The following is a 55,015-nucleotide window of genomic DNA, read 5'->3' as shown; positions in this document are numbered from 1 at the left end:
CGAGATCGTCTCGGCCGGACGGCTCGACGGCGGCTGATTGGCCGTGGTGCCCGGTGTCGCGGCATAGATTGCATCGGGCTTGGCATAGTCACCGCCGGTGAGATCGGTGCCGAACAACGCGGTCCACGCGCCCGCACGCTCCCACCCACGGAGCACAAGCGACTCGGTGTCGGAGACGCCATCCGCGGTGAAACCGGGTCCCGGCCAGGAATCGCCCGGCTTCTCGGCATGACGGATGATGAAGAGCGTGAGCGCGTCCATGGCGGCCTCTCGGGAGAAGATGTGTGGCAGGATCCGGCGTCGGCGACGTCGATACTATCCCCGATACAGCCTCCGGTTGATGAACCGCATCACAGTTTGCGAAAACTCGCGCGGTACTGCGCCGGCGACACGCCGAGCCGCTCGCTGAACACGATCCGCATCCGGTCGGCCGAGCCGAAGCCGCAGTCGAACGCAACCGCCTTCAGCGGCCGGTCCGAGCCCTCGAGCAGCCGGCGCGCGGCGTCGACCCGCGCCCGCTCGACGAATTCATGCGGCGTGATTCCGGTCTCCTGCGCAAAGGCGCGGCCGAAATTGCGCACGCTCATGCCGACGGCTTCCGCCAGCGACTGCAGCGTGTGGCGCTCGCCGACGTGCTGCATGACATGCGCCTGCGCGCGCGCAATCGGCGAATCCTCATCGACCGGCGCGGTGAGATAGGGACTGAATTGCGACTGCCCACCCTGGCGCTGCGCCACCACGACCAGCCGCTTGGCCACCGCGACCGCAACCTGCGGCCCGTGCCGTTCGGCGACCAGCGCGAGCCCGAGATCGATCCCTGCGGTCACGCCGGCTGAGGTCATCAGATGTCCGTCGCGAATGTAGATGCGGTCGAAGATCACCTCGGCCGCGGGAAAGCGCGCCGCCAGCAGCTGCGCGTTCTGCCAATGCGTCGTCACCTTGTGGCCGTCGAGCAGCCCGGCATGGCCGAGCGCGAAGGCGCCAGTGCAGATCGAACCATAGAGCTCGGCGCGCGCTGGCGCCCCACGCAGCCACTGTGTCAGTTCGGGATCCGGCGCGGCGTCGGGCAATGCCGGCCCGCCCGCCACGAGCAGGATATCGAACTTCTGCTGTGCCTCGGCGAAGCTGAGATCGGCCGATATCTTCATGCCGTTCGACGCGCGGAGCGGTTCGCAGCCGGCACCGACTAGCACGGTCTCATAGCCATCGCCCGCCGGCACAAAGCCGTTCGTCTCCGCGAACACATCGACGGGACCCGCGACATCGAGCGCCTGAACCCCTTCGTGAATCGCGATCGCGACTCTCTGAACCGCCATGCCTTCTCCCTGCCCGCTGGCGCGAAACGACGTCTGGTTGGCCCGATCCGGCGGCGCGCGATCGTTGCGGGACCGGGCCCAAACGGCGACAAGCACGCCACGGATCGCGCCACCCGGCGATCCGCACACACCGCAGAGACGAGCGCCGGGCTCGCGTGTTCGCACGCCACGGCATCGTCTTGCCACATCGAGGAGCGTCTTGAAATGACCGAGATCATCGCCGGCATCCGCGTACCCGACAGCGCGATGGCCCGCGCCGCCACCCAGCTGGTGCGCGATACCGAGGACGACCTGCTCTACAATCACAGCCGCCGCGTGTTCTTCTGGGGCGCGCTGACCGGCAACCGCCGCAAGCTGAAATTCGACCCCGAGCTGCTCTATATCGGCGCCATGTTTCACGACATGGGCCTCACCGCGGCTCACGCGAGCCCCGATCTGCGCTTCGAGGTCGACGGCGCCAACGCCGCGCGCGACTTCCTCAAGGGCTATGGCGTTCCGGAGCGCGACATCGAGGACGTCTGGACCTCAATCGCCCTGCATACCACGCCTGGCGTCCCCGAGCATATGCGTCCGACCATTGCGCTGGTCACCGCCGGCGTCGAGATGGACGTGCTCGGCATCGCCTACGACGATTTCTCGCACGAGCACCGCGATCATGTCTGCGCGCACCATCCGCGCGAGGCGAACTTCAAGGAGAACATCATCGATCATTTCGCCGCCGGCACCATCAGGAAGCCGCTGACCACCTTCGGCAACGTCAAGGCCGACGTGCTGGCGCTGAAGGACATGAACTATACCAGAATGAACTTCTGCTCGATCATCCTCGGCTCGAAATGGCCGACATGACGCGGCCAGTTCGGCAAAAGCCGTCACCAAATCTGGACCAGGCAATGTTCAATCCACAAACAGTGCCTGCACGTCCTCTTCCGTGAGCGCAGCGCCGATGCGTCCTTGGGAATCGAAAATGCTGTCGGCCAGCGCGCGCTTGCGGGCCTTGAGTTCGTCCATTTTCTCTTCGATCGTACCGGCAGCCACCAGCCGATAGACAAAGACGGCCTTGTCCTGACCGATGCGATGAGCACGATCGATGGCCTGCTCCTCGACCGCGGGATTCCACCAGGGATCGAAAATGATCACGGTATCCGCGGCCGTCAGGTTGAGTCCGACACCGCCGGCCTTCAGGCTGATCAGGAAGAGGTCGCTGGCACCGTTCTGAAACCCGTCGATCGCGCTCCTGCGGTCCTTCGTTTCACCGGTTAGCACGCTGTACCGGATCGCGAGCGCGTCGCAGCGCTTGCGGATCAGCGCCAGCATGGAGGTAAACTGCGAGAATACGATGATCTTGCGCTTCTCGCTCAGGAGTTCTTCGACCATCTCCATCAGCCGATCGAGTTTTGCCGACGGACGCTGGACGCCGTCGCCGAGGTTCAACAGCGCGGGATCGCAGCAGGCCTGACGCATCCTGAGAAGGGCTTCGAGCACGACGATATGGCTCTTGGCCAGGCCGCGTTCCCGGATCGCCTTGCGGACCTTTTCCGACATCGACAGACGGATGGCGTCGTAGAGCTCCCGCTGGCTGCCTTCGAGGACGACACCCTCTGTAAACTCGCTTTTCGGCGGCAACTCGGCGGCCACCTCCTGCTTGGTCCGCCGCAACAAGAATGGCTTGATGCGGTGCGTCAGCACCCGGGCGCGTCCGAGGTCGGCGCGCTTCTCGATCGGCGTCCGCCAGTCGCGCACGAACGTCGCCCGATCGCCGAGATACCCTGGATTGGCAAAGCTCATGATCGACCAGAGTTCGCCGAGATGATTCTCCATCGGCGTGCCGGTCAAGCAGAAGCGATGCCGCGCGCGGATGCCCTGGAGCCGACGCGTCGTCGCCGTGTTGGAATTCTTGATGGTCTGAGCCTCGTCAAGCACTGCGACGTGCCATTCGCGCGCGAGCAGCACCTCGTGGTCGCGCGCGATCAGCGGATAGGTCGTAAGAACCAGATCGTGATCGGCGATCGCTTCGAAACTCTGCCTGCGGTCAGGACCATGCAGAACGAGAACCCTTAAGCCTGGCGTGAACTTGCGCGCCTCGTTGAACCAGTTGGTCATCAGGCTTGTGGGAGCGATGACGATCGCGGGATCCGTCAGATGACCGCGCGCCTTCTCCAGCGCCAACAACGCCAGGATCTGAACGGTCTTGCCCAGTCCCATGTCGTCGGCCAGTACGCCGCCCAGGCCGCTCTCCCTGAGCAGGTCGAGCCAGGCCACGCCTTGCGTCTGGTAGGGTCTCAAGGCCGCGTTGAAATCGGATGGCAGGACGGGACAAGGCAATCCGCGGGCACTGAGCAGTCCCGCCATACGACGAAGATTTTCCGCTCCCCTGAAGACGAAATGATCGGCTTCGAGACCGAACAGCGGCACGATCTGGGCGCGCGAGAGGCGGATCTTCCCTGACGCATCAACGAAGGCTTCGCGCAAGGCCAGGCTATGGAGCGCCAGTACAAGCGGAAGGAAGCGATCGGCCGCCATCGCCAGATAGCGGCCGTCGGCCAGCGGCAGGTAGACGCTGCCGCCATCGTCCGCGAGCCGCTTGACCGTCTCTGGCGCAAATCCGGGTTGCGATATTAGCGTGGCCAGTAGCGGGGCAAGATCGCGGCGTTCGCCATCAATCTCGATCCCGAGCGCTAGCTCGAACCAGTCGATGCCGCTGCTTTCGAAATCGGCATCGAACACCCCGGATGACGTCGCCAGGCGGTACGGGAAATCGTCGTCGATGCGGATCTCGAAACCAGCCGCTTGCAAACCGGCGGCCTCGACGTTGAGGAAGTCGAGCCATTCCGCCGGCTGCGCGAAGGCCAGGTCCTTCGTATGCACGGCATCGAGCAGGGGGAAAGCCGATCTCGCGTCGACCAGGCCGAGACTGGTCAGTCGTGCAGCCATCTCCTTCTCTTTGGCCTTGCGTCGCGTAACGACGTGAATGCTTCCGTCGCTGAACGACTCCACGCGATGCGCGGATTCCGACTGTTCGATTTCGACCGGGCCGTATCGGAAGCTGACGCGGGCCACCGGTACGCGGTCGGGCGTACGGTCGCCGCCATAGTAATAGCCATGGGTCATCTTGCGCCCCAGCATGAGGCGAAGCACCGGCTCCGGATCCACGTTGATCTTCACCGCTGCGGCGGGAGGCTCCGGCAACCAGCCAGGATCGAGGCCGGGCAATTTCTGGCCTAGATGTTGCACGACTTGCGCGACATGGGCATACGGGATCGCAGGCGCCAACAAAAGCCGGCAGCTCAGCCGTTCCGGAAGATTCAACCCGATCGGCCCGATCAATCCGGCAGCCGCGTCGACATAGACCGGCGGCTCGGCGTTGAGCGCCGTTGCATCTTCAACGGTCAACAGCGGACCGATCCCGTCCTTGCTGACCTGACGCCACGCGATGCGACCGTCGCGCGCATCGCTCCATTGCAGCGCCACGCCACTGTGATCACGCCAGAACGCCCGCCCCGTCGCGACGATCCGTTTCAGGACATCGGCCGAATACGCGCGTCGGCCCAGCGTGTAGCCGGACCGAAACTCGCTGGACAGCCTGACGAGGACGTCAATGTCGGAGCCGAGATAATATTTCGGAGCGCGATCGACCGAAAAATCGGCCAAAGATGGCTGCGACACCTTGCTGCCGAACTCGCCTGTCTTCAGGATTTTCACGGATACCAGCGACACGTCCATGCAGGGAACGCAGCCTGCCGACAACGCGGGCTGCAGATAGTAGAGCAATCGCTGCGTGACATCGGGCGGATAGTCTGATTCCCGCACCGACCGGCCGACCGTCTCGATCCATTCCGTGATTTGGTAGGGCAGCGCCGCGTCAGGTCGCAGCTGCCCATTTCCCGCGGCGCCTCGCGACGCCAGCATTGGCGTACCGGCCGAACGTGCCCGCCGGTGCAAGGCTTCAAAGAGCGTCGCGGCAACATGCTTGCAGTTCACGGCCATTGGACAGCTGCAATCGCCGTCAACGTCGACCAGTCGATCGCCGTCAAACTCCAGCACGATATCGACCCGATAAGGCTTGCGTTCGGTTCCACTCACCCGCGCATGCACGCGGGTGAGATCCTCACTGATCTCCACTTCCGAGACGCGGCCCTGGGCACGGTAAACAAGGGCCTTGTCCACGGCCGACCGGCTGAAGAAACCGAGAAAGTCCTTCTGTCTCAGTCGCTCGGAAAGATTCGGAACGTCAGGCATCACGGATTGCGGTTTCCACAGGAGCGGCGGTCCCGGATCAATCCACTATTAGCAGACGGAATATGTCGGCCAAACGGCATCGACCAGCGCCCGCCCTGCTTCCACACCTTCCTTGTTGTCGGCCGTGACACATAGTGGCCGACAAACTCCTGCAGAAGGCCTAGCTGCCTCACGCCGGACCGCGGTCCGGACCAGGATCCCGACCGACGGCCGCCAGCGAGAGCCGGCCCATATAGTGCGCCCAACCCTTGTCATGGCTCTCGCACTGCGCGGCGTTCGGGAGGCCGCTATGGGTCATGCGGAGCAGCGTGCCGTTGTCCTGCTCCATCAGGTCGATCTCGATCAGGCTCGATCCCGGCGGAACTTCCTCGCTGCCCTCCCAGCCGAAGCTGTAGGCGAGACGATGCACCGGCACGACCTCGCGGAACGCACCGCGCGCGGCGCGGCTGCGATCGCTGCCGAGCCCCTTGAGGAAGTAGAGGCCCCCGGGATGCGTCTCGGTCGCGGCTTCGAGCCCCATCCAGCTCACGATCTTCTGCGGATCGGTCAGGAAGGCGAACACGGTTGCAGCCGGGGCTGCGATCTGGATCTCGCGTTGAACGATGAAGGCTTCAGTCATCGATCCATGCTCCATTGACGGTCGGTGCTCAGGGATAATTCGTGACAAGGGCGGTGCGTCAACCCCATGATGGTGTGATGCAATTGTCATCGACGCTGAGCTGGCTGGTCGACGCCGCCGCCGAGACCGCGGGCGCCAACCGGTTGTTGGCGGACCTCGGTAGCCACCTTATCACGGATGGCCTGCCGCTTGCCGGCGGCGCTCTGACGCTCGAGGTTCCGCACCCCCTGATTGCAAGACGAACCTGGCTGTGGCGTGCCGACAATGGCGAGGTTATCGAAGCGCTCGGATTCGCGCCGGAACAACCGTTTGCGATGCCCGACATGGTGGGGTCCGGCGACGCCGGCCGGCGCTGGCTCGGAACCCTCGCGCCCGGCCCGATCCACGAGGGCACGATTGGAACGCGGCCGGATGGCCCGACCCTCGGCTGGATCGGGACACGCGCCTTCACACCTGCCGAGGCGGATCAATTGCGCGAGGCGGCGCGGTTCATGGCTGCGCCGCTCGCCGCGCTCGCGGCACGCGCGACACTGACGGCGGCACTGGAGGCTTATCTCGGCCGACGCAGCGCGGCGCGCGTGCTGGCATCGCCATTGCGGCGCAATACCGGCGAAACCATCCGGGCGGCACTGCTGTTTGCGGACCTTCGCGGCTTCACCGCGCTGTCGGAAAGCCATCCGCCTGCCGAGGTGATCGCGGCGCTCGATGCCTGGTTCGACCGCATCGCGGGCGCCATCCACGCCTTCGGCGGCGAGGTGCTGAAATTCATCGGCGACGGCCTGCTCGCGATCTTTCCGGTCACGACCAGCGCGCGCAACGCATCCGAGGCGGCATTGCGCGCGGTGTCGGCGGCGCGCGTCGGCATGGCGCATCTCGACGTAGAGCGACGCAAGCAGGGCTTGCCGCCCCTGCCATTCGGCGCGGCGCTGCATCTCGGCGAGGTGCACTGGGGCAATATCGGCGCCGCCGACCGCCTCGACTTCACCGCGATCGGCGCCGCGGTCAATCTGGTGAGCCGGCTCGAAGGGCTCTGCAAGCCGCTCGAGCAGACCGTGCTGGTTTCGGGCGCCCTCGCCGCCGAGACCGAGACGCCGCTGGTCGCGCTCGGCAGTCATGAATTGCGCGGCATTGCGCGGCCATGCGCGGTCTTCACTTTGCCGGAGGGGTGAGCCAGTCATCTGAACAGGCGCAGCCATGGCGCCAGATGAAATGCGCTCATCAGCGCGTACATCGGGACCATGCCCTGCAATGACAGCGGCCCCTGCATCGCGCCGCAGATCATGTCGGCCGGCGCCATCGCGGCAATCAGCGCCATCACGGCAAAGGTCGGCGCCGCCGCCAGCGACAGCAGGCGCGCCAAAGCCTGGCCCCGTCCGCCAAACCTGCCCCTCAACCAGACCTCGCGTGTTTCGATTTCGGTCATCGTTCGATCTCTCTGGAGATGATCCATGTCGTCATGTGCTAGGTTAGGACCGGGCCTCGGAGGGTGAGAGTGACAAGTGTGTCGGGATTCGAATGGACTCGCTGATTACGGCTGCGGCGCGCGCGCTCGCGGCGGGTGATCCCCTCGGCGCACTGAAACGGGTGGCCCTGCGTGACGATGCGCCGGCGCTGGCGCTGCGCGGCATCGCGATGGCCCGGCTCGGCGAATTCGCCCGCGCCAAGGAGCTGCTGCGGCGCGCAGGCCGCGCCTTCGGCCCGCGCGAAGCCGTCGCGCGGGCGCGCTGCGTGGTGGCGGAGGCCGAGATCGCGCTGGTGTCGCGCGACCTTTCCTTTCCCGGGAAGAGCCTCGCCGCGGCACGCGCAACGCTCGCGGCGCGAGGCGATGCGCTCAATGCCGCCCATGCCGGCTATCTCGAAATTCGCCGCCTGCTGCTGATCGGGAGCCTCGATGCGGCCGAGCGCATGCTTGATGGTCTCGACCCGGCGCCGTTCCCGCCGGCGCTGCGGGTCGGCCATGAACTGGTGGTCGCCGGAATCGCGATGCGGCGATTGCGGACCAAGCCGGCACGCGAAGCGCTGGCCCGCGCAAGGGAAGCCGCGCGCCGCGCCGGCATCGCCGAACTCGCGGCCGAGGTCGAAAGCACCGCGCGCCTGCTCGCGACACCCGCGGCGCGTCTGATCGCGCGCGGCAGCGAGCGGCCGCTCTTGCTCGAGGAGGTCGAAGCCCTGATGGCGTCGAAGGCGCTCGTCGTCGATGCCTGCCGCTATGTCGTGCGCGATATCAGCACCACGGTCTCGCTGACCCGGCGGCCGGTGCTGTTCGCGCTCGCGCGCGCGCTGGGCGAGGCGTGGCCGCAGGACGTGTCGCGCGGCGCGCTGATCGCGCGGGCCTTTCGCGGCAAGCACGCCGATGAATCGCACCGTGCGCGGCTACGTGTCGAGATCGGACGGCTGCGCCGCGCGCTGCGGCCGCTGGCCGATCTCAGCGCCACGCCGGACGGCTTTGTGCTGGAGCCGCATGGCCGGCGCGAGGTGAGCGTTTTGGCGCTGCCGGTCGAGGAGGAGCATGCCGCGGTGCTGGCCTTTCTCGCCGACGGCGAGGCCTGGTCGAGCTCCGCGCTGTCGGTCGCGCTGGGGGCGAGCCAGCGCACCGTGCAGCGTGCGCTCGACACATTGGCCGCCACCGGCAAGGTGCAGTCAGTCGGCCGTGCCCGCGCCCGGCGCTGGATGACGCCGCCGGTACCGGGATTCACGACGACCTTGTTACTCCCTGCCCCGCTGCCGAACGGCTAGCATCGGGGCGCAATTGGAGCGTTTTCGAGCGAAGCGGATATCGCTTCGTGCGAAGAAAATGCGTCAAAACAGGAAATCTGGAGCCTCGATTCTGATTCAATCAGAACCGAAGCTCCAGGCGACAGGAGCGCAGCATGAAAAAGGCCACGGCCGAGATCATCCGGGAATACGGCCCCTTCGACGGCGTCGAGAACGTCGGCGGCGTCAGCTTCGACGGCGAGCAGGTCTGGTTCGCGGCCGGCGATCGCCTGGTGGCCTTCGATCCCGACAGCGGCAACACCACCCGCACCCTCGATATCGCGGCCCATGCCGGCACCGCCTTCGACGGCAAGCACCTCTACCAGATCGCCGAGGACCGCATTCTGAAGATCGAGCCGCAGAGCGCGCGCGTGATATCCACCATCCCCTCGCCCGGCGGCGGCCGCGACTCGGGCCTCGCCTGGGCGGAGGGCTCGCTGTGGGTCGGCCAGTATCGCGATCGCACCATCGTTCAGATCGATCCGGAAACCGGCAAGGTTCTGCGCACCATCGAAAGCAACCGGTTCGTCACCGGCGTCTCCTGGGTCGATGGCGAACTCTGGCACGGCACCTGGGAAGGCGATGAAAGCGACGTGCGGCGCATTGACCCGCAGACTGGCGAAGTCATGGAAAAGCTGGAGATGCCGCAGGGCGTGTTCGTCTCTGGCCTCGAGTCCGACGGCGCCGACCGCTTCTTCTGCGGTAGCGGCTCCGCCAACAACAAGGTGCGTGCCATCCGGCGACCGAAGCGCAGCCGCGCGTGAAGCGATTTGCGATCACCTTTCGGCTAGGGAAAGAATAGAGCGGATCACCTGGCGCTTCTCGTCCGACAAACCCGCGAGCAGCGCCTCGTCGAGATGCTGTTCTCGGATGAGCCGTGCGAAGACAAGCGGGAGCTGTGAGTATCGATAGTCGAACATCTCATCGAGCTCCCTCCTTTGCTGGTGCAGATACTCGCCAACTTCCCACATCTCCGACGGCGTCGCTGCCGCAACGGCCCTGCTCTTGAATTCGACCATCACCTTGGCGAGCGCGCATTCCACCGCCGAATCATAGGCCTTGCGCGCAATCTTCTTTTCGGCTGGGGACCATTGGAGATCACGGTACATAGTGGGCTCTCATGCGCCTGGCGTCGTGCCAACAATCATGGCATTCAGCCGTGGACGCCCGACCGATGCAATGACGCCATAACGTTGCCCCTTTGCCCACCGCTCGGCAAGACCAATTCGTCTGTCCGAGCGGCGCGCTGCATGACGGAGTTCAAACTTCACGCCGGCGCCGGCACCGCGGTGGGCCGCACCGCCGGCATCGGGCGGAAGGTCATCATGATCAGGAACGCGCCGATGCCGACCGCCCAGGAGCCGACATAGAGCCACGTGTAGCTCGCAAAGGTGTCGTAGATCAGGCCGCCGGCCAAAGGCCCGGTCGCCATGCCGAGGCTGCCGGCCATCGCGGTGCCGCCGATCACGGTGCCCATCATCCGCAGCGGAAAATTCTCGCGGATCAGCACGGAATACAGCGGCATGGTGCCGGCATAGATGAAGCCGAAGATCGCCGCGACCGCGTAGAATGCGGCAAGCTCGCGCACGAAGACGTAGCCGAGCGCGCCGAACGCCTGCGCCAGCAGGCCAAGCACCAGCACGCGCTTGGCGCCAAAACGGTCGCCGAGCAGACCGAAGGCGATGCGGCCGCCCATGCCGGCGAGCCCTTCGACGCTGTAGATCGTCACCGCGGCGACCATCGGAATGCCGCAGGTGACCGCGTAACTCACGGTATGGATGATCGGGCCCGAATGGGTGGCGCAGCAGAAGAAATTGGTCGCGATCAGGATGATGAATTGCGGCGAGCGCAGCGCCTGCGCCAGCGACATCGGCGGCTCGCCGTTCTCCGAGACCGCTTCAGCGTGGTCGCCCTGCAGCGCCGGCGGGCGGCGCACCAGGAACGAGACCGGAATCATGATCGCGCCGACCACGCCCGAGACGATCAGCATCGCGGTGCGCCAGTCGTGGTGGGAGATCAGCCAGGCCGCGAGCGGCGACATCGTCATCGGCGCCATGCCCATGCCGGCCGACACCAGCGAGACGGCGAGGCTTCGATGGGTGTCGAACCAGCCGGTAACGCAGGCCATCATCGGGGCGAAGATCGCCGCCGTTGCCGCGCCGACCAGCGCGCCGAACACAAACTGAAAGGCCAGCAGCGACGTCACCTGGCTGGCCAGCGCGAGGCTCGCCGCCAGCACGACCGATCCGGTCAGCACCACCGGCAGCGGCCCGAAACGGTCGGACAGCGTGCCCCAGATCATGCTGGTGAAGGCCATCGCGAGGAAGCCGATCGTCATCGCGCTGGAGATGCCGGTCACCGACCAGCCGGTCTCGCGCGCCATGGGCTGGAGGAACACCGGCAGCGAAAACATGCCGCCGATCGCGACGCAGCCGAGCAGGCCACCGGCCGCGACGATCACCCAGCGATAGGTCGAATTGCTCATTCCGGAACTCCCATTCAGCTCGATCTGGCTGGAAGACGAACGGACCGGACTGGAACCGACAACCAACGCGCGCGCCAGCTCACTTTTTTGCGAGCATGGTGGCCTCGAGCGTCGCTACCGAATATTCCTCCTGGTCAGCGGCCGGCTGGACTGCACCCCGGCTCCGGCGCGATCTCGCCGAGTGGTCGCACCTGCACGAGTTCCAAACCCTGCGTCCTGACAATGAACATGCTCATCGCCGCGTGATGATCCCGACCGAGCGTGACAGGGCCGGTCGGCGACGGAATGGCGAGGCCCGCCATCGCGTCGATGATCGCCTCCTTGTCGAGCTTGCCGGCCTTCTCGGCCGCCGCCTTCAGCGCGATCAGCGTGTTGTAGTGCGTCATCACATAGTTCGACACCGCGACACCGGCGCCTGCAGCGGCGCGGGCCTTCGCGACGAACGCCTTGACGGCAGGATCCTCGCTCGTCGCGACTGCCGGCACCACGGTCACCACGTTCTGGCCCTTGCCGCGGAAGATGCCGAGGTCGACTTCCGACAATCCGAGGAACGCGACGGTGATGTCCTTCAACAGCCCGGCCTCGTCGGCCTGCCGGATGAAATCCATCCCGTCGCCCTTCAACGCAAACAGCAGCACCTTGGCCTTGCTCGCCGCGATCTCCTTGATCAGCGGTGAGAAGTCGGTCTCGGTCCCCAGCGTGTATTTCGTCGCGACCACCTTGCCGCCGAGCTTCTCGATCAGGGGCTGCGCGATGCCGAACATCCGATGGGGCCAGACCCGGTCGGCGCCGAGCAGGAAGTAGGTGTTGCCGAACGTCCGGGTCATGTAGGGCAGCAGCTGGCCGAGCTCCTGGTTCGGCACCGCGCCGAACGAGAACAGATAGCGGCTGCATTTGCCGCCCTCGTAATTGGTGGCATAGAACAGCGGCGTCTTCGAGCTCTCGGCAATCGGCATCAGTGCATTCAGATTACGCGAGGTGATCGGACCAACAACGGCAAACACGCCCTGCTTCTCGACCAGCGAGCGCATCGCCTCAGCGGCCTCCTCCGGCCGCGTCTTGTCGTCGGCATAGATCACCTCGACCGGCCGGCCGAGAATGCCGCCGGCCGCGTTGATGTCCCTGGCGGCGAGATCGAGCCCAAGTTTCGCCTGCTGGCCGTAGAGCTCGACCCCGCCGGAAAACGGCAGCACCGCGCCGACGCGGATCGGTTCGCCGGGTCCAGCGGCGCGCGCCGGCTGAAGCATCGCACCGCAGAGCAGAAGCGCGAGCGTCGTGCAGATGATCGAGCGTGATGCCATGTGCGTCATTCCTTCGAGCAGGACCATGCTTGCTCGATAGTATCGGCGCGGGATATTGAAGAATTCGTCAAACGCGCCGTGCTTGCGTCACAATCGAGGCGATGCTCACCGCGCCCGTCGAGACATCTCCGGGCCACCTTCCCCAAGACTTCTGGCTAGGCAACCCGCATCCGCGGAATGCCGACTCGCGCCTTGCCCTAACCAATGAAAGGACACCTCTTGCAAGACCGCTTCGTCCTGATCTCCGGCTGCTCCGGCGGCGGAAAATCGACGCTGCTTGCTGAACTAGCCGCTCGCGGCTATCCGGTCGTCGAGGAGCCCGGCCGCCGCATCGTCACCGATGAGCTCGCATCCGGCGGCAACGCCCTGCCCTGGGTCGATCCGGCGCCCTTCCTGCGGCGCGCCGTTGACGTCGCACTGCAAGATATCGAGATGGCAAAGGCCCATTCGGGATGGGTGTTCTTCGATCGCGGCCTCATCGACGCGGCGTCGGCGCTTGAGGCGTTGACAGGCGAACCGGTGCTGCACAAGATCTGTTCCGTACATCGCTACCACCGGCGCGTGTTCGTGACGCCGCCGTGGCCTGAAATCTACGTCACCGATTCCGAGCGTCGGCACGGCTTCGAGGCAGCGACGGCGGAATATCAGCGTCTGATGGAGACGCTTCCGGCGCTTGGCTACGACGTCATCGGCTTGCCGAAGCTATCGCCATCCGTGCGGGCCGATTTCGTGCTCACGACGCTCGGCGGCTGCCTCACATCGACGGCCTGATCAGGCCGTCACTCCGCGGCCTCACGCTGCGGGACGCCCTGCTCGACGTCGAGCTGCAAGATGTCGTTGAAGCGGTTGAAGGCGCCGCAGAGCGCGATCCGCCAGGTCAGCTCGACGATCTGCGGTTCCGAGAAGTGTTCGCGCAGGCGTGCGAAAATCTCGTCGCGGGTCTTGTTCCAGTTGTTGGTGACGGCGATCGCATATTCGACCACGAGCTTGTCGAGCGCATCGAGCTCGGGATGATCCTGATAGTCGAGCAGCCGCTCGGCGCCCTCCTGCGACACGCCCTGGACCGCGAGCTTGGGCGCATGGTGCGACACGCAATAGTCGCACTTGTTGAGCAGCGAGACCGTGACCAGCGCGAGCTCGAGATGGCGCTTCGAGACCACCGCCTCGTCGGCGAGATCGACCAGCAGCGACCACATGTGCTTGAAGATCGGCGGGCGCTGCGCCATGACGCCGGCCTGGTTCTCGAACGCGCCATAGGTGGTCATCTTGTCCCACAGCGGCTTGAGCTCGGCCGGCAGGTCGTTCCTGGTCTTGATTGACACGCGTGACATGGATTGCCTCGGATCGGAATTGTACCGATGCAGCCTGCCCCGCTTCGCCTGATACCGCAAGCCGCAGGCCGGCATGGCAGGCGTCACGCCAGGAACTTACCGCCACCCGCGACGCAGTCCGGCTGTCGGCTCAGAACGACGTGCCTCCTCCGAACCGGAACTCCTGCACGATGTCGTATTTACCCTTCGTGATCGGCACGGCGTAATCGAAGCGCAGCGGGCCGAACGGCGAGGCCCAGATCAGGCCGACACCGACCGAGGTTCGCACCACGTTCCCATCGTCGTATTGGAGGCCGCATTTGCAAGCAGCCGTATTCACCTCGCCGGTTGCGGCCCACGACGTCGGGCCTTCATAACCCCAGAGCGAGCCGGCGTCCGCATAGACAGCCCCCTTCAACCCAACCTCGGAGGGCAGGAACCAGAACGGCATCTGCAGCTCCATCGACGCCCCCCAGTATTTGGTGCCGCCGAGCGCATCCCCGACCGCGCCTAAGCTCGCATAGGTGATGTCGCGCGGGCCGATGCCGTTGGTGGCAAAGCCGCGCACGAGATTCGGCCCCATCTGGAAATGGTCCAGCATGCGCAGATCGTTGTCGCCGACCTTGGTGAGCAGGCCGCCCTGCAGGTGGATCAGTCCGATCAGGTCGGACACCAGCGGCGTGTAGTATTTCGCGTCGACCGCGCTCTTCAGATATGTCACGTCGCCGCCGACGCCGGCAAAATCCTGCTTGAAGTCGATCAGCAGGCCGTCGGTCGGGTTCTTGTTGTTGTCGAGGGTGTTGTAGGTCAGCGTGTAGCCGATCTGCGAGGTCCAGGTCGCCCCTGCGGCGAGCTCCTTGCGCACCGGCAAGGTGGATTCGCCGTCGCCGTAGCAGCCATATCCATAAAGCCCTGACGAGACCGAGTTCGTGGGATCGACACCGCCGAGCACACTCTGGATGTAGGCGGGTGTTGGATTGAACGCGAGCGACGGGTTGGCCGGATTGTTGTTGCAGTTCGCATAGGCGCTATCGAGCGAGATTTCCTGCTGATAGAGCGAATAGCGCAGCTGCAGGGTCAGGTCTTCGCGCAAGGCCAGGCCCAGCCGCGGCGAGAACCCGATCGTCTTCACGCCATAGGTCGTGTAGTCCGTCGGCAATTGCTCCTTGTAATACGCATCGAGCCCGAGCGCGACGCGATAGTCGAGCAAATACGGCTCGACAAAGGACAGCGACAGGCCGCGCGAGTACTGGCCGTAGCTGACCGTTGCCTTGGCGAACAGGCCACGACCGAGCAGATTTCGCTCGGAGATGCTGACCTCGGCAAGCGCGCCGTCCGTCGTGGAATAACCGCCCGAGACGGAGAAGTCGCCGGTCGACTTTTCCTCCAGATCGACGACCAACACCACGCGATCGCTCGTTGATCCGGGCTCGGTGGTGATCTTGACGGTCTTGAAGTAGTCCAGATTCTTCAGCCGCCGCTCGGCGCGATCGACCAGCGCGCGGTTATACGCATCGCCCTCGGAGAGATCGAACTCGCGCCGGATCACGTAGTCGCGGGTGCGGCCGTTGCCGCGAATGTCGATCCGCTCGATATAGGTGCGCGGCCCCTCCTCCACGCGAAACACGATCCCCACCGTGTGGGCCTCGAAATTCCGGGCACCGTCCGGACGGATCACCGCGAAGGCGTAGCCGCGGCGCGACGCTTCGATCTGCATGTCCTCGACCGACTTCTCGACCGCCTCGACATTGTAGAGCGAGCCTTCGCCGACGCGCGACAATGAACGCAGCGTCGTCGGATCGAAGCCCGCTATACTCGAGCGGAAACTGACCGTCGCAACGCGGTACTGCTGCCCCTCATCGATCTTGAACGTCACCTGAAAGCCCTTGCGCTCCGGATCATACTCGGCGAGTGCAGCTACGACCTGGACGTCCGCGTAGCCGTGCTTCAGGTAGAAGCGGCGGATCAGGTCACGGTCGGCCTCGACCCGATCCGGGTCGTAGATATCGGCATTGCCGAGAAAGCTCAGGAAGTTCGTCTCATGGGTCTTGATTACGTCCTTCAGGCGCGCCGCCGAAAAACTGTTGTTGCCCATGAACTCGATGGTCTTGATGCCGGTCTTCGCTCCCTCGTCGACGGTGAAGATGAGATCGACGCGGTTGTTCGAGCGTTCGATGATCTCCGGCGTGACGTGCACGTCGTAGCGGCCTGAGCGCCGATAGATCTCGGCGATCCGCAGTGCATCCGACTGCACCATCGGCCGCGACAGGGTACCCCGCGGCTTGGACTGCATTTCGGCAGCGAGCTGCTCGTCCTTGATCTTCTTGTTGCCCTCGAACGCGACGCGGTCGATCACCGGATTCTCGATCACCGAAACGACGATCCGGCCGCCCGCGTGATTGATCTTGACGTCCTGGAACAACCCCGTTCCGACCAGCTCCTTGAGGCCGTCGTCGACGGCAGCCTGATCGAGATGGCCGCCGGGCCCGGGCCTGAAATAGGAGCGGATGGTCTCCGCCTCTACCCTCCGGTTGCCTTCGACCGTGATCGCATCAACCGATCGGGCCGCCGCAGGAGCCAACAATGGCCACGTCACCGGCGTCCCCGGGATCGAAAAGCCCGACAGCACGATCGCCGCGACAAAGCTCCGCCACGTCTTCATTCCACACCTCGCGAACAAGAAGCCCGTTGTGACGGGATGGTGATGGCTGCGGTGTGGCTGCAGGATTGCGGAATTATTTCCAGTGGTTTGGGACTGTTAGCGCGACGCGACGCGGCCGGCATCGCCGATTGGTTCGGGCTGCGCGCGACGCTTACAGTTCAGAAACACTATGCTTACGAAAAGGCGCAATGCCGCCCACAAGCGACGCGTATGCTGGTCAATTGGTGGCTGAGCGCGCTGGAACGCGCCCGATGACGTTATGATGAGGACCCAGTCGCGGATCATGCTTGCAAACACTCCGAAGATCCTGATCGTCGAAGACGATCTGCAGACCAGAGACTTGATTGCCCGCTACCTGCGCGACCAATCCTGCCTGGTGGCCACCGCCTCGAACGGCAGGGAAATGGATCGTTACCTTGCCGGGCATTCGCTCGATCTCGTCGTCCTCGACCTGATGCTGCCCGGAGAGGATGGACTGACCCTGTGTCGCCGCCTGCGCGGCGACTCGACGATCCCGATCATCATGCTCACGGCAAAGGGCGAGGACCTCGACCGGATCCTCGGGCTCGAGATGGGCGCGGATGACTATCTCGCCAAGCCGTTCAATCCGCGCGAGCTGCTGGCGCGGATCAACGCCGTGCTGCGCCGCCAGGCCCAGGCCGGCCTTGCCGGGCGCTCGGGCCAGAGCGCCGCGCGCCTGCGCTTCCAGGACTGGACCATCGATCTTCGCCTGCGCGAATTGCGCGATCCCGACGGCGCCCAGGTCCCGTTGACGAGCGCGGAGTTCGACCTGCTCCAGGTGTTCTGCGAGCGTCCCGGCCGGATTCTGACGCGGGATGGCCTCCTGACCATGACGCGCAGCCGGCCGGCCAGTCCGTTCGGGCGCAGCATCGACGTGCTGGTCAGCCGGCTTCGCCGCAAGCTCGATACGAGCGAAGGATCGTCGGTGATCCGGACGGTGCGCACCGGCGGCTACATCTTCACGCCGCATGTGGAGGACGCATGAGCTGGACCCGCAGGATCGCCGCGCTTTTCAGCTTCCACCGGATCAGTGGCCAGATCGCCGCGCTGATCCTGCTTTCGCTGGTGCTTATCCATGCGCTGATCGGGCTCTATTTCGTCAGCCAGAAGCCGAGATCGTTTGCGGACAGGCCGGTCCATCAGTTCCAGCTGGTTGCCAGGCTTCTGAGCGAGGCCCCTGCGGCCGATCGCGCAACGCTGTTGCGCGCTGCCGATCGCGCCTTTCCCCGGCTGCACCTCACATTGCGCGACGCAGATCTGGGCTCGTCTGACGATGCTTCGTCCGAGGTACCTGGCGTCGACGATATCGACGAGTTTTCCTCGAAGACCGCGCCGGCGGCGGTTCGGTTGCCGGACGGAGCCCTGTTCGAAGCGACGATCGGCCCGACGAAAATGCCGCCGTTCTTCGGCGGGTTCTGGGTCAGCACGTTCCTGTTCCTGTTCGTCAGCGTCACGCTGCTCGGCGTGTGGGCCGGCCGCGCGCTCAGTGCGCCACTCTCCGCGTTTGCCCGCGCCGCCGAGAATTTCAGCATCAGCCAGGCCGCTGCGCCGCTGCCGGAGACCGGCCCGGAGGAAATCCGGGCCGCAGCGGTCGCGCTCAATCGCATGCGCGAACGCATCACCACGTTGATGAATGACCGCACGCGCATGCTCGCCGCCATCAGTCACGACTTGCGCACGCCGATCACCCGGCTGCGGCTCAGGTCCGAATACATCGAAAACGATGCCCAGCGCGCGGAGACCCTGCATGACCTCGACCAGATGCAGGCCATGCTGGAATCCGTGCTGTCATTCCTGAGCGGCGGCAGCGCGGCGAAGCCGACGCTCGTGAACGTCGCCGCGCTGCTGCAGACGATCTGCGAGCAATTCTCCGATTGCGGTCACGTCGTGCGCTACCAGGGCCCGGTCAGGGCTTCGTTCCTGATCCGCCCGAGCGAGATCAGCCGCACCGTGACCAATTTGGTGGAGAACGCCCTGAGGTTCGGCAGCGAAGTCGATATCCTGCTTACCGCGTCAGCCGATCAGGTCACGATCGATGTCTCGGACGACGGTCCGGGGATTCCAGAGCACTGCCGGGCCGAAATGCTGAAGCCGTTCGTCCGCGGCGACGAAGCCCGCACCATGGACGAGACAAGCGGCTTCGGGCTTGGCCTTTCGATCGCGCAGGCCATGGTGTGCGGACATGGCGGCGAGCTGTCGCTGCACGACAACACGCCGCACGGCCTTCTTGTCCGCATCAAATTGCCAGGGCCCGTGCACCTCGGATCGGATCGAAGCGGGGCGAGCGCGTCTCGATCCGTGCTTCCTGAACTCGTGTCCGGCTAGAGCAAGATTCAGAAGCGCTTGCCCCTGCCACCCGGCCGCTTTGGCCGGCAGGATCAGCCCTTCTTCGGATCGGCGCGCGTGTTGCGCAGCAGATTGTCGCGCAGCCTCGCAACGGTCTTCTGCACGACGGGAAATTCGTCGCCGAGCCCGGTGGCTTCGACCAGGGACACATTGATGTCCTTGTCGAGCAGGCGTCGGCCGGCCGGCGTCAGGCTCACGCGAACCTGCCGCTCGTCGGCGGGATCTCTGACGCGGCTGATGTAGCCGCTCTGCTCCAGCTTCTTAAGGATCGGAGTCAGCGTGTTGGATTCCAGAAACAGCTTCTCGCCGAGCGCGCTGACGGTCTGCTCGTCCGCCTCCGACAGCGCCACCATGGCGATGTACTGGGTGTAGGTCAGGCCGATCGCATCCAGGATCGGCTTGTAGGCGCGGCCGAAGGCCAGATTGGCCGAATAGACCGCAAAGCACAGAAAATTCGAGAGTTTTCGGCCTCTGGTCTCGGCTTTGGAAGAGCGGGTCACGGGCGTCTCCGGAGTTTGTGATGTCCCGGTGCATATAAATCGTATCCGATTAAATCGGAAGTGCTTGACACGATCAAGCCCGAGACCTATTTCGAGGCGTACACGATTAGATCGGATACGATCTACATTCATCCAAAAGGAGCTCGCCATGACCGCCAATGCACAGGTTCTCGTCACCGGAAAGACCCACGTCACCGCCGGCCCGAACGGCGCCGCCCGCTCGCGCGACGGCTTTCTCGACGTCAAGCTGCCGCAGCCGCACCCCGCCGCGGAAAACCTGTTCGCGGCCGCCTGGTCGGCCTGCTACATCGGCGCGATCCAGCTCGCCGCCGGTCAGCGCAAGGTCAAGCTCGCGAGCGAGCCCGAGGTCGACGCCGAGATCGATCTGAACCAGGCCGGCAGCGACTACTTCCTGAGCGCCCGCCTCAACGTCCACGTCCCCGGCGTCGAGCGCGAGATTGCGCAGGAGCTGATCGAAGCCGCGCACGGCATCTGCCCCTACTCCAAGGCGGTTCACGGCAACATCGCCGTCACGACCACCCTCGTCTGAAACGAACGCATGACGATCTCCGACGCGGGCCGGCCGCTTGCCGGCTCGCGATCGGACAAGGTCAGCAAGCAAATCCTGGAGTTCAAGATGACCAGCAAGCTGATGAAGGCGACGCGCCTCCTCGCAAGGACGGCCTTGTTCACCGCAAGCCTCCTGACAATTCCGAGCGCACAGGCGCAGCAGCCGGCCGGCTTCGCGCGAACCGACCTGCAGCGCCACGACCTCAGCACCTCCGGGCGTGAAGCCGTGCAGGTGCGTGTCGACATCGCGCCGGGCAAGGCATTCGGCCGCCATACGCATCCGGGTGAAGAAATCATCTATGTGCTCGCCGGCACGCTCGAATACGACGTCGACGGCAGGCCGCCGGCGAGGCTGAAGGCCGGCGACGTGCTGTTCATTCCCGCCGGCACGGTCCATGCGGCGAGGAATGTCGGCGACGTCACTGCCAGCGAGCTTGCGACCTACATCGTCGAGAAGGACAAGCCGCTGCTGACCCTCGTAAAGTGACCGATCCCGCCTGCCCGCCCCTGCGTCTGGGCAGGCACGGCGACATCGTGCTCACTTCGTGCCGTGAGCCTCGGCCTGCCGCACCGGCCGCGCGTTGAAGATCAGGAAGCTGAGCGCGGCCATAATCCACACCCCGATGCCGCCATAGAGCATCACCCAGCCGAAGCCGCTCGCCAGTGCCTGATGCACGACCGGGCCGGTCAGCTCCGGCGCGGATGCGATGTCGCCGGCCGCGATCCGCTCGGCGATTGCCCGGAGTTGCACGCCGTCCAGCGCGGGCAGCACCGCCTTCAAATGCGCCAGCACACCGCTTGCCAGGATAAAGCCCATCAGCGCGATGTTGACTGACAGCGAAACCATTCGCGCGCTCATGTCGATGCCCGAGGCCATGCCGGCGCGGTCGCTCGAGACCGAGCCGGTCGTCGTGTTGGTGACCGGAGTGTTGGTGATGCCAAGACCAATTCCGGCGAGCAGGCAGCCCGGCAGCATCGTCACCCAGTCCGGCTGCGCGGCGGCGCTGCCGAATTTCATCAGCATGAATCCGGCGCCGATCGTGAACAGCCCCACCGGAATGATCAGGCCCGGCTGATAGCGCAGCGACAAGCGTTCGGCGAACGGCGGCATCACCAGCGTCGGCAGCGTGTAGGCAAGCAGCGCAAGACCCGCGGACACGCTGTCATAGCCGAGGCCGGCATGAAACCAGATCGGCAGGTAGATCATGAACGGCCAGTAGCTGAGGTTCATCGCCGCCGAGCCGACGATCGAGCCGGAGAAAGCTGGAATCCGAAACACTGAAAAGTCGAACATCGGCCGCCGGCTGATCTTCTCGGCAACCAGGAACGCGATGAAGCTCCCGGCGGAGACGCCGAGGATCGCAAGCCCCTTCGGACTGACGAAGCCGAGATCCGGACCCTGCGTGATGTAGAAGGCGAGGCAGAACACGGCGAGCGACATCGTCACGATACCGGCGACGTCGAGGCTGCTCGCCTTCGGATCCTTCGATTCATGCACGCCGCCAATCGTGAGCACGAACGCAACGGCCGCGAACAGCACGTGGACGAGGAACACCCACTCCCAGCTCAGCGCCGCGACGACGGCGCCGCCGATGATCGGGCCGAAGCCGAGACCGATGCCGAAGATGACGCCCCACCAGCCCCAGGCGACGGCGCGCACCCGGCCGCCCTGGAACTCGTGCGAGAGCACGGCGATCTGGCAGATCAGGAGCGCGCCGCCGCTCAGGCCCTGCAGGAACCGGGCGACAATCAGCATTTCCACGCTCGAGGCGACGCCGCAGATCAGCGAGGTGACGCCGAACGCCGCGATCGCGACCAGGAAGATGCGCTTGCGTCCATAGCGGTCCGCCACCGTCCCGATCGCCATCAGCACCGTGGTGACCGCGATCGTGTAGGCGTTCATGATCCATTGCAGCGCCTTGAAGTCGGCATGCAGCACCCGCTCCAGCGTCGGCAGGATCGCGGGGATGCTGGAAATCTCCAATCCGAACATCAGGCAGGCAAGGCATACGGCGGACAGCACGACAGCGCCGCGGCGGCTCAGTTCAGTAGACATGATCAAGCCTTTTGTTGTGGCAAGCCAACGGAGTACCGCACGCTGTTGCCAGGGTGCTGGCAGCAGCGTCGGTCGATCGACTCACGATGTATTGAGGCAGCAGCGGCAGGAATCGGGTGGCCGCAGCGCTTCACAGCGCAAAGCTAGTCATGGCTTGAGCATTGGTGAATTGGATGACTAGATATTTCAGAGACAACAAATCCGGATGACTGACATGACCACGCTCGACGTCGACGCCGTGAAGACATTCGTGACCATCGCCGATCTCAAGAGCTTTACCCGCGCCGCCGAAACGCTCGGCACCACGCAGGGCGCGATCAGCGTCAAGCTGAAGCGGCTGGAACGCCAGCTCGGCCACAGGCTGATCGAACGGACACCGCGCCTGGTGCGCCTGTCGGCGCAGGGCGCGGCTTTCCTCGCCCCTGCGCAGGAATTGCTCGCCGCGCATGATCGCGCCATCGCGGCGTTGTCGCCGGTGCGTCCGCGTCGCTTCTCGCTCGGCATCGCCACCCATGTCGGAGGCGCGGAGGTCCCGACCTTGCTGGCGCGGCTGCATGCGCACGACCCGACGCTCACCATCGAAGTCCGGCTCGAGGACTCCCGCGACCTGCTCGATGCCTTCGATCGCGGCGAGATCGACGCCGCCATCGTCCGCCGCGAGGACGACCGCCGCGACGGCGAGATGCTGGCGACGGATCACTATGGCTGGTTCGCCACGCCGGACTTCGTCCATCGCGCGGGCGAGCCACTGCGGCTCGCCGCCTCCTCGCCGTCCTGCGGCGTGCTCAACATCGCGACGCGCGCGCTGGCGGCGGCGGGCATCCCGTGGACGGAAAGCCTCCTTGGCTGCGGGTCCTTTGCCGTCGCCGATGCGGTCGCCGCAGGCCTCGCGACTTCGGTGTTCTCCCGCCGGCTCGCCCCGGCCGGGACGATCGAGGTCAGCCGGCGGCTCGGCCTGCCTGCGCTACCGCCGTCCGAGATCATGCTGCTGTCGGCGCTGTCAGATGCAAAGTCACGCGCGGTCCTGAAGACGATCGTTGGCGCCTTTCGCGAGCACCATCGGATGCCTGCGAGCCGCGCGGCAGAGGAAATCCATACCGTCACGGAAGTTGTCGGCTCCTGAGCGATCTGCGCGCCGGCCCGCCTAGCGGCGCGTGCCTCCGGCACGCTTTCCCTCGAACAGCGCACGCTCCGAGGTGAGCGCGTTGGCGAGAAAATCGAGTGTCGCGCGGATGCGCGCGGTGCGCTTGAGATCGTCATGGGTCAATAGCCACAGCGCCGAGCGCGGCTCCGCGAGGGCTTTCGGCGTCAGGCGGCGCAGCGTGGGCGCGAGATCGCCCACATAGCACGGCAGCAGGGCAAGCCCCAGTCCCGCTGCCGCAGCATCGCGCAGCGCCGGAAGCGCGTCGACCCGGCAGGTGATCCGCGCCGAACGCAGGTTCTCGCGCATCCAGCCGGCGACGACGGTCCCCGCCAGCGCATCGTCGAGCCCGATCCAGTCGTGCACAGACAGATCCCTGTCACTGCGGCGGGCGAGATAAGCGCGCGATCCGTAGACCGCATGGGCAATATCGGCAACGCGTCGCCCGACCAGCAGTTCGGATGGTGCCGGTGTCGGGCGGATCGCGATCTCGGCCTCGCGGCGCGTCAGGTTCGCCATCGCATTCGAGATGATGATCTCCGGCTGGATCTCCGGATGCGCGGCGCGCATCGCCGGCAGATGCCGCATCAGCACCGCGCCGAGCGTGTCCGTCGTCGTGATCCGCACCGGCCCCGACGGCCTGAGGTCCCGTCCCGCCAGCTTGCGCTCGAGCGCAAGCACTTCGTCCTCGAGCCGGGCCGCCGACGCCGCCGCGATCTCGCCGGCCGGTGTCGGCGCGTAACCGTCGCGGAAGCGCTCGAACAGGCGGGTTCCGATCGCGTCCTCGATCGTGCCGAGGCGGCGAAACACGGTGGAATGCGTGACGCCGAGCTGGCGCGCCGCCCCCGAGAGGCTGCCTTCCCGCGCGACCGCGAGGACAAGGCGAAGGTCATTCCAGTCAAGCGGGCTGTTCATTTTTGCAAACTCAATTGGCAGAGTTGGCGAATACCTTATCACGGACAAACAGGCCATCTTTCCGAAAAGTTCGGCCGACGGGCGCACCTCGTGTGCCGCGCCGGCAAACGCAGGGGAGCCGGCAGGTGACGAGCGAGACCACCGAGACGTTGCAATTGCACGCCGCGCGGCCGGCGACGGTCGACCCGCGGCGATGGCTGGCGCTGCCGGTGCTGCTCACCGGCGCCTTCCTGCCGATCCTCGATTTCAATGTCGTCAACCTCGCGCTCCCCGCCATTCGCGACAATCTCGGCGCCAGCCCAAGCGAGGTGCAGTTCGTGATCTCGGCCTATGCCGCGACCTACGCCGTGTTCCTGATCACCGGCGGCCGGCTCGGCGACCTCTTGGGGCGGCGGCAGATGTTCCTGACCGGCGTCGCCGGCTTCACGATCGCATCCGTGCTGTGCGGCATAGCGTGGTCACCGGCCATGCTGGTCGCCGGGCGGATCCTGCAGGGCCTCACCGCCACCGTGATGGCGCCGCAGGTGCTCGCCTCGATCCGCGTGCTGTTTCCGGCGGCCGAACAGGGCCGCGCACTCGGCTTCTATGGCGCGACCTTCGGCCTTGCCAATATCTGCGGCCAGCTGCTGGGCGGCGTGCTCGTGTCGGCGCATCCGTTCGGACTGGCCTGGCAGGCGATCTTCCTGATCAACCTGCCGATCGGCCTCGCCGCCTTCGTCGGCGGCCTGCTGTACCTCGCCGACTCGCGCGCTGCGCACGCGCAGCGGCTCGACGTCGGCGGCGTCATTCTGCTGTCGCTCACGCTCGGCCTTCTGGTCTATCCGCTGATCGAGGGCCGGGAATCCGGCTGGCCTGTCTGGATCGTCGCGATGCTGCTGGCCTCTCCTCTGATGCTCGCCGGCTTCGTCCGCTTCGAGGCTCGCCTCGAAGCACGTGGCGGCGATCCGCTGGTCGCGCTGCATCTGCTGCGCAACAGCGATTTCGTGATCGGGCTGGTGATGGCGCTGGCCTTCTACATGCTGTCGTCGTTCTATTTGACCTTTGCGGTCTACCTGCAAAGTGGCCTGCACCGATCTCCGCTGGAAGCCGGCCTCGCCACCCTGCCCTTTGCCGCCGGCTTCTTCGTCAGCTCGCTGGTGTCGTCGCTGGTGATGCAATGGCTCGGCCCGCGCACGCTGACGCTGGGCTTTGCGCTCCAGGTCACAGGCTTCGGTGTCGTGATGCTGTCGGTCGGCGGCGCGCTCCCGCAAAGCCTCGAATTCGGCCTGATCTGCGGCGGGCTCGGCTTCGGCACCGTGATGCCCTCGGTGATCAAGGCCGTGATCGGCAGCATCGATCCGCGCCATGCCGGGCTGGCATCGGGCATGATGATCTCGACCTTCCAGATCGGCGCCGCACTCGGCGTCGCGGTGATCGGCGGCGTCTTCTACAGCCTGCTCGGGCCGCATCCGCGGGCCGACGATTACGCGCACGCCTTCACGATCGCGCTCGGCTGCAACGTCGCGCTGCTGGCGCTCGGCGGCTGGCTGTCGCTGTGGCTGCCGCGCGAGCCGGCGGCGGGTTGAGATCGACACCGCCGACACGGCTATTGCTTTGCGGCCGCGAGCGGCGGCGGAAACAGCAGCTTGAGCAGGATGGCGGCAAGCAGTGTCACCAGGGCGAGACCAGTGGAGAGATAGAGCGCGCTCGCATCGCCGAACCGGTCGATCACGATGGCATAGATCAGCGGCGCCGCCGCCGGCAGGATGAAGCTCGGGACAATGAGCCGGCCGACCAGCGTACCATAGCTGCGGTGATCGAACAGGATCAACGGCAGCGTTCCCCTGGTGATGGTCAGAATGCCGTTGCAGGCGCCGTAGAGCAGCGCGAACGCGATCCCCATCTCCCGCGCCGATCCGCTGAACAGGCCAGCGATGAAGGAGAGCGGCATGATCAGGCAGGCCATCAGGTTGAGCCCGAGTGGATCGATCCGTCCGCCGAACAAGACTTCGCAGAGACGCGCGGCGGATTGCCCGATCCCCCGCAGCGTTGCGATCCACACCGCAACGGTGATGGTGAGCCCGAGGCCGGTGAGCACCGCGATCATGTGCGCGGACATGCCGGCGTTCAGGAAGTTCGCGCCGGTCATGATCACGGCATAGAGCCCGCTGGCCGCCGCAAGCTGCCGCCGCCCCACCGCGCGCGGTTGCCTTGATGCTGCCGCAGCAGAGCCCGGCGCGCCGGCAAATCGCTGGTTCGGAATCAGCAGATGCAGCGGGATCGTCAATAGCGCGATGCCGGCATAGGTCAGCACGGCGATGCGCCAGCCGAAATGGTCCGAGAGCATATGGCCGAACGGCCAGAACACGGTGGCGGCCAAGCCACCAAGCAAGGTGATCCCGGACATCGCGCGGCGCGCCTCCGGCCCGCCGATCCGGGCCAGCGCCGCGAAGGCGGCATCGTACAGCGTCAGCCGCATGCCGAGGCCAAGAACGATCCAGGACACGAAATAGCTACCGATCTGGTGCGAGACCGCGAGACCGGCGCAGCCGAGCGCGTTGATGACGGCGCCCGCGACCATGACCTGCCGGCCACCGCTTCTGTCCACCCACCTCCCGGCAAGGGGCGACGTCACCCCCATCACCAACAGCGCCGCGGCAAATCCGCCGTAGACGATGTCGCGGCTCCAGCCCAGATCCGCGGCGATCTGCTCGCCGAAGCCGCCGATCAGATAGTAGGTCGCGCCCCACGAGATCAGTTGAGCCAGCCCGAGGGCAATCACGACCCGGCGTGCGATCACCGGGCCGTTTCCTTGTCTGACGGCAGCGTGGCAGCGCCCGGCCCGAGCGGCCGCTGCATCAGCACGGTGTCGACCCATTGCCCGAACTTGAAGCCCACCGACCTCAGCGTCCCGACCATTTCGAAGCCCATGCGACGGTGCAGCGCGATCGATCCGGCGTTGCCGCTGTTACCGATCACGGCGATCATTTGCCGCCAGGGTCCCGCCTCCGACCGTTCGATCAGCGCCCGCAGCAGCGCCGCGCCGACGCGACGGCCGCGCAGGGCTTCCGACACGTAGACCGAGTCTTCAATGGTGTTGCGATAGGCCGGCCGCGGCCGGTACGCTGTCGCGTAGGAGTAGCCGGCCACTCGTCCGTCGATATCGGCCACGAGATACGGCAGCCCCGCGGCCAGCACGGCGGCACGGCGCCCGAGCATCTCGTCGAGTGTCGGCGGCACTTCCTCGAAGGTCGCCAGCCCGTTGAGCACGTGGTGCGCGTAGATGCGCTGCACCTCCGCCATGTCGACCTCTGTGGCGTCGCGGATCACGGTATCTTCGTTGTCGCTCATCCTTCCCTCGTGTTGCGGCATCATGGCTGTGCTTCGACGGCGCGTCGGTGCATGTTGCAGGCACCACGGGCTCATCTCGACATCGCTGCGCGACAGTCCGATATCCGCCAGCAGGCGATCGTCGAGCTCGCGCAGCGCCCGCCGGCGGCGGATGCGCGAATCTGGCGAGACCGCAAGATAGCGCCCCAACTCGACGATGACACCGCCAATGGACTTGAGGCCGGACAATGCCTGCTCCCGGTCTGCCGAAGCCGTCGCTTGCCGGACTATGCGCCGCGGCGTTATATAAGTGAAGCTTTGAAAGCTTATGCGCGGCATAAGAGATACTTTGATGAAGAACCTCAACCTCGATTATCTCGAAAGCTTCGCTGTCGTGATCGACTGCGGCAGCTTCTCGGCGGCGGCCGAGCGGCTGCAACTCACGCAGCCCGCGGTGAGCCTGCAGGTGCGCCAGCTCGAGCGCAGCCTGAATGCGACCTTGATCGAGCGGGTCGGACGCAAGGCCAGACCGACCGCCGCCGGCGTCGCGCTGCTCTCGCACGCGCATCAGATCAATGCGGCGGTGGCATCGGCGGTCGACGCCGTTGCACAGCAGACGACCGGAACGGCAGGCCGCGTGCGCCTCGGCACCGGTGCGACCGCCTGCATCTTCCTGCTGCCGCCGATCCTGAAGGAGCTGCGCGCCGCGCTGCCCTCGCTGGAGATCACGGTCACGACCGGCAACACCGCGGAGATCGCCCGGGCGGTCGAGGACAACACCATCGACATCGCGCTTGTCACGCTGCCGGTGTCGGGGCGCAGCTTCGAGATCACGCCAGTCGTGAACGACGAGTTCGTGCTGATCGCGCCCCGCGACATGAAACTGCCGGCGCGGATCACCCCGGAAGTGCTGGCGACGAGGCCCGTGCTGCTGTTCGAGCCGGGCGGCAACACCCGGCGCACCGCGGACGAGTGGCTGGCGCGCGGCGGCGTGTCGCTGAAGCCGCTGATGTCGCTCGGCAGCGTCGAGGCGATCAAGGAGATGGTGCGCGCCGGGCTAGGCTGCGCGGTGCTGCCCGGCATGGCCGTTCCCGCCAGCACCAAGCAGCGCGACCTGATCGTCCGGTCGCTGTCACCAAAGCTCTACCGCCGGCTCGCGGTGGTGATCCGCCGCGACAAGCGCCTCGATCGGGGGCTGCGGCAGACCTTGTCGGCGCTGAAGGGGCTCTCGGCCAAGGACAATGGCCGCTAGAGCGTCGAGCGAAGCGGACGTCGGTTCGCGTCGGGAAAGCAGGCAAGACAAGAAGCGAAAGCTTCGGTTCTGATTCAATCAAAACCGAAGCTCTCGGAGCACGCCGCGCGTTCGCCCTGCTCCACCCCTTACGTCGCCTTGCGCTCCTGCTCCGCGATCTTGCGGAACGCGGCCTCGCCGGCATCGGTCACCGCCGCCCATTTTGCGTTCGGCGTGGCCTCGGCGTCGTAATTGTCGTGCCAGTTCCACCATTTGTAGGTCGGGCCCTGCGGATAACCCTTCGGCGAGTCCTCCCAGAGTTCCTGGCGACCGAGCGGCGTGATGTCGAGATAGCTCCACACCGTACCCATCGCTTCGTCGCCGCGGCTGTTGACGAGATAGGTGCGGAAGATCCGCTCGCCGTCGCGGATGAACACGTTGTGGCCGTGCCACTCGGCGACGCCGAAGTCGGCGTCAAAACTGTCGGTGATCGTGTACCATGGCATGTCCCACTCCATCCGCGCCTTCAGACGCGCGATGTCGGCCTGCGGCGCGCGCGAAGCGTAAGCGAGCGTGGTGTCGCGCTGGTTCAGATGGGAGAGATGACTGACCTGATCGGCGCCGAGCGAACAGCCGCGGCAGCCGTGATCCGGCCAGCCGAACACGCCGGGCTCGAAGAAGGCGCGGTAGACGATCAGCTGCCGGCGCCCCTCGAACAGGTCGAGCAAGGTCGCCTTGCCGTTCGGTCCTTCGAAGACATACGGCTTCTCGACCGCCATCCAGGGCATTCGCCGCCGCTCTGCCGCTAGCGCGTCGCGTGCCCGCACCTGGGCCTTTTCCTTCACCAGCATCTCCAGGCGTGCCGCCTCCCACGCCTCCCGCGACACCACCGGCGCTGTCTGCATCGCCGCCAGTCCGCCGCGATCGTTTTCAGCTGATTTATTCATGATGGTCTCTCCATCTCCGATTTGGACGAACTCCGGGACCCCAGCGCGGTTCCATCGCCGCCCGCCGTTCGCCGTTGGTCATGCCCCAATCTGGCGCCGCGGCAGCAGTGAGCGGGAGTGACAAGTGTGTCGGGATTTTCACGCATGCGATCCGGCACGCAACCTGTCTTTGCGATATGCTTGCACTTTGCAATTATCTGTGCGAACCTCTCACCCCATGAAACAGACCGCGCCTGCGTCCGACGATGGGCTGAAGCTCAGTGCCTGGCTGCCCTACCGACTGTTCGTGGTCGCGGCACAGGTCGCCCGACCGCTCGAGCGCTTCTACGGCGAGACGTTCGGATTGAGCCAGGCCGGCTGGCGCATCCTCGCCGTCATCGCCGAGCGCGACGCCGCTAACGCCTCCGAGATCGGCCGCGCCTGCGCGCTCGACCCGTTTGCGGTCAGTCGCGGCATCGGCCAACTCGTCGAGCTCGGCTTCGCGGTGCGGCGCTCGGGCAGGACCGACCGGCGCTTCGCCGCCGTCAGCATTACCCGCAGCGGCCGGGCCGCGTTCAACCGGATCGCCACACTCGGCAGCGCGATCGAGGCGCGGTTGCTGGCGCGGCTGTCAGAGACCGAACGCGTCACGCTCGATTCCGCCCTCGCCCGGCTTGAGGGAGAAAGCGCGCGGATCGATGCCGACGGCTGGCGCGCACTGCGCGATGACGCCGGCACGCCATGACAGTCCTCCTGTTCGTGCTGACCGCGCTGCTCTGGGGCGGCGGCGCGCTGGCAACGGCGATGCAGGCCGGCGCGACGCCCGCGCCGTGGTCGGTCGCGCTGCGCATGGTGCTCGCGGGCGTCATCCTGCTCGGCTACGGCCGGCTGCGCGGCGTGCCGTTCGCGATCCCGCGAAAGGACCGGCCGGCGGTCGCGTTGCAGGGCCTGCTGTTCTTCGCCATTGCCTTCATCGCCTTTTATGAGGCGACCGCACGGATGCCGAGCGGGCTTGCGGCACTCGTCCTGTCGACATCGTCGCTGTTCGCGGCCGTGATCGCGCGCGCCGCACTCGGCGTTCCGATCTCCTCCGGCTTCGTATCGGGCGCGCTGTGCGGCATCCTTGGCCTCGCGATCATCTTCCTGCCCGGCGCCGCCGCGCACGGCGCCGTGCCGCTTGCGGGTTTCGCCTGGGCGCTCACTGCGGCCATCGCAACCGGCGCCGGGACAACGGTCGGTGCGCGCAACCAGCGCGCCGGACTGCCTGTCGTCTCGGTGCTCGGCTGGGGGGCGTTCGTCGGCGCCGCCGCGAGCGCGCTCTGGGCCGTCGCGACCGGCACGCCGTTTGCCGCCGACATCTCGCTCTCCTACGTGGCGAGCTTCCTCTATCTTGCGATTGCCGCCTCCTGCATCACCTTCATGCTCTATTTCGAGCTGGTGCGCCGGCTCGGTCCCGGGCGCGCGGCCTATACGCTCGCGCTGGTGCCGCTCGTCGCGCTGGTGCTGTCCGCGCTGTTCGAGCACCTTGCGCTGGGCTGGCCGGTGCTCGCCGGCGCCGCCACGATCCTTGCCGGCAACGTGCTGGTGCTGGCGCGCGCCTAGACCATTCCGCGGTCGGCGCGCAGCTCGCGGGTGCAAACGGCTGGCCGACGGCGCCATGCCGCAGCCGCCGGGCGAGCAGACTAATGCCCGCGAGGACCAGGAACACTGCGAAGTAGCCGACGGTCGCAGCGATCAAGCCAGCCAGCGGCTGGTGTGATCAGCGTCGCGACATCGTAGGCGGCATCGAACAGTCCGATGCCGGACGCAATCTGCGTTACGGGAACGGCGCGCACCACCGGAAGCGCCAGCAGCGGATACGTCATCGACATGCCGCAGCCCGCGACGATCACACCCGCAATGGCGGTCTGCTCGTCGGGGGCGAGGCCCAGGATCAGCATGCCGCCCGCCAGGGCCGCGAGCGCAAGCAGTATCGGACGCGGCCCCGTGGCGCGATCGCACACGCCGCTGAACACGGGTCGGGCCAGCGCAAACGCCGCCAAGAATGCGAACAGCGCGATCGAGCCGCCCTGCCAGCCGCGATGCAGGAACGCGAGGACGACAAAGCTGGTTGTGCCGATGTAGCTCATCACGGCGAGGCCGAAGGCCAGCGTCGGTCGCCAGATTGCCCCGAGGATCGCCGTCAGCGGCACGGTCGCCGCACCGTGCGGCGATGGTGCGCTCCGTTGCGCGATCAGCACGAGCGGAAGCCCGCCGAGCGGCACGAGCATCGTGATGGCGGCCGCGACCAGGAAGCTGTCCAGAGGAAGCTGCGGCGGCAACCGCGTGGTGAGGAGATGCGCGATGTCTCCCGCAAGCCCTCCCAGCAGCGCACCGGCCGAAATGCCGGCGAAGAACAACAGCCCGACCCATGACATCGCCCTGCCCCGCTGCGCCGGTCCAGCGAGGATCACCGCCCAGGCGGTGCCGCCGGAAAACAGGAAGACCTGGCCGATGCCCATCGCAACGCGGCCTGTCACCCCTGCCGGATCCTTCGCAATGGGAAACAGACCTGCTGCAAGAGCTCCGGCAAGCGGCGAGCGATCTCGCGCCCCAGTAGCACCGCGGATGATCGCGATCATCGCGTCATTCCACTCGCAACAACGCGCAGGATGACCGCGCGTGCCCACCGGCCTTCCGGCCAAGAAGGTCAGAACGCTGGCCGACGAGACCATCCGCCTGATCGCCGGCTGCCTGCAATGGCAGCCCCTGCGCGGCAGATAAAAATATCGGCCCGGCATGTCACATTCGCCGTTCCTGGTTCGTCATGATGTCGTCAACTAACCCAAGGAAACCGACCATGACTGTCAGACTTGATCCCGTCGCCGCCGCGCCCAAGATCATGAAGATCTGGTTCGAGGCGTCGGTCGCGATCGCCTCCAGCCTCGAGCCGAAGCTCGCCGAGCTCGTGAAGATCCGTGCCTCGCAGATCAACGGCTGCGCCAATTGCATCAATTTGCACACGACATTCGCCCGCGATGAGGGTGAGACCGAGCAGCGCATCTACCTGCTGTCGGCCTGGCGCGAAGCGCCCTGCTACACCGATCGCGAGCGCGCGGCGCTCGGCTGGACCGAGGCCCTGACGCGGATCTGCGAGCAGCATACCCATGTCGCGGCCTACGAGACGCTGAAGGGGCATTTCGCGCCGGAGGAGCAGGTCAAGGTGACCCTGCTGATCAACATCATCAACGGTTGGAACCGGATCGCGGTCGGCTTTGGCGGCTTCGTCGATCCGCAAGTGATCAAGGCCAGGATGGCCGCCGCGTGACCGCGGAAATGGCGCGAGACGATGCAGCGGCCGACTTCGCGCCGCTGCGTCCCGGGCTGATGTGCGTCGCCTGTCGCATGGCACCTGCACCCTGCGGCAAGGCTCCATTCGGTCCGGAACGCCGGCCGATTGACGCGGCGACGATATCTGACTAAAGTCAGATATATGCTCGACCCCGTTTCCCGCGTCCGCCGCTTCAACCGTGCCGTTACCTCCGCGGTCGGCGCGCTCGACACCTCGTTCCTCGGGCGCGGCCGGCCGCTCGGCGCGGCGCGCGTGCTGAACGCGATCGGGCATGGCCGCGCCGATGTCGGCGAGATCAGGGATTATCTCGGCCTCGATTCCGGCCTGATGAGCCGCCTGCTGCGCAGCCTCGAGGACGAGGAACTGATCGAGACCACGGCGCATGGCGAGGATGCGCGCCGCCGCATCGCACGGCTGACGGCGGCGGGCAAGCGCGAGTTCAACGCCTATGAGGCGATCTCCAACCGGCAGGCCAAGGACTTTCTCGCCCACCACACCCAACGCGAGGCGCTGCTGGCAGCGATGGACCTGATCGCCTCGGCGCTCGGCCGCGACGGCACCGCCCTCGACGAGATGGATCCGCGCAGCGACGAGGCGCGCTATTGCCTCGGCGAATATTACGCCGAGCTCGCGCGGCGGTTCGAGAAGGGCTTTGACGTCAAGCTGTCGCGCGACCCTGAGGCCAAGGACATGGTGCGCCCACGCGGCAGCTTCATCGTGGCGATGTCGGACGGGCTGCCGATCGGCTGCGTCGGGCTGAAGGGCAGCAGCAGCGGGTTCGCCGAGATTAAGCGGCTCTGGGTCGCACCTGGCGCGCGCGGCCTCGGCCTCGGCCGCCGCCTGATGGACGCGGCTGAACGCGCCGCGCGCGAACTCGGCATCGCGGTGTTGCGGCTCGACACCAACAGCGCGCTGCCGGAAGCCGGCCAGCTCTATCGCAGGACGGGCTGGACCGAGATCCCGCGCTTCAACGACGACCCCTATCCCGATCTGTTCTTCGAAAAGCATCTCTGAACGGCGCGCCGCATGCGGCGCCCGCATCGGCATGTTGTCCGGCGCGATGCACTGGCCTAAGACTCGGGCATGACCATTCGCCCCATCGTGCGCTATCCCGATCCGCGCCTTGCACTGCCCGCCGAGCCGGTGACCATGTTCGACGACGCGCTACGCGAACTGACGCAGGACCTGCTCGAGACCATGCATGCGGCGCCGGGCATCGGCATCACCGCGCCGCATATCGGCGTATCCCTGCGCGTCGTGGTGCTCGAGCTCGATGCCCGCGAGGGGCCGCGGACCTATGTCAATCCGGAGATCATCCAGACCTCGCCCGAGATGATCCTGCACAAGGAGGGCAGCGTCTCGATGCCCGGGGTCAATGACGAGGTCGAACGCCATGCGCGGGTCCGCATCCGCTATCAGGATCTCGACGGCAACATGCAGACCGAGGAATCCGACGGCCTGCGCGCGGTGTGCCATCAGCACGAGATCGATCAGCTCGACGGCATGTTCTGGATCAGGCGGTTGTCCCGCATCAAGCGGGAGCGCCTGATCAAGCGATACGACAAAATCTCGCGGACGTGATCGTAGCCCGCATGAGCGAAGCGACATGCGGGACAAGCCGCGATCAGCAGACGGAAAGGCCCCGGATATCGCTGCGCTCATCCGGGCTACGCGTCTTGCGCGGGCGGACCGACCTGCCTTTGTTCTACCCTCCCGCCATCAAATCCTTGGCCAGCGCCATGTAAGCCGGCAGCGTCACAGGGTCGTTGGCCGCGTTGCCGGCACCCGGGTGCGAGGCGTAGCGCGCGATCACCATCTCGGCCTTCGGATCGATATAGAGGCCCTGGCCATATACGCCGCGTGCCATGAAGGCGCCGTGCGCATTGTGCGTCACCCACCATTGATTGCGGTAGGAGGCGCCCGGCAGTGTGATGTAGCCAGCCGGCTTGAATTTCCCGGGATCGCCGCCGCGCGCGATGTCCTCGACCACTTGAGACGGCACGATCTGGCGGCCGTTGAAGCGGCCGTGGTTGCGGATCGTCTCGCCGAAGCGGGCAAGGTCGCGCAGCGTCGTCGACAATCCGCCGCCGCCGCTTTCGGTGCCGATGCGATCGACGTGATAATGCGCATCCTCCTCGGCACCCATCGGCGCCCAGATCCGCTCGGAGAGCAGGTCCGACAAGGTCATGCCGCTGGCACGGCGGCAGATCCAGGCCAGCACGTCGGTGTTGACGGTCTTGTAGGCGAACGCCTTGCCGTGCTCGCCCTGCTTCTGCTGCGCGCAGAGGAAATCGAAGATATTGGTCGCGCCCTCATAGCCCGGCTCGATCGGCGCCATGCCGTTGGCGCGCCGAAGCCCCCACACGTCGGAATTCTTGTCGGTGTAGACCTCGGTGTATTTGAGGCCGGTGGTCATATCCATGGCCTCGTGCACGCGGGCATCGCCGAACGCGCTTGCCTTCAGCTCCGGCACGTAATCGGTGATCGGCGCCTGCGGATCGATCTTGCCCTCGGCGATCAGGATGCCGGCGAGCGTGCCGGTGAACGATTTGGTCACCGACATCGCGATGTGCGGCTTGTGCGGCTTCAACGCGCCGAAATAGCGCTCGTAGATCAGCTTGCCCCGGTGCAGCACGGCAATGCCGTCGGCATAGGTTTCCTCGAGCATGCGCGCGAAGGTCATCGGACGGCCGTCCATCGTCACCGATGCCGACGCGCCGATATCATGGTCTTCGCGCGGCAGCACCGACGCCGGCCCTGCCCCGCGCCAGACATTCACGGTCGGCACCAGCTGGCGGATGTTGCTCCAGGCCCAGCGCAATTCGGGGAAGCTGCGGAACGAGCCGTTCTGGAAGGTGATGGTCCGGTCCTGCGGCGGCGGAAAGCCCTGCATCCAGCCAAGCGTTCGCGGATCGGATTCGGCGGCGGTGAGATTTTGCTGTTGATTGGCGGCGGCGGCTGCGACGGACATCAGGGCTGGCTCCAGAGCTGCGAATGTGAATTTCGTATCACGCGATAGCACCAGGCACATCCCGCGTTTGCGCCGGGGTGACCGTCGCGGCGAGCGCACGCCGCAACGCGAAGGGCCGCGCGCCGCATATACCAGCTCGATCGGACACCCGACTATCGAGCCCGGGCCAGGTCATTCCGGCACGCGGATTACCCCGCCGCCGCGCGCTCGATCGCGGCGATGTCGATGTTCTTCATCGTCATCATCGCCTCCATCGCGCGCTTGCCGACGGCGCGGTCGGCGTTGTTGACGAGTTCGAGCAGCCGCCGCGGCGTGATCTGCCAGGCAAAGCCCCAGCGATCCCGGCACCAGCCGCACGGCAATTCCTTGCCGCCGTTGGAAGTGACCACATTCCAGTAGCGGTCGGTCTCCTCCTGGCTGTCGGTGAGCACCATGAAACTAACCGCCTCGTTCGGCGTGTAGTTGGAGCCTCCGTTCAGCCCCACGAAGCGGCGGCCGAGCACGGTGAACTCGACCGTGAGCTCCTCGCCCTGCCCGATGCCCGGTATCGGCGATTGATGGCCCGCGCCGACATGGCTGTCGGGAAACGTCGCGGCATAAAATTCCGCGGCTTCACGCGCCTTTCCCTGATCGAACCAGAGGCATGTGACGAGATCGGTCATTTGCAAGTCTCCTTGTTTGCGCGGTTTGCGCGCAAAGGACGATTGGCGAAGGCGGCAGCCGACATCGCGGCAGCAGGCTGATGAAAAATATCTGCGGAACCGCATTTGTCACAACACCGCCTCCACAAATACCACCGTCGGCCTGCGCCGGGACGACGCTGAGTGTGTTGCGCTGCTTGTGGTCTCGACCGCGTGACGCGCATGCGCGAGCCTGTAGCCCGGATGGAGCGCAGCACAGTCCGGGGTTCTCGCCTTTGGCAGGACCGGTCCCGGATTTCGCTTCGCTTCATCCGGGCTACGTTTGGCCAAAAGATTCCGGGATCGGCTGTCGGGGCGCGCGCGGCCCGCTCGTCCTCGGGACGCAAGGACATGGAGCAAACGATGACCCCCATCATTACCGCCTTCGAACGGTCGCCCGATGGCGGCAAGGGGCTGGCGCGCGATACGCGCGTTCGCTGGGCGCTGGAAGAAGCTGGCCAGCCCTACGAGGTTCGCCTTGTTTCGTTCCAGGCGATGAAGGAGCCGGCGCATCTGGCGCTGCATCCCTTCGGCCAGATTCCGACCTATGAGGAAGGTGATCTCGCGCTGTTCGAGACAGGCTCGATCGTGCTGCATATCGCCGAACGTCATGCCGGCCTGCTGCCGGGCGATGCCAATGCCCGCGCCCGCGCAATCACCTGGATGTTTGCCGCGGTCAACACGGTGGAACCGCCGATCCTCGAATTCATGACCGCCAGGATTCTGGAGAGCGACAAGCCCTGGATCAAAGAGCGCCTGCCGTTGGTCATGGATCGCATCCGCGACCGGCTGAAGCAACTGTCCGCGCACCTCGGCAACGCCCACTGGCTCGACGGCGCGTTCAGTGCGGGCGACCTGATGATGGTGTCGGTGCTGCTCAGGCTGAGAGCATCGGGCATTCTCGACGAATTTCCGAGCCTGTCCGCCTATGTCGCCCGCGGGGAAGCCCGGCCGGCTTACCAGCGTGCTTTCGCCGCGCAGCTGGCGGTTAACACGGGGAAGCAACTGCCCGGATGAGGTTGGCGACATCAGGGACAGGCCTCGCGCAGATGGCAAAGCCCCTGACATCGCTGCGCCCATCCAGGCAAGGTTTGCTAGTCGAAAGGATCGTGTTCTGACAGCGGTTCGGTCAGCTCGAATCCTGGATGGAGCTGCGAAATAATCTCTAGTGCGGTGCGGCCGGGTCCGATCCCCGCGGGGTGCACGCCCGACGCATCGAAATACTGGTTGCTCAGCACCGCGACACCGCATTGCAATTCCGGCACGACGATCACGATCGCTTCGAATCCGCCCCTGCTCGTAGCGCCGTTCTTTGTGAAAACGGTATGGCCCTGCGTGTCCGTGGTGATCTGCCAGGCGAGGCCCATGGTGACGCTGGTCTTCTCCCCGCAAACGGGGAATGTCCCCTGGTTCTGCTGCGTGAGCGCGATTTGCGACCCGAGCACCCCGTTCGGGGCCGCAATCTGCGCCGCGAGAAATCTGATCATATCGTCGCCGGTGGTTTTCAGATCAAAGGCTGTGCCGCCGGTCGGCGTGTTGCGGTCGAAAACGATCTGGTATCGCGGCTCAGCACTCTTGCTCCAATGCCCGATACATCCCTGCGCAATCTTCCATGATGAATTGACGACGGCTCCCGTTTGCTTCATGCCGAGCGGACCGGTGACGTATTCGGCCAGAATTTCGTTGTAGTTATGGCCCTTGTCTTTCGCGAACATCTGCGTGACCGCAAAGCCCAGCGTCACGAAACCGATATTGGAATACTGCCAGCAGCCCTGCGGCGGCGTATCATATTGATTCCACCAGTTGATGAGTTCACTGGAAGGCGGCTCGTCCGCAAACAGCTGCTCGCTGTAGCCAGTCAAGCCGTCCCCCGGCTGCTCCGGCATGCCGGAGGTATGGGTGGCGAATTGGACGAGCTGGATGGCGTCCAGCACCGGCGTGCCCACCGCCTTCGCGCTGAAGAGGTTCAGATAGGGGCCGATGGTGTCGTCAAGTGAAGGCCCACCCGCCTTGACCGCCACCGCCAGCAATGTGCTGGTGAACACCTTGGTCACCGATCCGATCTCGAACACCGTGTCGGTCGTGACACTGAACGGCGCGGGCGAAGAGCCGGCCACGCCTGACAGTCCCTTGGGGTAGACGTAGCCCTTGGTGCCGAACGACTTTTCGTCATAGACCGCGATGCAGCAGCCAGGTGCGTTGCTGATGCCGAGATATTTCTTGGCCGCCTCCTGAACGATCTGTGCCGGACTTGTCGTCGCATCGATCATCTGGTCACTCATTTCGCCCTCCTGCCCGTGACAATGCACGATGTTGACCTTTGGTTGCATCATCTCATATAACGTCGTTCAGCGCGAGTGAAATCGCCGTGACTGTCTGTTTCAAGTTCGGTCGGTGGAACGTTCGTGCGGAAAGCAGCGTCATCAGACGCGGGCTTGCGCCGACGTCCCGACGGCCGCGAAAAGTCTGGCTGATATCGCAGGGCGGGTTAGCGCCGCGCAACCCGCTGCCTCGCGCGTGGCTTCAAGATGTGGCGGATCACGCTTCGCCAGTCCTGCTGCGCGCTCAGCCGGATTATGCTTGCTGCCAGAGCATCGGAAATGACATGGTTGATTTCACACCGCCGATGCAGGCAGAGCGCAGGACTTATTCGTGAGCACCAATCAAGCGATCAGACTTGCGGTGATCGGACGTGGCCTGATCGGGTCGGCGGCTGCGCGGCATCTGAGCAAGATGGGCCACGATGTTGCGCTGATCGGGCCCGATGAGCCGGCGGATCTTTCGCGCCATGGCAGCGTCTTCGGCAGCCACTATGACGAGGGCCGCATCACGCGGAGTTACGATCCCGGGGCGTTCTGGCGGCAAGCGAACCGCGCTGCGATTTCGCGCTATGGCGAGATTTCAGCGGAGAGCGGCGTGGAGTTCTACCGGGAAGCCGGTGCGCTTCACATTGGCAATAGCGAAACCACCGATGTTGCCTCGATCGGCAGCATCTGTGCCGAAGACGGTATCCTGTGTGAAGCCTATCGTGATACGGGGCTCGCGGAGCGCTTTCCGTTTCTGAAATCGACGGCGGGAATGCAGGGTTACTTCGAGCCGCGCAATGCCGGATACATCAGCCCGCGCCGCCTGGTCCGCGCGCAGACGATCGCGGCGGAGCGCGCCGGCACCCGGATCATCGACGAGCCCGCGCTGGGGATTTCGGAAAGCGGCTCCGGCGTGACGATCCGGACGCGATCGGGCAGCATCGAGGCCGAGCGTGTTCTGGTTGCGGCGGGCGGGCACACCCAATCGCTGCTCGGCCGCTCCCTGGGCTTTACGGTCTATGGGCGGACCGCAGCGCTGTTCCGGCTCGGTGCGGCGGAGACCCAACGTCTGGCCGAAATGCCGTCGATGCGTTGTCTCGGGCCCAAGGGCGACAATCCCTACATCCTGCCGCCGATCTCCTATCCGGACGGCCAGACCTGGCTGAAGCTCGGCGGCGATCCGGTCGATCTTCCGCTCGACAGCGAGGCCGATATCAAGGACTGGTTCCGCTCGGGCGGATCGATTGAAGTTGCCGATCGGCTTCAAGGACAGATCCTAGACCGCATTCGCGACCTCGCTTTCGAGGAACGCCGCGTCGTGCCTTGCATGACCACCTTCGGCGACAGCGGCCTGCCCTGCATCGGACCGCTTTCGGAGCGCGTCACGGTCGCCTTCTGCTGCTACGGCAAGAGCGCAAAATGTTCGGACGAACTCGGCCGGCTCGGCGGCATGGCGCTGCTCGGCGAGGTCCGACCCGAGCTCGCGCCGTGACGAAATTTTGGCGGACGTAACGCGCCCTCACGATCATCACGCGAGGACGTGATGGATTACGCTTCGTTCATCCAGCCTGTCAGTGATGGCCTGCATTGCGCGACACAACGGCGAGGATCGCATTGCTCACGCAGCGTTGAGCCGGCGTGAGTGATGATTGCATTTAAGTCCGCCGTTGCTGCGCACAAATATCCGACGAGGCCAGACTCCTTGGCCCCATAAACAAAACGGAGAAACTCAATGACGAACGTCAAACTCCTGTCGGCTGCTTTGATCGCGGTTGCCATGATCGCGTCGCCGGCAATGGCGCGTGAAACCCACGCCGTGTCCCGCCACGTCGCGGAGGCGAGCGCCGCCGCGCCGACCGAGCCCGTCTATGTCGACGGTCGCGCCTGCATTCCGGCGCCGCGCGTCGGTTCATTCGCCACTGCGCCCTGGACCGGCAACAACGTCCCCTGTGAGCCGGGTCCATATTGATCGGTGCGCATCAATCGGTCGAGCGGCCTCCTCGCCGCTTGACCGGCGCGCTGCGCCATCGCGACGCTGAAACAGCGAGTAGCCCGCATGAGCGCAGCGATATGCGGGATACCACGCGACTCGCTGATAGGCAATGTCCCGGATATCGCTTCGCTCATCCGGGCTACGCTCGCTACCGTCAGCGGCCCAAGGGGTTGACCGGGATTTCGCTTGGAGCAATCGCGGCTCGGCTTCCGACCGGAGTACGGCAAGCGCCATCGGCGACCTGCCCGCGCGTCAGTCGCGCGATACGGACAGTCCCGCGAGAAGCGGCGCGTACGCGGTGAGCCTGCGGGATACGAACTCGGTGAAGAGCCGCACGCGCTTCGTCTTGCGTGTCTCCCCCTGTGTGAGAAGCCAGAGCGTCCCGTACATGTGCAGGTCGGTGCCCGGCACCCTCACGAGCAGAGGGTCGGCATCTCCGACGAAGCACGGCAGCGTCGTCATGCCGAGCCCCTGCCGCACCGCGACGATCTGCGCCTCGGCATCTGTGGCCCTGAACGGAACCTCGGCGGCGCGAACCTCGCCCTCGTGGGCCCAGTCCGGGATTCCGTGAATGCTTATGACGATCCACCTGACGGGATCGGGCGCGCCCGCACGCCACGCGGCCAGTCGATCGCGGGATATGTAGATGCCTCCGAACAGCTCCGGTCCCTTCAGGCCGTGAAGATTGAGCGGCAGGGTCTTGCGGTCGTAGACGACGCGGATCGCGACGTCGGCCTCCCGGTTGGTCAGATTTGCCAGCTCGCCGGACGACATGATTTCCATTTCGATGTCCGGATGCAGACGCGCGAAATCGGCGAAGTCCGGCATGAGCAGGTGTGTCGCGAGGGGCGGTGCCAGCGTCACCCGCAGACGCCCGCGCACGCCCTGGTCGCGGCCGAAGACGCGCGTCTCCAGCTGGTGCGACGACGCTTCCATCTGTTCCGCGAGCTCGAGGACCTCCTCCCCCGCAGCCGTCAGGCGGTAGCCCGAAGGCAGCCTCTCGAACATCTGCGCCCCGAGCCGTTCCTCCAGTTGGGCGACGCGTCGCAGCACGGTCGAGTGGTTCACTCCGAGGCGCTCGGCGGCAGCCCGTACCGAGCCTCCGCGCGCGACGGCAAGAAAGTAGCGAACGTCATCCCAGTCGATCATGGTGCAATCCGGCACCGCTGGGGTGCGCCTTCCAAAGCCCGTGTCCAATACGTCGGACAGCATCTCGGATGTGGGTAGCACGGGCGATCATCATAGCCCAAGCCGAATAGCCCATGCCGACAAGCGCGGCCCAATTCCGAGCGGCGGACACCGATCGTTGCGGCTGGCGTCAGTCGTCCGGCCGGATCGATTTCGCACCACCGATGTGCACGCTTCCGCACTCAACGCCTGACGCCGGCGGAGCTACGTCGAGGTTCTCGGGGGCCATCTCGCAAATGGGACCAGAGACGCTGTCCGACACGACGAAAGGAGAAGTCATGGGAAAGCTTGAGGGTAAGGTTGCAGTCGTCACGGGTGGATCGAGCGGCATGGCGCTGGCGAGCGCCCGGCGGTTCGTTGAAGAAGGCGCCTATGTTTTCATCACGGGCCGAAGGCAGGAAGCGCTCGACGAGGCCGTCAGGCTGATCGCCCGCAACGTGACCGGCGTGCGCGGCGACGCGGCCAATCTCGACGACCTCGACCGCCTGTTCGATACGGTCAGGCGGCAAAAGGGCAAGATCGACGTCCTGTACGCAAGCGCCGGCATCGGCGAAGCCATCCCGCTCGGCGAGATTACCGAGCGGCATTTCGATGCGACCTTCGACCTGAATACGCGCGGCACGCTGTTTACGGTTCAGAAGGCGTTGCCGCTGTTCAGCGATGGCGGCTCGATCTTCATGACCGGGTCGGTCGCGTCGGTGAAAGGCTTTCCTGGTTACGGCGTGTATGCGGCGAGCAAGGCGGCGTTGCGCTCATTCGCACGCACCTGGCTCAACGAACTGAAGGGCAGGAATATCCGGGTGAACGTGTTGAGCCCGGGGCCGATCGCCACACCGATGCAGGACCACGTTCTCACCGAGGAGGCGAAGCGGATGTTCGAATCCCTGATCCCGCGCGGAAAGATGGGGCGTCCCGAGGAAATTGCGGCGGCCGCGCTGTTTCTAGCTTCAGACGATTCGAGCTTCGTGAACGGGGTGGAGTTGTCTGTCGACGGCGGCTTCTCGGCGATCTGAGCGGCCGGGGAATCAATATCAACACGGATCGGAGAAGCATCATGAGCTATGCGATTGTAGGATTCGGTAAGGTGGGCCAGGCCCTCGCCCACGCCTTCGCCCGTAAGAACATCGAGGTAGCCGTCGCGAGCCGCCGGCCGCCCGAGGCGCTGGCGCCGCAGGCTCGGGCGATTGGACCCGCGGTCGTCGCCAGGTCGCTGCGGGAAGCACTCGAGGCCGACACAATCATCCTGGCGGTCCCGTTCGGGGAGCATCGCGAGGTCGCGAAGGCCCTGCCGAGCTGGAAAGGCAAGACGGTCATCGACGCGATGAACGCGTTTCCAGTCCCCGAAGAGCTGGACGGTCTGCTGTCCTCCGCCTTCGTCGCGAAGGCGTTCACCGGCGCCAAGCTCGTCAAAGGCTTCAATCACCTGGTTGCGGCCAAGCTGGCCGCCGATCCGATCGTCGAGGGCGGCCACCGGGTGGTCTTTCTGGCTGGTGACGACGAGGACGCGACCGCTCCCGTGGCGGCTTTGGCGAAGCAACTCGGGTTCGCACCCGTCAAGCTGGGAAAGTTCAACGAGGGTGGCGCGCTGGTGCACGCACGCGGCCGCACTTGGGGCCCGCTCATCTTCCAGGATTTGTTCAAGAAGGAGCCGTAACGGATTTGCGACCCGTAGCCCGCATGAGCGGAGCGACATGCGGGACGAGACGCGGAGCGCCGATCGGAAAACCCCGGATGTCGCTGCGCTCATCCGGGCTACGCTTGCGATCTCGGCGATCCGCTCTCGCGTAAGTCTCACGAGAGCGGCGTTCGCAGACTACGATCTCGATCAAGATGCCTCGATCGGCTCGGACATCGTTATCCGGTTCTTGACGCTGGGACGCGCCTGCATCGCTGCATACCATGCCAGAAGAGCCTCGCACTCCATCGGCACCGGCACCTTCACCAGCCCCGCGAAGATCAAGCCGCCTATGAGGGTGATATCGGCCATCGTGAATGCGTCGCCGGCGACGAACGGCTGTCCTTTCAGAATGCCGTCAAAGTAGTGCATCCCCCTGAGGGCCTTGTCGCGCTGACGGAATCCCCATTCGGGGTTCTGATAGATCTCGACATGAGGCCCGAGACCCGGCGTGGCGTGGTGGAAATAGACGCTGATGGCGTCGAGCAGTTCCAGTTCGGCGCGCTTGCTCATCATGTGGATCACGCCCTTTTCGCGCGGCGTCCTGCCGGTCAGCGTCGGCGGTCCATCGAGCGCGTCCAGGTACTCGGTGATGGCTGTGCACTCGCCAATGAAGGTCCCGTCGTCGAGTTCGAGCACCGGCAGCGTGCCGGAGTAGTTCTTGGCAAGGAATTCGGGCTTCTTGTGCTCGCCCTTGTAGAGATCGACCAATACGAACTCCACTTGCGACCGCAGGTTCTTCTCGGCCAAAGCGATGCGAACGCGGGCCGGATATGGGCCAGTTGGCCAATCGTAAATCTTCATCATGACTCCTGTCTACCTGTCACTTGGTAGGGTCAAACTAGCCTTCAAATCCGGCCGGTCAACGCCTATCTGTCACTTGGTAGATAACGAAGCAGTGAGGCGACGAAGTGAGTTCGAGCTCTCGGGAGGCCATCCTGGCGGCAGCAAAGCGGACCGCGCAGGCGCGCGGCTATATCGGCTTGAATTTCCGCGATCTTGCCGACGAGGTCGGGATCAAGGCCGCCAGCATCTATCACCATTTCCCGAGCAAGGCCGATCTCGGCGTCGCCGTCGCGCGGCGCTATTGGGAAGACACCGCCGCCCAGCTCGAGGCGATGCTGGCGGAAACGGCCGATCCTGTCCGCTGCCTGCGTCGATATCCCGAGGTGTTTCGCAAGGCGCTCGAGAACAACAATCGCATGTGCCTCTGCAGCTTCATGTCCGCGGAAGTCGACCACCTGCCGGACGCAGTGAAGCAGGAGGTCCAGACCTTTGCCGACGTCAACGTGGCGTGGCTGAGCAAGCTGTTGGTGGCGGCGGGCCTGGTCAGTTCGAGAAAGAGCGAGCAGCGGGCCCGCGCCATCTTCGCCGCCGTCGCCGGCGCGCAGCTCATCGCCAGAAGCCGCGCCGATATTTCGCTCTACGACTCCATGATCGACAGCTATCGCGCCGCGGGTCTCCTGCCGGCATAGATCGCCCGAATGTCAGATCGAGGCGAGGCGGGGACGCCCTACTCCCACTCGATCGTTCCAAGCCATGGTAGCGAGTAGCCCGCATGAGCGAAGCGATATGCGGGACACCACGCGACGCGCTACAGGAAGTGCCCCGGATATCGCGGAGCCCGTCATCGGGCGCGCGTTCGCGCGCCCCGTTGGCTCATCCGGGCTACGCTCACCGGTGCACGCACGCGGCCGCGTTTTGGGGCCAGCTCATCTTCCAGGATCTGCTAAAGAAGGAGCAGTGATCGCGCGGGCGCCGTTCGAACAGTGGGGAGACACCCTGGCCGCGCCGGATGAACAGCGCGCAGTTCGGTTCAACGGTTTCAAACAGCGTCAGATATGACAAAGCGTTCTCGCGACGAAAATCGTCCGAGCCTTGCTGTTTGGTTTCACCCTCTTCGATCAGAGGGCGCAGGGAAGACCGGGTGCCGATCGCACCCATGGGCCCCGAGCAATGGGTAGAGAGCTCGGGGGTAGGACCACAGGTGTAACCGGAAACATCCGGCCTTCCCTGCGCGATGGTTGTGCGGCTTACTTCGTGCTCTCCCCGGCGAGACTGGGCTTTTTTGTCACCGTTTCGCGAAGATGCTTCGCATCTCGCGGAAGACACCTACCACTAGGGCGTCAGGACCACACGACTTCACCGTCCGCCTCATGCGCGTTCGTCAACTGCGCACTCAGCGTCCACCGCATCCCACACCACGTTCGTGACGATCGCGATCCGCCCCTCGTGTCGGGTGAGACGCGCAGATTGAACATCTGAGTTGGGTCAAACGCCAATCGGAATATTTTCTTATCGCAGGATTGACAGGGTTTTGGTGAGTTGCCCGTCGGGGTGATTTGTCGCAGGCGGGGAAACGAGATTTGATTTGCGCAGGCAGCGAGTAACCCGCATGAGCGCAGCGATATGCGGGACGCCACAACGACACGCGGACAGAAAGTGCCCCGGATATCGTTTCGCTCATCCGGTTTACGCTCGCTCAAGCCCCGCTCCCACTCAATTGTCCCCGGCGGCCTGGCTCAATTGGCGGTCAATGCCGGTCGCACATAAGGCGGTCAGCAGGGCGTAATCTGCCCTCGCGAGCGACGATGCAGTGAATTACGCTACGAACCAATGGAGCTCACCACGCCGTCCGAACGCTTCGGCGATCTCGCGTGCAGTAGCATGATCAGAAGCGGCACGATGACGATCTCGCCGGCCACCAGCATCACTCCGGATACATCCGAGACATTCAGGATCCGGGCGCCAAGGGTGGCCCCTGTACCGATAGCCGAGTTGATCACGGCCGAATGGATCGCGGCCGCGGGCATGGCCGCGCTACCGGCCGCGCGCAAGATCCAGGTCTGGAGGCCCGCGAACAACGCTGCGACCGCGGTGCCCCAGATGACGAGCAAGGCCACGACCAAAGAGATCTCCAGTTGAGGGCCAAACCATCCAAGGCCGACCAGCGCTCCCGAGAGCGCAAGCAGTCCCCACGTGATAACGGATTTCATGAAGCGATCGATCAGAAAGCCGGTCAGAACGTTGCCAAGGAATCCCGCTCCGCCGAAACCGAACAGCATCACACCGATCATGACGGGCGGCACATCCGGAATCTGCCCAAGGAACGGTTCGATGAAGGTGTATGCCGCGAAATTCGCTGCCGCCATGAACGCCGTTACGGCATAGATTCTCCGCAGGTCCCGCCTGCGCAACACCGCTGCCAGCGCTCTCCATCCGGTCGGCGATCCCGCCTGAATTTGCGGAAGAAGGCCGGCCATCAGGCCGGAGGCGAATAATCCGACCGCGCCGATCACACCAAACGCCGTGCGCCACCCGCTGGTCTGTCCAATGAGGTTGACGAGCGGCACGCCGATGACCGTTGCCATCGAAATTCCGCCGAACACGATCGCGGTCGCAACACCCATACGATCCAACGGCGCGATCTGCGCGGCGATCGCCGCTGCCATGGCCCAGAAGAAGCCGTGAACGACGGCGCCCACCGCCCGCGCCAGCATCAGCGCTTCCAGACTATGGGAGTGCATCGCGGCCAGATTGGTTGCGGAAAGCACGAGCATCAGGACGACGAGCAACGGCTTGCGGGGACATCGCTGAAGCAGGACGGCAGACAACAGGCCGCTCGCAGCGCCGATCCAGGCATAGAGCGTTACCGCGAGCCCGACGGCGGCCTGGTCTTGGCCCAGATCGAACGCGATCTGTGACAACAGCCCGATCGGCGCGAATTCGGTCGTGACCATCGTAAAGGAAGCAACGCCGAGCACGATGACGGCGAGCCAGACACGGAGTGCGGAACCGGTCACGTCAACTCTCATTGCAACTGACCGGTACACCGCCCCTCTTGCCCATCTCCGCGATGACGCGCCGTGCGCGTTTACGCCTGTCTTCATCCATGAACGCGGCCTTGAGGCTGTTGTCGGCCAGGCTCAATTGCTCCTCCGCGGTCAGCCCCAGCGCACCGGCCGCGCGGATGAAGTTTTCGTTCACGTGCCCGCCGAAATACGCTGGGTCGTCTGAGTTGACCGTGACGCAGAGGCCGGCGTGGAGGAGCCGGCGCAGATTGTGCTGTTCGAGAGCGGGAAAAACCTTCAACGCGACATTCGAGAGCGGGCACACCGTCAGCGGTATCCCTTCGTAGGCAAGGCGTCGCATCAATGCCGGATCGGCCTCACATTGGACGCCATGATCAATGCGATCGACGCGCAGCCTGTCGATCGCCTCAGTAACATAGCGCGGCGGTCCCTCTTCGCCAGCATGCGCCGTCGCCTTCCAGTCAAGCGCGCGGGCACGGGCGAAGACCTCGGCGAATTGTCCCGGCGGATAGCCCTTTTCCGGTCCGCCGAGCCCGAGGGCCATCACCCTGTCCCGCCAGGGACTCGCCATCTCGATAGCGGCGAAAGCCTCTTCAACAGGCTTATGCCGGCGAACGCAGAGGATCATGCCTCCGGTGATATCGAGTTGCGATCGTGCATCGGCATAGGCGGCGCTGATACCATCCATGACCGCCGCGAACGGCACTCCGCGCTCGGTATGGTCCGCCGGCGTGATGTAGACTTCCGCATGAACGACACCGTCCTCTCTGGCGCGGGACAGGTATGCGAACGTCAGCTCATAAAAGTCGCGCTCGGTCCGGAGAACGGTCAGGCCGACCCAGTAGACCTCCAGAAATGACTGGAGATCAGAGAAGCGATACGCGGCGAGGATATCCGCCATCGACCGGTACGGGATCGCAACATCGTTGCGGCGGGCGAAATCGAGCAGCATGCCCGGCTCCAGTGTCCCCTCGACATGCACGTGAAGCTCGGCCTTTGGAACGGCCTGGATGTCAAATGACTGAACGGGATTCATCGAACGCGATCTCGGGTCTTGGCTGTGTTCGTTTCAGCGCTTCCGCGCATCCGAACGGATGTGCGATGCCAAAACTCACACCTGGCGTGTGGCCCCGAGCTAGCAGCTTTTGGCGAAAAGTGGCCACGCATAAAATATGCCGGGATCACCTCGCCAAGGTGAGCTCCAACTGCGCCTCAAGCGATGGTGGTGACCAGCCGTGCGGGAGTTCCATCGGCAAGCGTGATGCGTTCCCACAGCAGCCGTCCTGGGGCGATCACAAGGTTCGCGTCAAAATTCGGCCCGGTCTCGACCTCGAGCGAGCCGATTTGTCCGTCATACCAGCCGAGATCATCGAGAGTGGTATCAGCCGCGAGGATTTCCGGAGATGCATAGACCAGCAACGATTTGCCGAGAAATTCGGAAACGTCGGTTCGCCATTCGGCTTGTCTAGAGGCTGATGCGGCAAGCAGGCGATGCGTCAGGTCGCAAACCAGATGGACCTTGTGGGAGGAGGATTCGACAAGACGCTTCAGGCCGGCATCCTGAGCCGATTCGAATCGGCCCATGAACAACCGCTGTGCCGTAGCCCACTGCGCTTCGGATAGATCGAGAACTCCCCGCTCCCAGCGCGACACGGTCGCTTGGTTCACACCCATCAATTCAGCGAAATGGCTTTGCTTCATCTGACGAAGCAATCGCGTCCTTCGCAGCTTGCGGCCTTGATCACCCGGCGGCATTTCTCGTTCATCCGACTTGGTTGTAGCAGGCGCTTCTTCTCCGGACGTTGCGTATCCAAATTGCTGGGTTGCCTACTCCCACTCAATCGTCCCCGGCGGCTTCGACGTCACGTCGTACACCACCCGGTTCACGCCCTTCACCTCGTTGATGATGCGCGTCGCGGTCTCGGCCAGAAACTTCATGTCGAACTGATAGAAGTCCGCGGTCATGCCGTCGGTCGAGGTGACGGCGCGCAGGCCGACGACGTATTCGTAGGTGCGGCCGTCGCCCATCACGCCGACGGTCTTGACCGGCAGCAGCACCGCGAAGGCCTGCCAGATCGCATCATAGAGGCCGTGCTTGCGGATCTGGTCGATATAGACCGCATCGGCGTTGCGCAGGATGTCGAGCTTTTCTTTGGTGATGTCGCCGGGGCAGCGGATGGCGAGGCCGGGGCCCGGGAACGGGTGGCGGCCGACGAATACCTCGGGCAGGCCGAGCTCGCGGCCGAGCACGCGCACCTCGTCCTTGAACAGCTCGCGCAGCGGCTCGACCAGCTTCATGTTCATCCGTGCCGGCAGGCCGCCGACATTGTGGTGCGACTTGATGGTCACCGACGGGCCGCCGGTGAAGGAGACGCTCTCGATCACATCGGGATAGAGCGTGCCCTGCGCCAGGAACTCGGCGCCGCCGATCTTCTTGGCCTCCGCCTCGAACACGTCGATGAACAAACGGCCGATGGTCTTGCGCTTCACCTCGGGATCGGTGACGCCCTCGAGCTCGCCCAGAAACTCCTTCGACGCGTCCACATGCACCAGCGGGATGTTGTAGTGGTTGCGGAACAGGTCGACGACGGTCTTGGCCTCGTCGAGCCGCAGCAGGCCGTGATCGACGAACACGCAGGTGAGCTGGTCGCCGATCGCCTCGTGGATCAAGACCGCCGCGACGGCGGAATCGACGCCGCCGGACAGGCCGCAGATCACTTTGCCCTTGCCGACCTGGGCGCGGATCTTCTCGATCGCCTCCTCGCGGAACGCCCGCATGGTCCAGTCGCCGGTCAGCCCCGCGACCTTGCGCACGAAATTGCGCAGCAGCTTGGCGCCATCCGGCGTGTGCACCACCTCGGGATGGAACATCAGGCCGTAATACTTCCGCTTCTCATCCTGGATGATCGCGAACGGCGCATTCGGCGAGGTGCCGGCGACGGAGAAGCCGGGCGGCATTTTGGTGATGCGGTCGCCATGGCTCATCCACACCTGGTGCTTCTCGCCGTGGTCCCAGATGCCGTCGAACAGCTGGCTGTCGGTCTTCACCTCGACATCGGCACGGCCGAACTCGCGGTGGTGCCCGCCCTGGACCTCGCCGCCGAGTTGGGCCGCCAAGGTCATCTGGCCATAGCAGATGCCGAGCACGGGAACGCCCGACTCGAAGATCAGCTGCGGCGCGCGCGGCGAGCCGGTCTCGTGCACCGATTCCGGACCGCCGGAGAGGATCACCGCCTTCGGCTTCATCTCCTTGAAGGCGGCCTCCGCCTTCTGGAACGGCACGATCTCGGAATAGACGCCCATCTCGCGGACGCGGCGGGCGATCAGTTGCGTCACCTGGCTGCCGAAATCGACAATCAGAATCTTGTCATGCGCCGAGGCCACGGAGGGCGTCGACGGTTCTTGAACTGTGTCTTGGGCTGTGTGCTGGGCTGTCATGGCAAGCAGATACGCGACGGCGCCCGCCCCCGCAACCGCGCTCGAAGGGGCGCCCACATTCTTCTTTGGGCATGGACAAATCCATATAGGTCAGTATTATTGACCTAATTTGGCCATAAACCACATGGAGGAAACCAATGCCGGATTTTCACGAGCCGTCCCGCCTTGCCGCGCTCGGCCGCGACTGGATCGCCGCCTGGAACGCGCGCGACCTCGAGCGGGTGCTGGCGATGTATGCCGAGGATGCCGAGATGACCTCGGACCGGATCCCGCCGCTCGGCTTCGGCGCGTCGGGCACCGTACGCGGCAAGGCGAGCTTGCGCGCCTATTGGAGCGCGGCGCTGGCGAAATTGCCCGAGCTGCATTTCGAGCTGATCGACCTCTATGTCTCGCCCGACAGCGTCGTCGTGTTCTACCAGAACGAACGCGGCAAGAAGATCTGCGAGTATCTGCGGCTGGATGCCGAGAGGAAGATCCGGCAGGGCTCGGCGAACCATCTGGTGGGATGAGGCGCTGCGGCATCCAGTCATCCGTCACCCTGAGGAGCGCGCTCTTGCGCGCGTCTCGAAGGGCGACGGCCCGGCTCCAACCATCCTTCGAGGCTCGCCGCGCGCTGCTGACGCACCGCCCGGCGCGCACCTCAGGATGACGCCGGTGGATAGGATACAGAAGCGAAAGACGCGACGTCAGGAACCACGCGCATGAAAATCCCGACCCTGCCCTTCACCGTCACCGACTGGAACAAGCTCGAGCCTTCAGTGCATCCCGGCGAGACCGGACAGGCGCTGTGGCGCACGCTCAACATCGGCGAGCTGCGGGTCCGGATGGTGGAATATTCGCCCGGCTACCTCGCCGATCACTGGTGCGATCGCGGCCATGTGCTCTACGTCGTCACGGGCGAGCTCGACACCGAGCTGCGCGACGGCCGCAAATTCACGCTGAAGCCGGGCATGAGCTACCAGGTCTCCGACTTCGGCGACGCCGCGCACCGTTCGTCGACCAAGACAGGTGCGACGCTGTTTATTGTGGATTGAATACACGTCGTCCGTCACCCCCGCGCAAAGGCTTCGCCTTTGTCGCTGGAGGAGCGAGTAGCGCGTCTCGAAGGGCGACGGCCCGGCTCCATCCCCGTCATTGCGAGCGTAGCGAAGCAATCCATCGCGCCGCTTGCCGAGACATGGATTGCTTCGTCGCTTCGCTCCTCGCAATGACGTGGAGAGAGTCCGCCCTTCGCTCACCGCCGACGCGCCGCCACCTTGCTCACCTTGGTGTCCGCCCAGCTCAGCGGCTTGCCGCTCTTCGACGGCAGCATGAGCTGCCCAACCGCCTGCCCGGCCTGGTCGAGCAGCACCGAATGCGGCTCGCCGCGCGCAAAGAGATGCGCCTCGCCCCATTGCCTGAGACCAACCACGATCGGGAACAGATCGTGGCCTCGCCTGGTCAGCACATATTCCTGATAGGCGCTGCCGTCGGAGGCCGCGACCTGCTCGAGCACGCCTGTTGCGACCAGCGTGCGCAGCCGCGTCGTCAGCATGCCCTTGGCAATGCCGAGATTCTTCTGGAAGTCGCCGAACCGGCGCAGGCCGTCGAATGCGTCGCGCACGATCAGCAGCGACCACCAGTCGCCGATCGCGTCCAGCGCGCGCGCCACCGGGCATTCCGCTTTTGCAAATGCGGTCCGCTTCATCGCGCTCCGCCTCCCTCGATCACGATTCCGAACCGGTCTTAAAATAGGACTAGACAGCGTCCGGCGCAACTGGTCTCATGATGAGACCAGATTGCGAATTGCAGCGGAGGCAAGATGACGAACCAGACCATGGCTGAGGCCCGGCCGGCCGAGGCCGTTCACAAGACGCACGACAAGTCCGGCGACACCACGGCTCGCGCTCTGTCGCCCGCCGTCGTGCTGCTGTTCGCCGCCGCCTGCGGGCTGAGCGTCGCCAACATCTATTTCGCGCAGCCGCTGCTCGACACCATGGCGCAGGATCTCTCCATCACGCCGGCGGTGATCGGCGGCGTCGTGACGCTGACCCAGGTCGGCTACGCCTTCGGCCTGATGCTGATCGTGCCGCTTGGCGACCTTTGGGACCGCCGCAGGCTGATCGTCGGCCAGACCGTGCTGTCGGCGATCGCGCTCACCATCGTCGGCACCGCGCCGAACGCCGCGGTGCTGCTTGTCGGCATGGTGCTGGTCGGGCTGCTCGCCGTCGTGATCCAGGTGCTGGTCGCCTACGCCGCGACGCTGGCGGCGCCGGCCGATCGCGGCCGCACCATCGGCACCGTCACCAGCGGCGTGGTTTCAGGCATTCTGCTGGCACGTTTCGCCGCCGGCGCGCTGGCCGATCTCGGCGGCTGGCGCGTGGTCTACCTCACCTCGGCCGCGCTGACGCTGGTGCTGGCGGCGCTATTGGCACGCGCGCTGCCGCGGCATGCACCGCAGCCGATGGCCGGATCGTCCTACGCAAAGCTGCTGCGCTCGACGGTCACGCTGTTCGTCGAGGAGCAGGTCCTGCGCGAACGCGCGGTGTTCGCGCTTTTGATCTTCGCGAGCTTCAGCGTGTTCTGGAGCTCGGTCGTGCTGCCGCTCGCGGCACCCCCGCTCTCGTTGTCGCATACCACGATCGGGATGCTCGGGATCGCAGGCCTCGCCGGCGCGCTGGCGGCGCGCAATTCCGGCCAGCTCGCCGACCGCGGCTGGGGGCAGCGCACCACCGGCTTGTCGTTGCTCTTGATGCTCGCCGGCTGGGTGCCGATCGCCTGCCTCAACACCTCGCCATGGCTGGTCGTGGCCGGCGTGCTGATGATCGACTTCGCGGTGCAGGCGATCCATGTCACCAACCAGAGCCTGATCGTCGCCGCGCGCCCTGACGCGGCGAGCCGGCTGGTCGGCGGCTACATGGTGTTCTATTCGATCGGAACGGGTTTTGGCGCGATAAGCTCGACGATGGCCTATGCGGCCGCCGGCTGGCCCGGCGTGTGCGTCCTGGGCGCCGCGATCAGCGCCTGCGCGCTGCTGTACTGGGTGATCGTGGTGAGCAGGACGCCGGCGGCGCAGAGCGTTTGCACCGTCCCGTCACCCTGAGGAGCGCGCGCTTGCGCGCGTCTCGAAGGGCGACGGCCCGCGTCCATCCCCATCCTTCGAGGCTCGCCAAGCGTTGCTGGCCCATCGCTCGGCGCACACCTCCGGCGACAACAGCGACGCCGTTGCGCCGGCGACAACGCCAGGGCGTTGCGCCGGCGTCACGCTCGGCGCTTGAGGATGCTGACGAAAAACCCATCCGTACCGGTGCGGCGCGGCGTCATCAGCAGGCCTTCCGCCGACAGCAGCGCGGCCTCGGCAAACGCCTCGGCCTTGTCCCACAGCACCGCTGCGGTCTGCTCCGGCGGCTGCACGGAGAACTCCGGATGCCGCGCGGTGAAGGCCCTGACCTGCTCACCGTTCTCCTCCGCCAGCACCGAGCAGGTGATGTAGGCGATCCGGCCGCCGCCCTTCACCAGCGGCGCGGCGCGCTCCAGCACCTCGGCCTGATCCTTCAGCCGCACCTCGAGCGCGCCGGGGCGCATGCGCCATTTGGCGTCGGGATTGCGGCGCCAGGTCCCGGTGCCGGTGCACGGCGCGTCGATCAGCACGAGGTCGGCGGACGCCTTGATGTCGGACAGTACCTCCTCCTCGCCGCGCGGCGTGCGCACGTCGCAATTGTGCACGCCGGCGCGCGACAGCCGCTCATGGATCGGCGCGAGCTGGCGCTTGTCGCTGTCGGTCGCGATCAGCCGGCCCTTGCCTTGCATCATCGCCGCCACCGCCAGCGTCTTGCCGCCGGCGCCGGCGCAGAGATCGATCACCTGCTCGCCCGGCTTGGCCGCCGAGAACAAGGCGGCGAGCTGCGAGCCCTCGTCCTGGACCTCGATGGCGCCCTTGATGA

Annotated in this window: 56 protein-coding genes (2 of these 56 cut by a window edge); 27 read left to right on the top strand and 29 right to left on the bottom strand. The window is 65.3% G+C overall.

From position 1 onward, the window contains the following. A protein-coding gene (locus XI02_RS19700) for a hypothetical protein (protein ID WP_057019822.1) crosses the window boundary here: on the bottom strand, positions 1–261 show its beginning. 306 nt of this gene lie to the left of the window's left edge; 261 of the gene's 567 nt are visible here — the first part of the coding sequence; its start codon is at positions 259–261; its stop codon lies beyond the left edge, outside the window. Positions 262–350: 89 nt separating this feature from the next. Further along, positions 351–1,316: a GlxA family transcriptional regulator gene (locus XI02_RS19695; protein WP_026192670.1), complete on the bottom strand. Its 966-nt coding sequence runs from the start codon at positions 1,314–1,316 to the stop codon at positions 351–353. Between the two features lie 204 nt (positions 1,317–1,520). Here XI02_RS19695 and XI02_RS19690 point away from each other — a divergent pair, with 204 nt between their 5' ends. Then, complete coding sequence (locus XI02_RS19690; protein WP_069277781.1) at positions 1,521–2,162, top strand: HD domain-containing protein; 642 nt, start codon at positions 1,521–1,523, stop codon at positions 2,160–2,162. Between the two features lie 48 nt (positions 2,163–2,210). Here XI02_RS19690 and XI02_RS19685 read toward each other — a convergent pair whose 3' ends face one another. After that, the gene (locus tag XI02_RS19685; RefSeq protein ID WP_018271227.1) at positions 2,211–5,552 is read right to left on the bottom strand and encodes a DEAD/DEAH box helicase; all 3,342 of its coding nucleotides are present in this window, start codon (positions 5,550–5,552) and stop codon (positions 2,211–2,213) included. Between the two features lie 169 nt (positions 5,553–5,721). Further along, positions 5,722–6,171, bottom strand: coding sequence for an SRPBCC domain-containing protein (locus XI02_RS19680; protein ID WP_026192669.1), 450 nt, complete (start codon positions 6,169–6,171; stop codon positions 5,722–5,724). A gap of 77 nt (positions 6,172–6,248) precedes the next feature. On the opposite strand from XI02_RS19680, the gene XI02_RS19675 reads away from it, so the two are divergent. Further along, complete coding sequence (locus XI02_RS19675) at positions 6,249–7,340, top strand: adenylate/guanylate cyclase domain-containing protein (RefSeq protein ID WP_018271225.1); 1,092 nt, start codon at positions 6,249–6,251, stop codon at positions 7,338–7,340. A 5-nt stretch (positions 7,341–7,345) separates the two neighbouring features. On the opposite strand, the gene XI02_RS19670 is transcribed toward XI02_RS19675, so the two are convergent. After that, positions 7,346–7,594: a hypothetical protein gene (locus XI02_RS19670; RefSeq protein ID WP_018271224.1), complete on the bottom strand. Its 249-nt coding sequence runs from the start codon at positions 7,592–7,594 to the stop codon at positions 7,346–7,348. A 92-nt stretch (positions 7,595–7,686) separates the two neighbouring features. Here XI02_RS19670 and XI02_RS19665 point away from each other — a divergent pair, with 92 nt between their 5' ends. Both XI02_RS19665 and XI02_RS19660 read left to right on the top strand, forming a co-directional pair. Then, on the top strand, positions 7,687–8,907 hold the full coding sequence (locus tag XI02_RS19665; RefSeq protein WP_018271223.1) for a hypothetical protein: 1,221 nt from the start codon (positions 7,687–7,689) through the stop codon (positions 8,905–8,907). A gap of 134 nt (positions 8,908–9,041) precedes the next feature. Next, positions 9,042–9,689, top strand: coding sequence for a glutaminyl-peptide cyclotransferase (locus XI02_RS19660; protein WP_018271222.1), 648 nt, complete (start codon positions 9,042–9,044; stop codon positions 9,687–9,689). A gap of 12 nt (positions 9,690–9,701) precedes the next feature. Here XI02_RS19660 and XI02_RS19655 read toward each other — a convergent pair whose 3' ends face one another. From XI02_RS19655 to XI02_RS19645, 3 genes are all read right to left on the bottom strand, one after another. Further along, on the bottom strand, positions 9,702–10,034 hold the full coding sequence (locus tag XI02_RS19655) for a hypothetical protein (protein WP_018271221.1): 333 nt from the start codon (positions 10,032–10,034) through the stop codon (positions 9,702–9,704). Between the two features lie 158 nt (positions 10,035–10,192). After that, positions 10,193–11,410: an MFS transporter gene (locus XI02_RS19650; protein ID WP_016842814.1), complete on the bottom strand. Its 1,218-nt coding sequence runs from the start codon at positions 11,408–11,410 to the stop codon at positions 10,193–10,195. A 134-nt stretch (positions 11,411–11,544) separates the two neighbouring features. Beyond that, complete coding sequence (locus XI02_RS19645) at positions 11,545–12,711, bottom strand: ABC transporter substrate-binding protein (protein ID WP_157183452.1); 1,167 nt, start codon at positions 12,709–12,711, stop codon at positions 11,545–11,547. Between the two features lie 204 nt (positions 12,712–12,915). Here XI02_RS19645 and XI02_RS19640 point away from each other — a divergent pair, with 204 nt between their 5' ends. Then, on the top strand, positions 12,916–13,482 hold the full coding sequence (locus XI02_RS19640) for an AAA family ATPase (RefSeq protein WP_018271219.1): 567 nt from the start codon (positions 12,916–12,918) through the stop codon (positions 13,480–13,482). Positions 13,483–13,490: 8 nt separating this feature from the next. Here XI02_RS19640 and XI02_RS19635 read toward each other — a convergent pair whose 3' ends face one another. Both XI02_RS19635 and bamA read right to left on the bottom strand, forming a co-directional pair. After that, complete coding sequence (locus XI02_RS19635; protein WP_026192668.1) at positions 13,491–14,042, bottom strand: carboxymuconolactone decarboxylase family protein; 552 nt, start codon at positions 14,040–14,042, stop codon at positions 13,491–13,493. Between the two features lie 130 nt (positions 14,043–14,172). Then, positions 14,173–16,683 carry an outer membrane protein assembly factor BamA gene (gene bamA / locus XI02_RS19630; protein ID WP_018271217.1) on the bottom strand — a complete coding sequence of 837 codons (2,511 nt, stop codon included), beginning with the start codon at positions 16,681–16,683 and terminating at the stop codon, positions 14,173–14,175. A gap of 42 nt (positions 16,684–16,725) precedes the next feature. Between bamA and XI02_RS19625 the strand changes: the two genes are divergently transcribed. The 3 genes from XI02_RS19625 to XI02_RS19615 are packed head-to-tail and all read left to right on the top strand — an operon-like array spanning position 16,726 to position 19,029. After that, a complete protein-coding gene (locus XI02_RS19625; RefSeq protein ID WP_129964980.1) occupies positions 16,726–16,938 on the top strand; it encodes a hypothetical protein in 213 nt (70 codons plus the stop codon). A gap of 28 nt (positions 16,939–16,966) precedes the next feature. Beyond that, positions 16,967–17,689 carry a response regulator gene (locus tag XI02_RS19620; protein WP_026192667.1) on the top strand — a complete coding sequence of 241 codons (723 nt, stop codon included), beginning with the start codon at positions 16,967–16,969 and terminating at the stop codon, positions 17,687–17,689. Beyond that, positions 17,686–19,029 (top strand): ATP-binding protein, encoded by a 1,344-nt coding sequence (locus tag XI02_RS19615; RefSeq protein ID WP_018271215.1) that lies wholly within the window; start codon positions 17,686–17,688, stop codon positions 19,027–19,029. Before XI02_RS19620 ends, XI02_RS19615 begins: the two co-directional genes overlap by 4 nt. 53 nt (positions 19,030–19,082) lie before the next feature. Here the strand turns inward: XI02_RS19615 and XI02_RS19610 are convergent, their stop codons facing one another. Continuing rightward, the gene (locus XI02_RS19610; protein WP_018271214.1) at positions 19,083–19,550 is read right to left on the bottom strand and encodes a MarR family winged helix-turn-helix transcriptional regulator; all 468 of its coding nucleotides are present in this window, start codon (positions 19,548–19,550) and stop codon (positions 19,083–19,085) included. Between the two features lie 148 nt (positions 19,551–19,698). Here XI02_RS19610 and XI02_RS19605 point away from each other — a divergent pair, with 148 nt between their 5' ends. Both XI02_RS19605 and XI02_RS19600 read left to right on the top strand, forming a co-directional pair. Then, on the top strand, positions 19,699–20,100 hold the full coding sequence (locus tag XI02_RS19605) for an Ohr family peroxiredoxin (protein WP_018271213.1): 402 nt from the start codon (positions 19,699–19,701) through the stop codon (positions 20,098–20,100). A 102-nt stretch (positions 20,101–20,202) separates the two neighbouring features. Then, positions 20,203–20,607 (top strand): cupin domain-containing protein, encoded by a 405-nt coding sequence (locus tag XI02_RS19600; protein ID WP_041482817.1) that lies wholly within the window; start codon positions 20,203–20,205, stop codon positions 20,605–20,607. 51 nt (positions 20,608–20,658) lie between these two features. Here the strand turns inward: XI02_RS19600 and XI02_RS19595 are convergent, their stop codons facing one another. After that, positions 20,659–22,176 carry an MFS transporter gene (locus XI02_RS19595; protein ID WP_026192665.1) on the bottom strand — a complete coding sequence of 506 codons (1,518 nt, stop codon included), beginning with the start codon at positions 22,174–22,176 and terminating at the stop codon, positions 20,659–20,661. Positions 22,177–22,390: 214 nt separating this feature from the next. Here XI02_RS19595 and XI02_RS19590 point away from each other — a divergent pair, with 214 nt between their 5' ends. Next, positions 22,391–23,299: a LysR family transcriptional regulator gene (locus XI02_RS19590; protein WP_041482645.1), complete on the top strand. Its 909-nt coding sequence runs from the start codon at positions 22,391–22,393 to the stop codon at positions 23,297–23,299. Positions 23,300–23,320: 21 nt separating this feature from the next. On the opposite strand, the gene XI02_RS19585 is transcribed toward XI02_RS19590, so the two are convergent. Beyond that, positions 23,321–24,232: a LysR family transcriptional regulator gene (locus XI02_RS19585; protein WP_018271209.1), complete on the bottom strand. Its 912-nt coding sequence runs from the start codon at positions 24,230–24,232 to the stop codon at positions 23,321–23,323. A 125-nt stretch (positions 24,233–24,357) separates the two neighbouring features. On the opposite strand from XI02_RS19585, the gene XI02_RS19580 reads away from it, so the two are divergent. Continuing rightward, a complete protein-coding gene (locus tag XI02_RS19580; RefSeq protein WP_244980688.1) occupies positions 24,358–25,797 on the top strand; it encodes an MFS transporter in 1,440 nt (479 codons plus the stop codon). Positions 25,798–25,817: 20 nt separating this feature from the next. Here the strand turns inward: XI02_RS19580 and XI02_RS19575 are convergent, their stop codons facing one another. Together XI02_RS19575 and XI02_RS46395 are read right to left on the bottom strand one after the other, a co-directional pair. Then, entirely contained in the window at positions 25,818–27,011 is a 1,194-nt protein-coding gene (locus tag XI02_RS19575; protein ID WP_069277780.1) for an MFS transporter, read from the bottom strand. Then, the gene (locus XI02_RS46395; RefSeq protein ID WP_338028892.1) at positions 27,008–27,907 is read right to left on the bottom strand and encodes a GNAT family N-acetyltransferase; all 900 of its coding nucleotides are present in this window, start codon (positions 27,905–27,907) and stop codon (positions 27,008–27,010) included. The genes XI02_RS19575 and XI02_RS46395 overlap by 4 nt, the downstream gene beginning before the upstream one ends. Here XI02_RS46395 and XI02_RS19565 point away from each other — a divergent pair. Continuing rightward, a complete protein-coding gene (locus XI02_RS19565) occupies positions 27,894–28,793 on the top strand; it encodes a LysR family transcriptional regulator (RefSeq protein WP_018271206.1) in 900 nt (299 codons plus the stop codon). The two genes, XI02_RS46395 and XI02_RS19565, sit on opposite strands and share 14 nt — an antisense overlap. A gap of 128 nt (positions 28,794–28,921) precedes the next feature. Here the strand turns inward: XI02_RS19565 and XI02_RS19560 are convergent, their stop codons facing one another. Further along, positions 28,922–29,719: a DUF899 domain-containing protein gene (locus XI02_RS19560; RefSeq protein ID WP_018271205.1), complete on the bottom strand. Its 798-nt coding sequence runs from the start codon at positions 29,717–29,719 to the stop codon at positions 28,922–28,924. 217 nt (positions 29,720–29,936) lie between these two features. Between XI02_RS19560 and XI02_RS19555 the strand changes: the two genes are divergently transcribed. Further along, positions 29,937–30,443: a MarR family winged helix-turn-helix transcriptional regulator gene (locus tag XI02_RS19555; protein ID WP_018271204.1), complete on the top strand. Its 507-nt coding sequence runs from the start codon at positions 29,937–29,939 to the stop codon at positions 30,441–30,443. After that, positions 30,440–31,300, top strand: coding sequence for a DMT family transporter (locus XI02_RS19550; RefSeq protein WP_018271203.1), 861 nt, complete (start codon positions 30,440–30,442; stop codon positions 31,298–31,300). Before XI02_RS19555 ends, XI02_RS19550 begins: the two co-directional genes overlap by 4 nt. 80 nt (positions 31,301–31,380) lie before the next feature. Here XI02_RS19550 and XI02_RS19545 read toward each other — a convergent pair whose 3' ends face one another. Continuing rightward, on the bottom strand, positions 31,381–32,217 hold the full coding sequence (locus XI02_RS19545) for an MFS transporter (RefSeq protein WP_244620791.1): 837 nt from the start codon (positions 32,215–32,217) through the stop codon (positions 31,381–31,383). Between the two features lie 320 nt (positions 32,218–32,537). Here XI02_RS19545 and XI02_RS19540 point away from each other — a divergent pair, with 320 nt between their 5' ends. The 3 genes from XI02_RS19540 to XI02_RS19530 all read left to right on the top strand — a co-directional run bounded on the left by XI02_RS19540 (position 32,538) and on the right by XI02_RS19530 (position 34,610). Continuing rightward, complete coding sequence (locus XI02_RS19540) at positions 32,538–33,005, top strand: carboxymuconolactone decarboxylase family protein (RefSeq protein ID WP_069277779.1); 468 nt, start codon at positions 32,538–32,540, stop codon at positions 33,003–33,005. Between the two features lie 165 nt (positions 33,006–33,170). Further along, positions 33,171–34,043: a helix-turn-helix domain-containing GNAT family N-acetyltransferase gene (locus XI02_RS19535; protein WP_016845556.1), complete on the top strand. Its 873-nt coding sequence runs from the start codon at positions 33,171–33,173 to the stop codon at positions 34,041–34,043. A 69-nt stretch (positions 34,044–34,112) separates the two neighbouring features. Continuing rightward, positions 34,113–34,610 carry a peptide deformylase gene (locus tag XI02_RS19530; protein WP_016845557.1) on the top strand — a complete coding sequence of 166 codons (498 nt, stop codon included), beginning with the start codon at positions 34,113–34,115 and terminating at the stop codon, positions 34,608–34,610. 124 nt (positions 34,611–34,734) lie between these two features. Here the strand turns inward: XI02_RS19530 and XI02_RS19525 are convergent, their stop codons facing one another. Together XI02_RS19525 and XI02_RS19520 are read right to left on the bottom strand one after the other, a co-directional pair. Further along, positions 34,735–36,000 carry a serine hydrolase gene (locus XI02_RS19525; RefSeq protein ID WP_018271202.1) on the bottom strand — a complete coding sequence of 422 codons (1,266 nt, stop codon included), beginning with the start codon at positions 35,998–36,000 and terminating at the stop codon, positions 34,735–34,737. A gap of 188 nt (positions 36,001–36,188) precedes the next feature. After that, positions 36,189–36,662: a VOC family protein gene (locus XI02_RS19520; protein ID WP_018271201.1), complete on the bottom strand. Its 474-nt coding sequence runs from the start codon at positions 36,660–36,662 to the stop codon at positions 36,189–36,191. A gap of 381 nt (positions 36,663–37,043) precedes the next feature. On the opposite strand from XI02_RS19520, the gene XI02_RS19515 reads away from it, so the two are divergent. Next, positions 37,044–37,697 carry a glutathione S-transferase family protein gene (locus XI02_RS19515; protein ID WP_026192660.1) on the top strand — a complete coding sequence of 218 codons (654 nt, stop codon included), beginning with the start codon at positions 37,044–37,046 and terminating at the stop codon, positions 37,695–37,697. A gap of 77 nt (positions 37,698–37,774) precedes the next feature. On the opposite strand, the gene XI02_RS19510 is transcribed toward XI02_RS19515, so the two are convergent. Continuing rightward, a complete protein-coding gene (locus XI02_RS19510; RefSeq protein WP_157183450.1) occupies positions 37,775–38,962 on the bottom strand; it encodes a serine hydrolase in 1,188 nt (395 codons plus the stop codon). Positions 38,963–39,332: 370 nt separating this feature from the next. Between XI02_RS19510 and XI02_RS19505 the strand changes: the two genes are divergently transcribed. Further along, positions 39,333–40,478 (top strand): FAD-binding oxidoreductase, encoded by a 1,146-nt coding sequence (locus XI02_RS19505; protein ID WP_069277777.1) that lies wholly within the window; start codon positions 39,333–39,335, stop codon positions 40,476–40,478. A gap of 240 nt (positions 40,479–40,718) precedes the next feature. Further along, positions 40,719–40,955 carry a hypothetical protein gene (locus XI02_RS19500; RefSeq protein WP_018271197.1) on the top strand — a complete coding sequence of 79 codons (237 nt, stop codon included), beginning with the start codon at positions 40,719–40,721 and terminating at the stop codon, positions 40,953–40,955. Between the two features lie 276 nt (positions 40,956–41,231). On the opposite strand, the gene XI02_RS19495 is transcribed toward XI02_RS19500, so the two are convergent. Next, a complete protein-coding gene (locus XI02_RS19495) occupies positions 41,232–42,128 on the bottom strand; it encodes a LysR family transcriptional regulator (RefSeq protein ID WP_018271196.1) in 897 nt (298 codons plus the stop codon). Positions 42,129–42,445: 317 nt separating this feature from the next. Here XI02_RS19495 and XI02_RS19490 point away from each other — a divergent pair, with 317 nt between their 5' ends. Together XI02_RS19490 and XI02_RS19485 are read left to right on the top strand one after the other, a co-directional pair. Then, positions 42,446–43,180, top strand: a complete 735-nt coding sequence (locus XI02_RS19490) for an SDR family NAD(P)-dependent oxidoreductase (RefSeq protein ID WP_026192658.1) — start codon at positions 42,446–42,448, stop codon at positions 43,178–43,180. A gap of 41 nt (positions 43,181–43,221) precedes the next feature. Then, positions 43,222–43,821 carry an NADPH-dependent F420 reductase gene (locus XI02_RS19485; protein ID WP_018271194.1) on the top strand — a complete coding sequence of 200 codons (600 nt, stop codon included), beginning with the start codon at positions 43,222–43,224 and terminating at the stop codon, positions 43,819–43,821. 171 nt (positions 43,822–43,992) lie between these two features. On the opposite strand, the gene XI02_RS19480 is transcribed toward XI02_RS19485, so the two are convergent. Then, positions 43,993–44,646 carry a glutathione S-transferase gene (locus tag XI02_RS19480; RefSeq protein ID WP_026192657.1) on the bottom strand — a complete coding sequence of 218 codons (654 nt, stop codon included), beginning with the start codon at positions 44,644–44,646 and terminating at the stop codon, positions 43,993–43,995. A gap of 107 nt (positions 44,647–44,753) precedes the next feature. Here XI02_RS19480 and XI02_RS19475 point away from each other — a divergent pair, with 107 nt between their 5' ends. Next, complete coding sequence (locus tag XI02_RS19475; RefSeq protein ID WP_018271192.1) at positions 44,754–45,317, top strand: TetR/AcrR family transcriptional regulator; 564 nt, start codon at positions 44,754–44,756, stop codon at positions 45,315–45,317. Between the two features lie 199 nt (positions 45,318–45,516). On the opposite strand, the gene XI02_RS19470 is transcribed toward XI02_RS19475, so the two are convergent. From XI02_RS19470 to guaA, 5 genes are all read right to left on the bottom strand, one after another. Further along, entirely contained in the window at positions 45,517–45,786 is a 270-nt protein-coding gene (locus XI02_RS19470; protein WP_018271191.1) for a hypothetical protein, read from the bottom strand. A gap of 662 nt (positions 45,787–46,448) precedes the next feature. Then, a complete protein-coding gene (locus tag XI02_RS19465; protein WP_018271190.1) occupies positions 46,449–47,645 on the bottom strand; it encodes an MFS transporter in 1,197 nt (398 codons plus the stop codon). Position 47,646: 1 nt separating this feature from the next. Next, entirely contained in the window at positions 47,647–48,690 is a 1,044-nt protein-coding gene (locus XI02_RS19460; RefSeq protein ID WP_069277776.1) for an adenosine deaminase, read from the bottom strand. Between the two features lie 176 nt (positions 48,691–48,866). Further along, a complete protein-coding gene (locus XI02_RS19455) occupies positions 48,867–49,409 on the bottom strand; it encodes a DNA-binding transcriptional regulator (protein WP_041482641.1) in 543 nt (180 codons plus the stop codon). A gap of 72 nt (positions 49,410–49,481) precedes the next feature. Next, complete coding sequence (gene guaA, locus XI02_RS19450; protein WP_026192654.1) at positions 49,482–51,092, bottom strand: glutamine-hydrolyzing GMP synthase; 1,611 nt, start codon at positions 51,090–51,092, stop codon at positions 49,482–49,484. A gap of 137 nt (positions 51,093–51,229) precedes the next feature. On the opposite strand from guaA, the gene XI02_RS19445 reads away from it, so the two are divergent. Next, positions 51,230–51,601: a nuclear transport factor 2 family protein gene (locus XI02_RS19445; protein WP_016840304.1), complete on the top strand. Its 372-nt coding sequence runs from the start codon at positions 51,230–51,232 to the stop codon at positions 51,599–51,601. 192 nt (positions 51,602–51,793) lie between these two features. Continuing rightward, a complete protein-coding gene (locus XI02_RS19440) occupies positions 51,794–52,126 on the top strand; it encodes a DHCW motif cupin fold protein (protein WP_018271187.1) in 333 nt (110 codons plus the stop codon). Between the two features lie 200 nt (positions 52,127–52,326). Here XI02_RS19440 and XI02_RS19435 read toward each other — a convergent pair whose 3' ends face one another. Beyond that, on the bottom strand, positions 52,327–52,779 hold the full coding sequence (locus XI02_RS19435; protein ID WP_018271186.1) for a helix-turn-helix domain-containing protein: 453 nt from the start codon (positions 52,777–52,779) through the stop codon (positions 52,327–52,329). Positions 52,780–52,893: 114 nt separating this feature from the next. Here XI02_RS19435 and XI02_RS19430 point away from each other — a divergent pair, with 114 nt between their 5' ends. Continuing rightward, positions 52,894–54,174, top strand: coding sequence for an MFS transporter (locus XI02_RS19430; RefSeq protein ID WP_018271185.1), 1,281 nt, complete (start codon positions 52,894–52,896; stop codon positions 54,172–54,174). Between the two features lie 158 nt (positions 54,175–54,332). Here XI02_RS19430 and XI02_RS19425 read toward each other — a convergent pair whose 3' ends face one another. Then, positions 54,333–55,015: the 3' portion of an RsmB/NOP family class I SAM-dependent RNA methyltransferase gene (locus tag XI02_RS19425; RefSeq protein ID WP_018271184.1), read on the bottom strand. It continues 619 nt past the right edge of the window; only the last 683 of its 1,302 coding nucleotides appear in the window; its start codon lies off the right edge, out of view — the gene reads right to left on this strand; it ends in the stop codon at positions 54,333–54,335.

This window comes from Bradyrhizobium sp. CCBAU 21365, from assembly GCF_015291305.1.
Classification (GTDB): Bacteria; Pseudomonadota; Alphaproteobacteria; order Rhizobiales; family Xanthobacteraceae; genus Bradyrhizobium; species Bradyrhizobium elkanii.
Note: the sequence above shows the minus strand (reverse complement) of the source record. Positions and strands in the feature narration are given on the sequence as shown.

Excerpts from the sequence above, each read along its gene's own strand:
- XI02_RS19490 (WP_026192658.1), top strand. The coding sequence starts at position 42,446 with ATGGGAAAGCTTGAGGGTAAGGTTGCAGTCGTCACGGGTGGATCGAGC.
- XI02_RS19555 (WP_018271204.1), top strand. The coding sequence starts at position 29,937 with ATGAAACAGACCGCGCCTGCGTCCGACGATGGGCTGAAGCTCAGTGCC.
- XI02_RS19665 (WP_018271223.1), top strand. The coding sequence starts at position 7,687 with ATGGACTCGCTGATTACGGCTGCGGCGCGCGCGCTCGCGGCGGGTGAT.
- XI02_RS19635 (WP_026192668.1), bottom strand. The coding sequence starts at position 14,042 with ATGTCACGCGTGTCAATCAAGACCAGGAACGACCTGCCGGCCGAGCTC.
- XI02_RS19480 (WP_026192657.1), bottom strand. The coding sequence starts at position 44,646 with ATGAAGATTTACGATTGGCCAACTGGCCCATATCCGGCCCGCGTTCGC.
- XI02_RS19540 (WP_069277779.1), top strand. The coding sequence starts at position 32,538 with ATGACTGTCAGACTTGATCCCGTCGCCGCCGCGCCCAAGATCATGAAG.
- XI02_RS19460 (WP_069277776.1), bottom strand. The coding sequence starts at position 48,690 with ATGAATCCCGTTCAGTCATTTGACATCCAGGCCGTTCCAAAGGCCGAG.
- XI02_RS19485 (WP_018271194.1), top strand. The coding sequence starts at position 43,222 with ATGAGCTATGCGATTGTAGGATTCGGTAAGGTGGGCCAGGCCCTCGCC.
- XI02_RS19690 (WP_069277781.1), top strand. The coding sequence starts at position 1,521 with ATGACCGAGATCATCGCCGGCATCCGCGTACCCGACAGCGCGATGGCC.
- XI02_RS19520 (WP_018271201.1), bottom strand. The coding sequence starts at position 36,662 with ATGACCGATCTCGTCACATGCCTCTGGTTCGATCAGGGAAAGGCGCGT.
- XI02_RS19620 (WP_026192667.1), top strand. The coding sequence starts at position 16,967 with ATGCTTGCAAACACTCCGAAGATCCTGATCGTCGAAGACGATCTGCAG.
- XI02_RS19680 (WP_026192669.1), bottom strand. The coding sequence starts at position 6,171 with ATGACTGAAGCCTTCATCGTTCAACGCGAGATCCAGATCGCAGCCCCG.
- XI02_RS19670 (WP_018271224.1), bottom strand. The coding sequence starts at position 7,594 with ATGACCGAAATCGAAACACGCGAGGTCTGGTTGAGGGGCAGGTTTGGC.
- XI02_RS19645 (WP_157183452.1), bottom strand. The coding sequence starts at position 12,711 with ATGGCATCACGCTCGATCATCTGCACGACGCTCGCGCTTCTGCTCTGC.
- XI02_RS19440 (WP_018271187.1), top strand. The coding sequence starts at position 51,794 with ATGAAAATCCCGACCCTGCCCTTCACCGTCACCGACTGGAACAAGCTC.
- XI02_RS19650 (WP_016842814.1), bottom strand. The coding sequence starts at position 11,410 with ATGAGCAATTCGACCTATCGCTGGGTGATCGTCGCGGCCGGTGGCCTG.
- XI02_RS19500 (WP_018271197.1), top strand. The coding sequence starts at position 40,719 with ATGACGAACGTCAAACTCCTGTCGGCTGCTTTGATCGCGGTTGCCATG.
- XI02_RS19655 (WP_018271221.1), bottom strand. The coding sequence starts at position 10,034 with ATGTACCGTGATCTCCAATGGTCCCCAGCCGAAAAGAAGATTGCGCGC.
- XI02_RS19535 (WP_016845556.1), top strand. The coding sequence starts at position 33,171 with ATGCTCGACCCCGTTTCCCGCGTCCGCCGCTTCAACCGTGCCGTTACC.
- XI02_RS19600 (WP_041482817.1), top strand. The coding sequence starts at position 20,203 with ATGAAGGCGACGCGCCTCCTCGCAAGGACGGCCTTGTTCACCGCAAGC.
- XI02_RS19640 (WP_018271219.1), top strand. The coding sequence starts at position 12,916 with ATGAAAGGACACCTCTTGCAAGACCGCTTCGTCCTGATCTCCGGCTGC.
- XI02_RS19445 (WP_016840304.1), top strand. The coding sequence starts at position 51,230 with ATGCCGGATTTTCACGAGCCGTCCCGCCTTGCCGCGCTCGGCCGCGAC.
- bamA (WP_018271217.1), bottom strand. The coding sequence starts at position 16,683 with ATGAAGACGTGGCGGAGCTTTGTCGCGGCGATCGTGCTGTCGGGCTTT.
- XI02_RS19510 (WP_157183450.1), bottom strand. The coding sequence starts at position 38,962 with ATGAGTGACCAGATGATCGATGCGACGACAAGTCCGGCACAGATCGTT.
- guaA (WP_026192654.1), bottom strand. The coding sequence starts at position 51,092 with ATGACAGCCCAGCACACAGCCCAAGACACAGTTCAAGAACCGTCGACG.
- XI02_RS19590 (WP_041482645.1), top strand. The coding sequence starts at position 22,391 with ATGACCACGCTCGACGTCGACGCCGTGAAGACATTCGTGACCATCGCC.
- XI02_RS19455 (WP_041482641.1), bottom strand. The coding sequence starts at position 49,409 with ATGCCGCCGGGTGATCAAGGCCGCAAGCTGCGAAGGACGCGATTGCTT.
- XI02_RS19585 (WP_018271209.1), bottom strand. The coding sequence starts at position 24,232 with ATGAACAGCCCGCTTGACTGGAATGACCTTCGCCTTGTCCTCGCGGTC.
- XI02_RS19435 (WP_018271186.1), bottom strand. The coding sequence starts at position 52,779 with ATGAAGCGGACCGCATTTGCAAAAGCGGAATGCCCGGTGGCGCGCGCG.
- XI02_RS19685 (WP_018271227.1), bottom strand. The coding sequence starts at position 5,552 with ATGCCTGACGTTCCGAATCTTTCCGAGCGACTGAGACAGAAGGACTTT.
- XI02_RS19560 (WP_018271205.1), bottom strand. The coding sequence starts at position 29,719 with ATGAATAAATCAGCTGAAAACGATCGCGGCGGACTGGCGGCGATGCAG.
- XI02_RS19550 (WP_018271203.1), top strand. The coding sequence starts at position 30,440 with ATGACAGTCCTCCTGTTCGTGCTGACCGCGCTGCTCTGGGGCGGCGGC.
- XI02_RS19565 (WP_018271206.1), top strand. The coding sequence starts at position 27,894 with ATGAAGAACCTCAACCTCGATTATCTCGAAAGCTTCGCTGTCGTGATC.
- XI02_RS19605 (WP_018271213.1), top strand. The coding sequence starts at position 19,699 with ATGACCGCCAATGCACAGGTTCTCGTCACCGGAAAGACCCACGTCACC.
- XI02_RS19470 (WP_018271191.1), bottom strand. The coding sequence starts at position 45,786 with ATGGGTGCGATCGGCACCCGGTCTTCCCTGCGCCCTCTGATCGAAGAG.
- XI02_RS19515 (WP_026192660.1), top strand. The coding sequence starts at position 37,044 with ATGACCCCCATCATTACCGCCTTCGAACGGTCGCCCGATGGCGGCAAG.
- XI02_RS19675 (WP_018271225.1), top strand. The coding sequence starts at position 6,249 with ATGCAATTGTCATCGACGCTGAGCTGGCTGGTCGACGCCGCCGCCGAG.
- XI02_RS19695 (WP_026192670.1), bottom strand. The coding sequence starts at position 1,316 with ATGGCGGTTCAGAGAGTCGCGATCGCGATTCACGAAGGGGTTCAGGCG.
- XI02_RS19660 (WP_018271222.1), top strand. The coding sequence starts at position 9,042 with ATGAAAAAGGCCACGGCCGAGATCATCCGGGAATACGGCCCCTTCGAC.
- XI02_RS19530 (WP_016845557.1), top strand. The coding sequence starts at position 34,113 with ATGACCATTCGCCCCATCGTGCGCTATCCCGATCCGCGCCTTGCACTG.
- XI02_RS19615 (WP_018271215.1), top strand. The coding sequence starts at position 17,686 with ATGAGCTGGACCCGCAGGATCGCCGCGCTTTTCAGCTTCCACCGGATC.
- XI02_RS19595 (WP_026192665.1), bottom strand. The coding sequence starts at position 22,176 with ATGTCTACTGAACTGAGCCGCCGCGGCGCTGTCGTGCTGTCCGCCGTA.
- XI02_RS19625 (WP_129964980.1), top strand. The coding sequence starts at position 16,726 with ATGGCTGCGGTGTGGCTGCAGGATTGCGGAATTATTTCCAGTGGTTTG.
- XI02_RS19495 (WP_018271196.1), bottom strand. The coding sequence starts at position 42,128 with ATGATCGACTGGGATGACGTTCGCTACTTTCTTGCCGTCGCGCGCGGA.
- XI02_RS19430 (WP_018271185.1), top strand. The coding sequence starts at position 52,894 with ATGACGAACCAGACCATGGCTGAGGCCCGGCCGGCCGAGGCCGTTCAC.
- XI02_RS19525 (WP_018271202.1), bottom strand. The coding sequence starts at position 36,000 with ATGTCCGTCGCAGCCGCCGCCGCCAATCAACAGCAAAATCTCACCGCC.